Here is a 56,086-nt window from a genome sequence, read left to right as displayed (position 1 = left end):
CACATGGAGCCCTACGAATGGGCCTACTGGATGGAAGGCAAACCGGCCGAGAAGGACATCAAGGCGCCCGACGGCTCGCTGCTTGAAAAGGCCGGCGCGGTGCGTGACGGCGGCTCCTACGAGGATCGCATGGGCGGGGTCGCGTGCTGGAACGCCGTGATGGACGAGAACGACTACATGGTCCGCAAGTGGAACGAGTTCATCGCGGCGTAACGGACATGTCGGAAGAGGTCCTGCAACAGGCAGCCCCGGGCTTGATCCCGGGGTCGGGCACAGCGCGCGCCGCAAAGCCGACGCGCCTGTCGCCGTCCTTCATCTCCTGGCTCCAGGCCGGGCCGATGATGCTGGTGTTTCTCGCGTTCTTCCTCATTCCGCTCGTCTTCGTCGTCATCGTCTCGTTCTGGGACTACAACGAATACCAGCTGCTGCCGGCTTTCTCCGGCCGCGGCTACACCGACACGTTCGAAGGCTGCATTGCGCAGCTCCCTGAGCTCTGCACCATCGCCAAGACCTATCTGAAGACGCTGAAACTCTGCTTCCTGGTCTGGGCCATCACCCTCTTCATCGGCTTCTGGGTCGCCTACTTCCTCGCCTTCCACGTCAAGTCCAAGACCTGGCAGATGGGCTTGTCGCTGCTCTGCACGATCCCGTTCTGGACCTCCAACGTGATCCGCATGATCGCCTGGATCCCGCTGCTCGGCCGCAACGGCCTCGTGAACACCGGCCTGATGAAGACGGGCCTGATCAACCATCCCGTGGAATGGCTGCTGTTCTCCGAATTCTCCGTGGTGCTGGCACTGGTGCACCTCTTCACCTTCTTCATGGTGGTGCCGATCTTCAACTCGATGGTGCGCATCGACAAGTCGCTGATCGAGGCCGCCTATGATGCCGGCGCCAGCGGTTTCCAGACCCTCGTCAACGTCATCATTCCGCTGGCCAAGCCCGGCATCGTGATCGGCTCGATCTTCGTCATCACCATCGTGATGGGCGACTTCATCACCATCGGCGTGATGGGCGGCCAGCAGATCGCCGCCGCCGGCAAGATCATCGAGACGCGGGTCAACGCGCTGCAATTCCCCGCCGCCGCGGCCAATGCCGTGATCCTCCTCGCAATCACCTTCCTGATCATCACCATGATGTCGCGCATCGTCGACATCAAGAAGGAGCTCTAGAGCATGAAGGAAGGACGCCCGCGCTCGTTCTACGTGCTCGCGATCTTCTTCGCGGCCTATGTGCTGTTTCTCTATGGGCCGATGATCGCGATCTACGTGCTGTCGTTCCAGGGGCCGCAGGGCGGCCTCACCTTCCCGATGAACGGCGTATCGACCTTCTGGATCGCAAAATTGTTCCAGGGCACCGGCATCGTCGATCTCGGTGCCGCCTTCCGCCGCTCGCTGCTGCTCGGCATCGTCGTGATGATCGTCACCGTCGTGCTGTCGGTCGCCGCCGGCATGGCGTTCCGGCGCAAGTTCAAGGCGCAGAGCATCCTGTTCTACTCGGCGATCGCCAGCCTCATCGTGCCTTCGATCATCACCTCGCTCGGCATCTCGCTCGAGTTCCGCATCATCGACGACCTGATCAAGGCGCATTGGAACGAGAATTTCGAGACCTCGATGGGCCTGCTCACGTCCGGGCTGGGCGCGCACCTGACCTGGACACTGCCATTCGGGCTGCTCATCATGTTCGCGATCTTCAACCGCTTCGACCCGCGGCTGGAAGAAGCCGCGCGCGATCTCGGCGCGACACCGTGGCAGACGTTCCGCCATGTCGTGCTGCCGATCATCCTGCCCTCGGTGATCGGCATCGGCCTGTTCGGCTTCACGCTGTCCTGGGACGAGCTCGCACGCTCCAGCCAGGCGATCGGCGCCGTGAACACGTTGCCGCTGGATCTTCAAGGCCTCACCACCACCGTGACCAACCCCGACATCTACGCGCTCGGCACCGTGATCTCGGCGGTCTCGTTCACGGTCATCACGCTTGCGCTCGGCACCATTCACGTGCTCAACAAGCGGCAGGCGGCCAAGGGCTCGGACGCCGGCAAGGGACTCGTCTGAGATAAGGACTCGTCTGTTCCAATGCGGCTTCACGTCGTCAACCCCAACACAACGGCGTCGATGACGGCGAAGATCGCCGCTGCCGCGCGCAGCGTTGCGCTCGCCGACACCGTGATCGATGCGCGTCAGCCGGCGATGGGCCCGGTCTCGATCGAGGGGTTTTACGACGAAGCTTTCGCGGTGCCCGGCATGCTCGGCTGCATCCGCGAGGCCGATCGCGACGGCGCGGACGCACACATCATCGCCTGCTTCGACGACACCGGCCTGGATGCCGCGCGTGCCGCCGCCAAGGCGCCGGTGATCGGCATCGGCGAGGCCGGCTTCCACCTCGCGAGCCTGATCGCGGCGCGCTTTGCCGTGGTGACCACGCTCGGCGTCTCCATCGTGCCGCTCGAGCACAATCTGCGCAAGTACGGCCTGGCCGAACGCTGCGCCCGCGTCCGTGCCGCCGAGGTCCCGGTGCTGGCGCTGGAAGAGCGCAACATTGATGCGCTCGGCAAGATCTCAGCGGAGATCACCGCCGCCGTCCGTGACGACCGGGCAGAAGCGATCGTGCTCGGCTGCGCCGGCATGGCCGATCTCGCAGGCGAGCTCGCCGCCGCGCACGGCCTGCCCGTGATCGACGGCGTCGCGGCCGCGGTGACGCTGGCGGAATCACTGGTGCGACTTGGACTGAAGACCTCCCGGCTCGGGCCCTATGCGGCACCGCGCGCAAAGAGCTATTCCGGGCCGTTCTCGCAATTTCAGCCTTGATCCCTGCCCGCTGCGCGGCGCTCCCGGGCTGCAAGAGCCGCTGATCACTGGTTTTTTGCCGCTCAGCCTCTTTTTGGTCCCATTCCTTGCCGAAACGTAAGGCTTTCGGGACGCCCCGGTGACCCCTCTGGGTTGCCGGTCTTCGCCACTCACCAAGTTTCAATTTGGGTTTTGTCAGCGATGATCGATCTCGCCCAGGACAGGCCGTCCAACACCCTCCTTCGCCTTGGCGCCCAGCCGATCGCGCTGGCTGCTGCAGCCCTCCTGCTGCTGATCGCGGGCGTGACGTCGATCGCAATCTGGCGGGCCTATACCGGTGCCGCCCCCGAGAGCGACCGGGTGGTGGCCTCGCGGCAGCTTCAGGCCCGCACCGCCCAGGCCTCCGAGCAGCTGGTCGAGAAGACCAAGGGGCTGGAGGCGACCCAGCAGGAATCGATCGACCAGCTCCAGGTGGTGCAGGACCAGCTTCAGACGATGAAGCGGCTGCTGGCGGCGCAACAGGCCGACACCAAGCGCCTGTCGGAGCAGGTTACGGCCTTGAACGAATCCATCGACGGCTTGCGGCAGTCCTTTGCCAGTGCACGGGCGACCGAGGTCGAGACTCCATCGGTTACCCGCAGGAAACCAGCGCGGCGCGTCCACGCCAGCGCCCGCAAGCGCTCGGGCGGCTGAGCCGGTCACGGTGCGGGAACTTTATTTTCGCCACTTGTGAACTGGATCACATTCGCCGGTATGATTCCGCGCGATGTTCGCCGTTACCGGATGGCGTGAGCCGATTTCAATATCCGGGGCTGGCAAGGTCGTTGACGGTATACTGCGTCAACGACCTTGTTTTTTAACAGCTATTTCGCCTCACTCGCAGACGTCGACTTGGCGGTAGCGCCAGCCCGACGGGGTCATGACGCGCTTGCGCACGACGTAGCAGCCGCCATAGCCATCGTTGTAGGCAGGGCCATAGTCGTCGGGGACGGCGTAATAGGGATAGCCGTAATAGCCGCCGTACAGGCCGGCGCCGGCGAGACCCACCCCGATCCCGATCCCTGGCCAGAAGCCGCCGCCATGCCAATGACGGTGCCCCCAGCCATGGAAGCCGCCACCATGGAAGCCACCGCCGTGAAAGCCTCCACCACGTCCGAAACCGCCGCCCGCCTCGGCCTTTTGTGGCGCCGACAGCCCGACCGCCGCCACGGCCAGCGCCGTCATCATCATCCTGCGTAACATCACTCGATCCTCCGCGTGGAGGTCGCTCCACGCTTCAAAGCAGGACCAAGCTACCGTCAGTCGGTCATTCGTGACAGCCACACTGTCTCACTTCCGCGCGAGCATCGGCAGCCCGCGGCAGATGCGAGCTGCCGCCGGCCGCTATGCCGCCGCTGCCGGCCGTTCGGTCCGATCCTCGACCATGGTCACGAACATGTGGGACTCCTCACCGGCGCCCCCCACCTGGATGCGGCGGGCGCAGATGACGCGGCGCCCGCGGACGGGATTATCGATGGTATCGATGATCGGCTCGAGCTGCTGCCGCTGTGCGAGCAACTGCTGGTCGCGCCGCTCGATCAATTCGGCAGCCTCCACGGAGAACAATTCCCGCGCCGTCTTGCCGATGATCTCGCCGCGCGACATGCCGATCATCTTCTCGGCGGCCTTGTTGACGAAGACGTAGCGCAGATTGCGCGCGTCCTTGGCGATGATGCCCTCGGCCACGTTCTCGATGATGGTGGCGAGAAAGCGCTCCATCCGTTCGAGAATGCGTTCGCGGTGGCGCTGTTCCGTGACGTCCTCCTGCACCGACACCCAGCCGCCGCCGTCCATCGGGCGCTCGTAGATCTTGATGATGCGGCCGTCGTTCAGCGCGATCTCGTACGACGTCGGCTGGCGTTTGGCGATGCGGTCGAGCACCGCCGCGACGTATTTCGTGACGTCGCCGCTGAACAATCCGCTCTCGACCCTGTGCTGGAGGATCTCCTCGAGACTCGACCCGGTCTGGATCGTCTCAGGCAGATTGTAGATCCTGCGGTAATTGGCGTTCATCGCGACCACATTGGCCTTGCCGTCGAGCATGATCAGCCCCTGCGGCATGTTGTTGATCGCTGCCGAAAGCTGCCACTTCTTGGCCTGGTACTTGTCGTTGAACTTGTCGCGCTCGGTCATCGCCGCGTCGCGCGCCTGCGCAGTGCCGAGCTCGAGCTCCTCGAGCTCGAAGATGCGCGCCACCGCGTCACGGAAATTCTGCACCGCGCGTGCAAGGCGCCCGATCTCGTCGTGACGGCGCAGATGCGGCACCTCGCTCTTGACGTCGCCCTGCGCGATCCGGTCGGTCGCCTGCGTGATATCGGCGAGCGCGCCGATCACCGAGTTCCGCATGACGACGACGTTCAACGCCGCGAGCATCAGCGCCGCGAGCCCCAGCGCGAACAGATAGGCGGCTGCGTAGCGGTGGCTGTCGGCGAGTTCGTCCGCCTCGCGGGCGCGCTGTTCGTAGATGCGCTCGAGCGCTTCGAGATCGCTGTTGAGCTTGCTGCGCAGGGTGCGATTGGCGTCGTTGTCGCCCCACTCGCGGGCCGCGGCCGGGCTGATCTCGACGCCGCGGCGCACCAGCTCCTGGCGGAAGTCGATGAATTGCTGGATGCGCTGGCGGAAGGAAGAGAACAGCTCGGCGTCGTCGTCGCCCACCGTGCGCTCCATGCTCTTCACGGCCTCGGCGAGCTCGCGGTTGCGCCGCACCAGCCCGTCCGCGAACTGCTTCATCGCGGCACGATCGGCGGACATGTAGATGCCGCGCGATTCCATCACGACGGCGTAGATCAGGGCGTTGATGCGCCCGACGCCGACCGCCGCGTCGGCGGAGGTGGCATGCAGGTGGCGATACGTCGTCTGCAGGCGCACTGACTGGACCGACATCACCAGCAGGAAAGTGGTGACGATCGCCAGGAAGGCGGCGATGCTGTAGACCTTCTCCGCGACCGTCAGCGTGTCGGCGCCGCGCACGAAACGGACCAATTTCTTCAAGAATTTGGTTCCGGCACTGAAGCCGGATTCCAGCGCCGCAGCTCCCATGGCGCCGCTCCTCCTGGTTGAAAACGCTGGATGATAAGCGTGATCGCGCTAGCAGAGGATTAAGGCGTCAGGCTGTATTTTTACGGTATGGAGCCGTGGCACGGCTTAGGCGAAGCGCGGCCGGGCGGGCCGGTCAGCCGATCCGCTTCAAGCCCTGCTTGAAGCGCGGACCGTTGGCCACGTAGAACCGGGCCGCGCTCCCCATCTTCTGCACCTGGGCGTCGTCGAGCGTGCGGATCACGCGCGCGGGCGAGCCGATGATCAGCGAGCGCTCGGGGAACTCCTTGCCCTCGGTCATGACGGAGCCCGCGCCGACGATGCTGTTGCGGCCGATCTTTGCCCCGTTCATCACGATCGAGCCCATGCCGATCAGCGCGCCCTCCTCGATGGTGCAGCCGTGCAGGATGACGTTGTGGCCGACCGTGCAGTTCCTGCCGATGACAAGCGGAAAGCCGAGATCGGTGTGGCAGGTCGAGCCGTCCTGCACATTGGCGCCCTCGCCGACCTCGATCCACTCATTGTCGCCGCGCAGCACCGCGCCGAACCAGACGCTCGCGCCCGGCTTCAAGCGCACCCGGCCGATCACGGTCGCGGTCTCGGCGATGAAATAATTGCCGTCGGCGGGAAGGTCGGGCGCCTGCCCGTCGAGCTCGTAGATGGCCATTGGCTGTCTCCTGTCGCGTTGACGATTGGCATAGCCAAACGGCAGCCGCGACGCAAAGGCCGGCCGCGCTCGAGGCACTTCGGATCAGACCAGAAGGCCGGCGGCGCGCAGCGTCATCAGGAAGAAAGTGCCGCTCATCATGCTCCAAAAGGCGGCGATGACGGTTGCCATCATCACGAATTCCATGCGGCGGCTTTCCACCCGCACGCCGCGCAGCGTGTTGCGCATGATGATGAAGGGCGCGGCGAACACCAGGAAGGGAACCGCCGCGAAGGTTTTCGGGGCCACGCCGTCCTGCAGCAGGCCGAAGCCGGCGGGCCGCTGCGCCAGCGCCTGGTATCCGTTCACGAGCGCGCCCGCGAGCGCGAAACCGATGCCGATCGAGAAGAAGGTGTTGAGAGCTTCAGGTGTCATCGGAAGTGCTCCGCCCTTACACAACGCGCGTGCCTTCCTGTGACAAACAGAGCCCGTTAACGCTACATTATCCTTAAGGAAAGGTTAACGCGGCCGGCCGTCCCATGCAGGGGCCGTCCCGATCCAAGCGGCCGGGAACGCTGCGCGAAAGCGCCGTCGCATGGCATATTCGCGCTGATTCGTCGGCCATCGGCCGACCTCCGGTCGACCTCGCGCAATTCATGACATTGTTCTCGGCAGCTCCCCTCAGGTCCCCCCGCACGCGCACCCGGGCGCATGTCGTGCCGATCGTGCTCGGCGGCGTGGCGGCGGTCGCTGCGGTCGCGCTCGTCGCCTACCTGCTGTGGCCGACCTGGGGCAGCCGGGGCGCGAACGCGCCGGACAAGCTGCCGGTGAGCGTCGGCGGCACGTTGTTCAACCTGCCGGTGACCGCGATCCGGATGAAGATCCAGCGGCACTCGGGGCCGCAGGAGCGCATCGATCTCGACTTCCTCTATCCCTCGCTGGAGCCGCCCGGCGCGCCCAAGCACGTCACCTCCGACACGGCGGAAGCGGCGCTGCAGTCGATCGACCGCGTCTTCCTGTCGATCGCGGCCCATCACGATGCGCTCTCGCCCGAGCAGCGCACGGCCACGATCTATCCGCGCTATCTCGACCCGGCCGCGGCAAGCCCGGCGGACGGCCTGACGATGCGCATGTTCCGCACCGACACGCCCTACGGCAGCGAGGACCTCTATTCGGCTGCGAGCCCCGCGCTCACCGCGCGCTGCACGCGCGATGCCGCCACCCCCGGCATGTGCCTCTCCGAGCGCCGCGTCGGCGGCGCCGACCTCACCTTCCGCTTTCCACGCAGCTGGCTGTCGCAGTGGCGCGAGGTGGCGGAGGCGATGGAGAGGCTGACCGCGCAGCTGCGCGGGCCGCGGGGCTAAGGGCGGTCGGCTTACTGTCGGCTGGAGCCTCCAAACCAAAAAATCGAAAACAACCCCATGCACAGTAGCCAAGCGTTGGCAGCATCGAGTCTTTTCGTTTTTTTCGAATAATGATTGACCCATCGGGCCAAAACAGGGCATGATGGCCGTGATGCGGGGCACGGGGTTGCCCGGATGGCGCATGGATGTGTGACTGATATCACTTAGCATAGATTGCGATTGGCCATGCGGCGAATAATCTGACGCTATTGCATTCGGGGGCTGGAATGCGGCTTCGGCTGTTTGTTTTGTTGATATTTGCGATCTGCGTGGGAGCCGGACCGGCGCTGGCCGAGAAGCGCGTCGCGCTGGTGATGGGCAACTCGGCCTACAAGAACGTGGCGCGGCTGGCGAACCCCGCGAACGATGCCACCCTGGTCGGCGGCATGTTCAGGAAGGCCGGGTTCGATACCGTCGACATCAAGCTCGACCTCAACGGTTCGGAGATGCGCCGGGCGCTGCGTGACTTCGGCGGCAAGGCGCGGGATGCTGGGGTCGCGGTGGTTTATTACGCCGGTCATGGCATTGAACTGGACGGCGTCAACTATCTGATCCCGACCGACGCGACGCTGGAGACCGACAGCGACGTGCTGGACGAAACGATCGCGCTGGACCGCGCGCTGTTCGCGGTCGAACCTGCAAAGCAGCTGCGCCTGATCATCCTCGATGCATGTCGCGACAACCCGTTTGCCAAGGCGATGAAGCGTACCATCGCCTCGCGTGCCATCGGCCGCGGCCTCGCCAAGGTGGAGCCAACCAGCCCGAATACGATGATCGCGTTCGCGGCGAAAGCGGGCTCGACGGCGTCCGACGGCGACTCCAAGAATAGCCCGTTCGCGGCGGCACTCGTCGAACGTCTGCCGACGCCCGGGCTCGATCTGCGCAAGGCGTTCGGCTTCGTGCGCGACGACGTGCTCAAGAATACCGGCTACAAGCAGGAGCCATTTGTGTACGGCTCGCTCGGCGGCGACGACGTGGCCCTGGTTCCGGCCAAGCCGGTCGCGACCGGACCGCAGGCGAACCCGGACAGCGAAATCCGGCGCGACTACGAACTGGCGCTCCAACTCGGCACGCGCGACGTTTGGACCGCATTCCTCAATCGTTATCCCAGCGGCTTCTATACCGATCTCGCCAAGGCTCAACTCAACCGGATTTCTGCCGAAGACGCCCGCGCTGCAGCGGCCGAGAAGGCGCGGGCGGCCGAGGAGGAGAAGGCAAAGCTTGCCGCCGAACGGGCCAAGAAGGCCGAACAGGAGAAAGCCGCAGCAGCGGCCAAGGCTGCCGAAGATGCTCGGATCGCCGCGGAGAAGGCCAAGCAGATCGAAGAGGCCAAGGCGGCGGCCGCCGAGCAGCGCAGGAAAGATGCAGAAGCAGCTGCCAAGGCACTGGCCGACAAGCAGGCTGCCGAAAAGGCGCTGGCCGAGAGGATCGCCAGCGAAAAAGCAGCGGCTGAGCTAGCCGCTAAAGAGAAGGCTCAGCGTGACGCTGAGCAGAAGGTCGCGGCCGTGGCCCCCACCCAATCGCCGCCGAGTCTGTCGCCGCAGGAGACAGCCAAGCTGGTGCAGTCAGAACTCCGCCGCGTCGGCTGTCTCGCGAGCAATGCGGACGGCGACTGGAATGCGACCTCGCAGCGTTCGCTCAGCCTCTTCAACAAATATGCCGGCACGAAGTTCGACGCCAAATTCGCGAGCTTCGAAGCGCTCGATGCCGTCAAGGCCAAGCCGGGGCGCGTCTGCCCGCTGGTCTGCAATCGCGGCTTCAAGGCGGACGGCGATACTTGCGTCAAGATCACCTGCCGCGCCGGCTATCGCGTCAACGACGACAATGAGTGCGAGAAGGTGCAGGACAAGAAGCCGGTCGCGACCCGCGAGGATGCCAACAAGCGAGACGCCGAACGGAAGCAGGTTGAATCCAGGCCTGCGAAGCCTCAGACGAGTGGGCAGATAGTTTGCGGCGTGGGAATTGGTGGTTGTCGCCCTGTTCGCCCCGGCTGTCGGCTTGAGCAAAAGAATTCAACCAACGTCGAAGTCTGCAATTGAGCACGTAAAGCTCGTCAGGGTGTGCTCAAGCAATGCTGGCACTGCTATGCTGCGCTTGCAATGACGGCCGTTTGGCTTCTGGGTCCCGGCTCGGCCCTGCAACGCTGACGGCGCTGCAGGGCGTCCGGGATACGAGAGAATGCTACGCGAGGCGAAGATCCGCTTCCATCGCGATGACGACGTCGAAAACTATTCCTGATCCACCAAATCGTCCTCGAGGATCGCCATCTGGAACTGGAACGAGCGATCGTCGTCCTCGTCGTCGACGAAGAGCACGCCGATGAATTCCTCGCCGATATAGACCTCGGCGGAATCGTCCTTCTTCGGCCGCGGCACGACGCGGATCTTGGGATTGCCGAATACGCGCTTCAGATACGCATCTAACTTTCTGACTTCTTTGACGTCCACGGCAAGTCTCCGATCGAAAATGGTCGGCGGGTTTTAGGACGAGATGCGGCGAACCGCCAGCACGAATTGTCAAAGAATTTAGGGACGAAAAGGGCCGGAAAAACCCGGCCCTTCGCAGCATCAAGAGCCCGCTCAGAGCCCCATCGCGTTGATCATCTGGTCCATGGTGCGCGACGGCTCGGCGCAGCCGGCCTCGCCGACGATCTTGGCCGGCACGCCCGCAACCGTGACGTTGTGCGGCACCGGCTTGACGACGACCGAACCGGCGGCGATGCGCGCGCAATGGCCGATCTCGATATTGCCGAGAATTTTTGCGCCGGCGCCGATCAGCACACCGTGGCGGATCTTGGGGTGACGGTCCTCGTTCTCCTTGCCGGTGCCGCCGAGCGTGACGCCGTGCAGGATCGAGACGTCGTCCTCGATCACAGCCGTCTCGCCGCAGACGAAGCCGGTGGCGTGGTCGAGGAAGATGCCGCGGCCGATGCGCGCGGCGGGATTGATGTCGGTCTGGAACACCGCCGAGGATCGGCTCTGAAGGTAATAGGCGAAATCCTTGCGGCCCTTCAGATAGAGCCAGTGCGCGAGGCGATGGGTCTGGATGGCATGAAAGCCCTTGAAGTAGAGCAAAGGATCGATGAAGCGCGACGTCGCGGGATCGCGGTCGTAGACGGCAACGAGGTCGGCGCGGAAGGCGTTGCCGAGATCAGGGTCGTCGCGCAGCGCGTCCATATAGGCCTGACGCACCAGGTCGCCCGACAGCGCGGAATGATCGAGCCGCTCGGCGACGCGGTGGACCACCGAATCCTCCAGCCGGCCGTGATGCAGCACCGACGAATAGATGAAGGTCGCAAGCTCCGGCTCGCGGCGGACGATGTCCTCCGCTTCGCTGCGGATCCGGTCCCAGATCGGATCGAGCGATGCGAGCTTTCCTCCCGGATTGACCTGATGCACTGCCATGGGATCTGCTCTTTCGAATTGGCTGATTTTGTTGGCTCTATAGCACAGTCTAGGCGACAAAGTCCTGACGGGCTTGCCTGAGAGTGAACAGTGCCTTGCCTCGGATAGCAAGCCAAAGCATTGATAAACAAGGCCTTCTTCTGACGCCCCGAGCGGCAAGGTCGGCTCAAGGTGGTCAGAGTTTCGCCAAATTCAAGCCGGGCGGCGTCAAACTATTGGTGAATTCGCCTCCAACCGTTATTGCGGGCATGATCCGAGCGGGGGCAGAGCCGATTTGACCATCACCACCGATCAACTGCGCGCGCGCGCCGCGGGCTCTTTTTGGCTGCGGCTGGCCGCAATGGCCCTGCCCCTCCTGATGATCGCGCCGGCGGTCTGGAACGGCTATCCGCTGTTGCAATGGGATACCGGCGGCTATCTCGCGCGCTGGTACGAGGGCTATCTCGTCCCCAGCCGCTCCACGGTGTTCGGCCTCTATTTGCACTATGGCGAGGGTTTCGGCTTCTGGATCAACCTCGCCGCCCAGTCGCTGGCGACGCTATGGCTGCTGCAGCTCACTCTTCGCGTGTTGAGTTTGATGCAGACCTTCCGCTTCGTCGCAATCAGCCTCTCCCTGATGCTGTCGACCGCGCTGCCCTGGCTTGCGAGCATGCTGCTCACCGACATCTTTGCCGGGCTCGCGGTGCTGTCGCTGTTCCTCCTGGTGGTCGGCGCAAACCGCACCTCGGCGATCGAGAAGATCTCGCTGTTTGTCTTCACCGCCTTTGCCGCGGCGACCCACAGCGCCACGCTCGGCGTGCTGCTCGGACTGTGCGCCGCGGGCTGGATGGCGCGGCCGTTTCTGGGCGCGCGCCTGCCGCTGGCCGGACTACTGCAGGCGAGCCTCACCATCGTCGCGGGCGGCTTGATGCTGGTGTCGGCGAATTATGCGCTGTCCGGCAAGCTGGCCTGGACGCCCGGCGGCTACGGCGTCGCCTTCGGCCGCATGATGCAGGACGGCATCGTCGCGCAATATCTCAATGACCGTTGCCCGCGCGAACGTTACAAGCTTTGTCCCTACCGCAACGAGCTGCCGGCGAGCGCCGACGAATTCCTGTGGGGCAAGAGCGTGTTCAACACGCTCGGCCGTTTCGCAGGCATGAATGAGGAGATGGGCACCATCGTCGTGCAGTCGCTGAAGGATTATCCGGCCTGGCAGGCCGGCGCGGCGCTTCGCGCGATGGGACAGCAATTGCTGCACGTGGCGACCGGCGAAGGCACCAACGGCTGGATCCCGCACACCCGCGGCATCATCGAGCGCTACATCCCCGCGCAGGCCGCAGCCATGCGCGCGGCGCGGCAGCAGAACTGGGGTGTCAATTTCGATGTCGTGAACTGGCTGCATGTCCCGGTCGCGCTGGCCTCGATGCTGGCGCTGCTCGCGCTGCTCGGCCATGCGCTGGCAAGGCGCCGGCTGGACGATCTGACGCTGCTGGCTGGGACGGTGACGCTGGCGCTGCTCGGCAACGCCTTCATCTGCGGCGTGATCTCAGGGCCCCACGACCGCTACGGCGCGCGCATGGTGTGGGTCGCGACGTTCGTGGTGCTGATGGCCGTGGGGCGGCGGCTGGGCGAGGACGGCAAAGCAGGATGAGATCGGGGTGAAGCCTCATCGCTCCCAATCTCCTGAGGGAGTGGACGATGTGTACACATTTGCACAGTTTAATGCGGCAGCCGTCTCGGTCAGGTAGGCTGTTCGCATGGACCGAGAATTCCGCCGCCTCGAACATGCCGCCCGCGAGCAAGCAGCACTGTCGGCTGACGGGCGCACCAAGGCTGCGCTGCTAGAGATCGCCGAAGAATACCGTTTGCGCGCCGACTACCTCGAAGCTCAAAAGCGCAGCCCTGCTGATTAAGTTGCAATATCGCTTGCTTGGCACTCTGACGGCATTGACTGCCAAGCCGTTGAGGAACAGTGTGTTCCATCACCGCCCGGTCCGTGGCTTCAATCGGTGACAGAGAGACCGGTTGTGCTCCCGCCCTACTCCAACAGGGAGCAGCGTCATGCCGATTCTACGGCTGATTGCGAATGTGGATCTCACCCGCGAACAGGAACATGTTCTTGAACTCGCCTTCAACCATGCCTTGCGCAAGCTCGACCTGGTGGATCGAAGCGATCCGATCTGTGATCTTCTCGCCAAGAGGATGATCGACATTCACATGCGCGGCGTGACTGACGCTGTCGCTCTGGCCGAAATCACCGTCCGGGAAATCAGAGCACCGAAACGATAGGGCCCGAGATCGGTGACGCCGTTGAGCGACGGCGCCTGGCACTGTCGCCATAGTTTCACATCGCCTTGGCGAGCGCGAACAGCCGGAAATCCTCAAGCGCCGCGTGCCGGTGGGGCGCCACTTCGCGCCTGTAAGTCTCGGTGTCGACGATCGAGCGGAAGGTGGCAAAGTCACCGTACTCATTGAGCGCCGCTTCGTCCCAGCGTTCGCTTGGCGAGCCGACGAGGCTCGCGAGGATCGGCCCGGAAAACGTCGGCGCGATCGGCTTGCCGGCCGCGAGGCGGCGGAAAGCCGGCCTGTAGCGCTCATGAAAGGCTTCACGGCCCGAGCAGGGCGCGGCGTCAAAGCCGTCCTCGTAACGCGCCTGCGCGCGGTAGCGCAGCAGATTGAGCATATAAACCGGCTGGCCGGATGGAATCGCCCGCTCGGCGGCGTCGAGGGCTTGCAGCGTAATTTCGATAGGGTTCATCGGACGTCCCGCGTTTCCAGCGCCGCAGAATGCGTGCTGATACTCCCCGATTAGCCGTTCTCGAATGGGTCTTGTAGTGACCGTCTGGCCACGGCTATGTGGACTTCATGTCCACAACGACTTTGCCTCCCGATCTTTCGCGCCTCCTCGCCTTCGTCCGCGTCGTCGAGGCAGGCTCCTTCGCCGAAGCCGCGCGGCGGGCGGGGACGACCACATCGGCGATGTCCAAGGCGGTCGCCCGCTTCGAACAGGCTCACGGATTGCGACTTTTGCATCGCTCCACCCATTCGTTGGCGCTGACCGCAGAGGGCGACCGGCTGATGTCGGCGGGACGCGCGTTGGCCGAAAGCCTCGCCCGTGTCCAATCCGCGCTCGGCGAAGTCGCGCGCGACGATGGCGGACGGGTGCGCGTGACCGCCCCCGCCTCGTTCGCGCGCGCCTGCATCCTGCCGCGACTGCCCGCGTTCCTGCGGGAACGGCCGGAAATCGAGATCGAGGTCAAATTCCGCAACGAGATTCTCGATCTCGCGGCGGAAGGCGTCGACATCGCGATCCGCACAGGGCCGCTCGATCGCGCGCCCGGTCATCAGGCACGGCGGCTTTGCACCTTCTCCTGGATCGCTTGCGCCTCGCCTGCCTATCTGAAAGCGCGCGGCGCGCCGGCCACTCCCTTCGAGCTTTCCGCGCACGAGCACGTCGGCTTCCGCAATCCCGCGAGCGGTCAGATCCTGACCTGGCGCTTCGCCGACCCGCGCGGCAAAGGACCCATTCGCATCACCCCCAAGCCCAAGCATATTTGCGACGACGCGCATGCTTCGCTCGCTTTGATCGTGAATGGGTTCGGTGTCGGCTGGGGGCCGGCGTGGCTGGTGAACGAAGACCTTCGCGCCGGCCGGCTGGTCGAAGTGCTGGCGCCCTGGCGCGCGCCTGGGGAACCCCTATGGATGCTGCGCACCTCGGGCCGCCGCCCGCCCCTGCGCACACAGCGCGTCATGTCGTTCCTCAACACGCTTCCCACCGCGTTCAGCGACAAGGTGGTGTGAAGCAGCAGTCGTCACCGACATTCGGTCGCCAGGAAAATGAGCTCCAGGCGGCGGCTGCCGGTGAGGTGTGGATTATGCGATCCCGTCTTGCATCAACCAAGGGTTTGAGATGTCCCGATTACATTGGATCGAGATTCAAGCGGCTGGACGAATAGCGATTATGGCGCGTCCTCGCGCCGACGAGTGGTTGGAGATGGAAGTCATTGAGTGGAAGGACGCCCGAGTCGATCTGGTAGTGAGCCTTCTCGAGCGCGAGGAGGTTTCAGAGCTTGGGTTACAGCGTGAAGACGAGGTTTGTCGTTCTAACGGAATCGACTTCATCTCTTTTCCGATTCCGGATCGGGGATTGCCAGAATCGCGACCGGAGGCATCGCAGATCGCTCGCTTATTAGCCAGCGGCTTGCGAGATGGTCGTTCTATGGCGATCCATTGTCGCGCGGGGATCGGCCGATCTTCGGTAATTGCAGCTTGCGCACTGATCTGTTCCGGAATCCAAGCGAAGGAAGCTCTTGAGCTGATTGGAGCTTCGCGGGGCTTGATCGTGCCGGACACGGATGAGCAGCGCGATTGGGTGATGACCTTTGGCCAGGCGGAGCGCGGCGATGCGCCACGTACCCGATAGGCCATGCAATGTCGCCTCAGCCGCGGCGTGACAGGAAATCGAGCACGCCGGTCTTGTAAACCTTGTCGCCGACTGCACGCATGTGGTCGCGATTGGGAATATCGAGCACTTCGGAACCCGGTATGATCGCGCCGAGCGCGCTGGCACTTCCTGCGACATCGTCGGCGCTGCCGACCGCGATCAGCACGGGCACCTCGATGCGCGCGGCCTCTTGCCTCGTCATGAGATCGCGCGTGCCGCGCAGGCACGCGGCGAGTGCACGGCGGTCGGAGCGGGTCTGGTCGGCGAACGCGCGAAACGTGCGGCCGACGGGATCGGTGACGTCGTCCAGCGCGGGCGCCTCCAGCGCCTTGGCGACGTTCTCGCCGGGACCGCTGCCCTCGATCAGGCCGCCGATGCCGATGCCGCCGAGGATCGCCGAGCGCAGGCGCTGCGGCTCGTTGAGGGAGAGCCAGGCCGTCATCCGCCCGCCCATCGAATAGCCCATGATGTCGGCCTGCGGGATGGCGAGGTGATCCATCAGTGCGAGCACGTCGCCGGCCATTACGGGTATAGAATATTGCGCGGGTTCGTAGAGCTTTGCGCTCTCGCCATGGCCGCGATTGTCGAGCGCGATGACGCGGCGTCCGTTCTTGCGCAGCTCCGACACCCAGGTCGGATAGACCCAGTTCACGTTCTTGCTGGAGGCAAAGCCGTGCACCAGGATGATCGGATCGCCCTCGCCTTCGTCGAGATAGGCAATTTCAACGGCGCCGTTGTGAAAGCTCGGCATCAGCAGTTCCGTGGGATCTTGTGGGGGACAGCTCGATCTTAGAGCACGATCCGGCAAAGTGTGCAGCGGTTTTCCGGCAACATCATGCTCAAACAATAGCCCGAAGCGGATCGCGCCTCAGGCCGTCGCGGCCGCGTTAGCCAAAGCAGCGTCGGCCGCCATCTGCGCGCGGCGCAGCCGCCGCGCCCGCCTGCGATCGCACCAGGCCTGGGTCAGGCGCTCGGTCGTCGCCTTGATGGAGGAGAGCAGGCCGAACAGCGTCACGACCGCGCCAAACAGCCACATCGCCAGATCGAACGCGCCGCCGACGAGCAGCAGCGCGCCGCGGCCGAGCAGCTTGATGATCGCGCGCGTCTTGCCGCCTTGCGCTTCCGCAAGCCGCACGGCGCGCGCGACGTCCTTGGGGCCCTCGGCGATGCGGAGCGTATCCATGGCCCCGCGCGTGCCGGTCTTTCCGGCGACGCGCGTGACGTCCTTGCCGAGCCGGACCAGCGCACCGGCCTTCTCGGCCCGGAACGCGGCCTTGATCGCGCTCACGGTCTGGCCTGGGCGCAGCACCGAGCCCGATGCCACCGCGTTCCGCAGCATCGGCGCATCGACGACCTCGCGCGCGGACCGGCCGGCCCATGCGGCGAGCCCCTCGCCGAGCCGTCCGAGCTTGCGCGCATCCTTCACCAGCGTCAGTCCTGCGCGCACCGGCGCGGCACCGCCGACGGAGATGTAGGTTGCCGCCGTCACCGCAAGGCCGGCCGCCGCAAGGGAGAGCACGAGGCGGTCGGTGTCCTCGCCCATGGCGAGGTGCTTGCCTTCGCGCACCACGTCCCTGATGTCGCCGAACACGAAGAGATCGCCGGCCACGGTCCCGGACAGGCTGGCGACGTCGTCGGCGTTGCCGGTGACGAGACCCGTGGCGAAGCGCTTGGCGAAATGCGCGGTGGAATTCTCCGCTTTCACGGCATCAGTGACGCGGCTCAAGAGGTCGTCGGGGAGCGCGATGTTGCGCTCGCGCGCCAGCGTGACGAAACTGTCGGCGAGATCGGCATCGCCGGCGGCGAGCGCGGCCTCGATATTGTCCTGAACCAGGCGGTCGTTGTGCCGGAGCAGTGCATCGAGCTTCAGCTCGGAGAGCGCGACCGGATCATCCTGGGCGGCCAGGATCGCGCCGGCCTCGCGGGCATGCGGCGCCACCTGCGCGAGCACGAAGCCGCACACGGCCATTCCCGCCAACGCCGTACTGATTCGCAGCCACTTCATGTGGAAAAGCCCGGATGCCCTGAGATCGCTTGCGTGGAACACTACGTCTTTCGTCCCGGTTTCACGCAACCACAGAGATAGTATGCCAAAATTGCGACACAACGTCCCCGACGAAAGAAGGGCTTCTCTAGGGGCGCAAGATTGTGTCGAATTTGCATGAGCAAATGAGCATGGGGCGCTTGCGAAGCTTTTCGGTTCCGCTGGACTAGCAATCACCTGTACCCGCCAGTATGGTCCGCAGCGCCTCAAAGATGCCGCGTAAGTTCGTGATTGTATCTGCCGCCATTGCCACTCCAGGATGAACTTCGATGTCCGACCATGTCGTCCCGCACTTCCATAACGATGCCGGTGTCCCCGTCATCGAGATCGGCTCGCAAGAGTTCATGTGCGTGGGCGCCAATCCTCCGTTCGACCATCCGCACGTCTTCCTCGACCTCGGCAACGACAACGAGATCATCTGCCCCTATTGCTCGACGCTGTACCGCTTCGCGGCCGACCTGAAGCCGGGCGAAGCCCGCCCGCCGGAATGTGTGCTGAAGGACAAGGTGGCCTGACCGCGTCCATCGGTTAAGGGGTGGCGCTCTCCCGAACGATTGTCATCGCCGGTGCCGGCATCGGTGGCCTGACGGCCGCGCTCGCGCTCGCCGCCCGCGGCTTCCGCATCGTCGTGCTGGAGAAGGCCGAACGCCTCGAGGAGGTCGGCGCCGGCCTGCAGCTCTCGCCCAATGCCAGTCGCGTGCTGGTCGAGCTCGGCCTCACAGAACGCCTCAAACTGCGCGCCGTCACCCCGGAAGCGCTCTCGATCATGAGCGCGCGCGCCGGCGGCGAGCTGCTGCGCATGCCGCTCGGCGAAGCCGCCTCGCTGCGCGCCGGAGCGCCCTATTGGGTGGTGCACCGTGCCGACCTGCAAGCGGCCCTCGCCGGCGCCGTCGCCGACCATCCCGACATCGACCTGAAGCTGGGCGCGACCTTCGAGGACGTCGCGCCTCACGCCAAGGGCCTGACCGTGGTCCATCGCAGCGGCACGATCCGCCGCAGCGATCTCGCCAGCGCGCTGATCGGCGCCGACGGCATCTGGTCGACGGTGCGCCAGCATCTGTTTCCCGAGGTGCAGCCGCGCTTTTCCGGCCTGATCGCCTGGCGCGGCACGCTCGATGCCACGCAATTGCCGAAGGACTATACCGCGCGCCGGGTGCAGCTCTGGATGGGACCGAACGCCCATCTGGTCGCCTATCCCATTGCGGGCGGACGCCAGATCAATGTGATCGCGGTGCTGCCCGGCACCTGGAACCGGCCGGGCTGGAGCACGCCCGGCGATATCAGCGAGGTGATGGACGCCTTTGCCGGCCCGCGCTGGCCGCCGGCGGCGCGGATGCTGCTCGCCGCGGTCGACAGCTGGCGCAAATGGGCGCTGTTCGGCGTGCCGGACGGCTGCCCCTGGAGCAAGGGTTCGGTGGCGCTGCTCGGCGATGCCGTGCACGCGATGCTGCCGTTCGCAGCCCAAGGGGCCGGCATGGCGATCGAGGATGCCGCCGTGCTCGCCCGGCATTTGAGCCCGGAGGCCGCCGAGAGCAGCAAAGCGGTTGCCGCCGCGCTGACGCAATACGGCCGTGCCCGCCAGGCGCGGGTGCGGCGGGTGCAGCGGACCGCGCGGCAGCAGGGCCGCATCTATCATCTCAATGGGCCGCTCGCGCTCGCACGCGATCTTGCGATCCGCGCGCTCGGCCCGCAGCGCATGCTGGCGCGACAGGACTGGATCTACGGCTGGCGGCCTTGATGCGGCGCGCCGCCTCAGCGGGCCGCTTTGCCGGATTTCGACGCGGATTTGGCGCTGGCCGCGGGCGATGCCGGAGGCGGCGGCGCCTCGGGCGGCGTCTCCCGGCATCTGTTGCGGCGCCAGGCATCCTCGGCCAATTGGACCTGCCCGCGCACGGCGATATAATCGTTGCGATAAGCGAGTTCGGACACGACGGCCCCGCCGGCCCCGGTCTCGGCCTTCTCCATCAGCCTCTGCAGATCGGCGGTGCGCTTGGCGAGGTCCTTGCGCTCGGTCTCGAGCTGCTTGCAATCGTACAATTCGTATTTGGCGGGATCGGCAAAAGCCGGTGCGATCGTCTCGCTCACGCCGGCGCAGCCGGACAGCGCGAGGCCAGCCGCAAGCAGCGCGAACAGCGCGCCAAAGCCGCGCAGCGAAAAGGAAAACGAAGCAGCCATGCCGAATGAATAGCCCCCGTGGATTGAGAATGCCTAAAGCAGCAACAGATGTCCGGATTGAGGCTTTGCCTTGTGCCCCCGGCTCGCTTAAGGAAGAACCGTCCCTCCGGCGGCGAACGCGCCAATTCCAGACCGCCGGAACGGACTTAAGTGTTTGATCTCGTTGGATCAAGCGGGCATGGCGGAATTGGTAGACGCAAGGGACTTAAAATCCCTCGGTGCGCAAGCGCTGTGCCGGTTCGACCCCGGCTGCCCGCACCACTAGCTTGTATAACCCTTGCTCGAGGCGCTCGGGCTCTGCGCGGAAATCGAGCAGCACGATCCAGAAGCAGATCAGCGCGATGACGAGGAGGATGAAGGTGCCCTCGATCGGCGCGCCCAGAAGCGAGACCAGTGCCGGGAAGGCGAGGCCGATGCCGAGGATGGCGGCGAGCGCCAGGGACGGAAGATCGACGATGAGGATCGCGGCAAGAAGCGCGAGCTCGAAGAAGGCATATTCCTTCAGACGCGGCGAGCTGAGATAGAGCGCGAACATGGCAAGCACCGTGATGCGCATCGCCGTGCGCGGGTGATCCATCAGCCAGCGATCGAGCTGCGTCAGCAGCGATGCCCCTGCCCGCACCGATTCCCTTGCGGCCGCGCGCAGGACGGACAGCGCGAACGGCACGAGCACGAGCGCGAGTGCCGCGAACGCATAGGCCGCCAACATCGCCGGCTTGCCGTCACCGAAGCCGGCCTGGGCCATGAGGTCGCGCGCCAGCAGCAACAGCGACGGATTGGTCTCCACGAGACCGACGGCATGCTGGCCGGGAATTTGTCCTGCGATCGCGAGCAGCCAGCTCGCGAACAGATCTGGATAGAGTAACCGCGACAGCGCGAGCGGCAACGCGAAGGCGAACGCGGCCACCGCGATCAAGGCCAGCTTGCGGCCACGCGGCAGCGGCAGGAAATAGAGCGCCGCCAGCACCGGGACGAACACCAGCTTGAACGAGGTCACGAGGCCGAGCAGCGCAGCGCCGGCGATGCGCCAGGAAAAGTTCGAATTCTGTTCGGATGCGAGCGGGCGTAGCAGGAGCTTCAGCGCGATCGCGGTCAGCACTCCGCTCAGCAGCGCAAAATTCCCCGACGCCACCACGAATTCGAAACCGACGAACGCGCCGAGCGCGCAGAGCACCTTCAAGCCAGCATCGCGCGCGCTGGCACGCGTCCGGCCAAGGCCGGGCAGAAGCAGCGCGCAGAGCACGGCGAGGACGAGAAAGATGCTTCGGTAATGATCGAGCAGAACGCCGCCCCCGCAGAGGGGACGGAAGACGTCCAGCGTCACCGGCAGATAGGGATAAGAATAGGTGGTGCCCTTCAGGTTCTTGACGAAGTAGGGATCGAGCCCGTCGGCATGCGCATCGACCGCCGCGCAATTGACCCGGACGTCCCAGCCATAGGGCAGGTCGAGCGAGGCATCGTTGGCGAGATTACCGAGCACCAGCAGCGCGGTCAGCGTGACCACGCCGGCAAGCCAGACGTTGCGCCTGGCAGCCTTGGCCGCAGGCGCCAACCATCGTGCTGCACCTGATATGTCGGACACGGGCGATACCCTGTTTGGCTTCTCGCGGCGCCGTTGCGGCAGCCGCTCCAGCCACAATGGACAGGACGGGTTGCCGATTCATCTCCCCGGCGTGCCGCGCCCGATCTTATGGTGAATCCCTGGTTGCAGGCCCAGCCCTCCGGCGACGCGGCTTGGAAAACGCTTCGATGTGCGCGGCGACGAGGTCCCGGATGGCCCATCAGGCCGGCGACGGGCCCTCACCCGTTTTTGACCGCTCCTGCTCCGCCTGCCAGCCATCCCGAAACATGGGTTGTGCAACGCAGCATCGGGGCTAGATAACTCGCTTGATTGCAGGGGTAAGCTTCTTGTCCGACGTCAATGCCGACGGTTGGGTGTCCTCGGGACACCGCCCAATGGGTTTTCCGGAATTCGTCATCGTGATCGCGTCCATCATGGCGCTGAATCCGCTCGCGATGGACATGATGCTGCCGGCGCTGCCCAATATCGGCGCCGCCTTCAAGATTCCCGTCGAGAACCATCTGCAACTGGTGCTGTCGACCTTCCTGATCGGCTTCGGCGCCGGTCAGTTCGTCATGGGTCCGCTGTCGGACCGCTTCGGGCGCCGACCGGTGCTGCTCGGCGGCATGGCGGTCTATGCGGTGGCGAGCGTGCTGGCGGTCATTGCCCCCTCGTTCGAGACGCTGCTGCTGGCGCGTGCGCTCCAGGGGCTCGGCACCGCGGCGACGCGCGTGATCGCGACCTCGATCGTGCGCGATTGCTATGTCGGCCGCCGCATGGCGAGCGTGATGTCGCTCGCCATGATGATCTTCATCGCGGTGCCCGTGGTCGCGCCCTCGTTCGGACAGGCGGTGCTGCTGGTGACGGCGTGGCGCGGCATCTTCGTGGTGCTGATGCTCTACGGCCTGCTCGCGCTCGCATGGTGCGTGCTGCGGCTGCCCGAGACGCTTCCCGAGTCGAAGCGCAGGTCGCTGGCGCCCTCCGACGTGCTCTCGGCATTCCGGCAGACCCTGACCCATCGCCAGACCGTCGGCTATGCCACCGCAGCCGGCAGCGTCATCGGCGCGCTGTTCGCCTATGTCTTCTGCGCCCAGCAGGTCTTCACCGGCATCTATCATCTCGGCCAATATTTCCCGCTGGCTTTCGCCGCGATTGCCGCCGGCACAGCCATCGCCGGCTTCCTCAATGCGAGGCTGGTCGGCCGGCTCGGCATGCGCGTGATCTCGCACGGCGCGCTGACGCTCTACACGGCCGTGGCCGGCGTGATGCTGCTGACGGAAAGCCTCGGCGTGCTGTCGCTCGCCTTGTTCATGGTGCTCTCGGCCCTGATGATGTTCTCGTTCGGCATGATGGTCGCCAACTTCACCGCGCTGGCGATGGAACCGCAGGGCCACATCGCCGGCACCGCCTCCTCGCTGTACGGCTCGATCACCACGCTGATCGGGATCGTGGTCGGCATGGCAATCGGGCAGAGCTTCGACGGCACGCTGCTGCCGTTCTCGATCGGCTTTTTCCTGTCCACCCTCGCCGCGCTCGCGATCGTGCTGGTGGTGGAGAAAGGGCGGCTGTTCAGGCCGCATCATCGCCCGATCAGCTAGGAACTTCCCGCCCCTCGCGATGTTGTACTGCAGCAATTCAGAGGATTGGCGAGATGGAACAAGAGACCAGATCGGATCAGCCCGCGTCCGAGATCGAACAGCCGATTTCGCAGCCTCGTTCCGATGAACGAATGGACTCGAGCTTGGCATTCGTGAGTGAAGGGCTCGAGCAGCTGCGCGACAGCCACTGCTAGACGAGCGCGATCACAGACCTCCTCATAGAAAACGGCGCCGCAGGAAACTGCGGCGCCGTTCGTATTTACCTGCAAGGCGCGCGGCGCGTAAAGCGCGATGAGATTCGGATGATCGTCATCGCGCTTTAGGTTGTTGTTTGCGCATGATCTTTCCGGAAAACCGCTTCGCACTTTTCCGGATCATGCTTTATTCCTTCTTGTCGATGTTCCAGAACACAGGCGTCGCGGGGCCGTCGAGCACGCCCGTCAGCGATTTGCGCCAGCCGCTCGGGATGAGATACTGCCCCAGCGGAATGTAGATCACCTGCTCATAGGCCTGCTTCTGGATGTCGGCGGCGATCTTCTTCTGATCGTCGACCGAGGCCGCGCGGACGAAAGCGTCCTTGAGCTGCTCGATCTTGGCGTCCTCCGCCCAGCCGAACCAGCCCTTCTTGCCCTGGCCGCCGATCGAGAGATTGGCGATCGGGTTGGACACGTCGGCCGCGACCCAGTTGGTGAAGAACATGTTCCAGCCACCTTCCTTCGGCGGCTTCTGGCTGGCGCGGCGGCTCACCACCGTCTGCCAGTCGGTCGCCTGAAGGTCGACCTTGAAGCCGGCCTCGCGCAGCAGCTGGGCCGAAACGATCGGCTGCGCCTTCAGCGTCGTGACGTCGCCAGGGGCCATGATCACGATCGGCGTGCCGTCATAGCCGGACTCGGCGAGCGCCTTCTTGGCTTGCGCCATGCCGTTCCCCTTGACCAGGGTCTCGGAGCCCGCATCGGTTGCGAACGGCGTGTCGCAAATGAAGAACGCGCCGCAGATCTTCTGATATTTGGCGTTGCCGACCAGCGCGTCGAGCACGTCCTTCTGGTTCAGGGCCAGCAAGGCAGCACGCCGCACCTTCACGTTGTCGAACGGCGGATGCAGGAAGTTCATCCGGCCGAGCGTCTGGAAGCCGAACTTGTTCAGAACCTCGATGGTGAGCTCCTTGTTGCCTTCCAGCACCGGCAGCATGTCGAACGGCAGGTTCTCCATGAAATCGATGTCGCCCGACTGCAGCGCGTTCACCGCGGTCTGCGAGTCCGGCATGGTGATCCACTCGACGCGGTCCACCTTCACCACCTTGCCGCCGGAGGTCCAGCTCGCCGGCTCCTTGCGCGGCACGTAGTCAGTGTTCCTGACGTAGACCGCCTTCACGCCGGGCTGGAATTCGCCCTGCACGAACTTGAACGGACCAGAGCCGATCTGCTCGGGGATCTGCTTGTCCGGCGGCGTCTCCGCAAGGCGCTTCGGCATCATGAAGGCGACGCGCGAGGACGGCTTGCCGATGGAGTCGAGCACCAGGCCGTAGGGCTCCTTCAGCTTCAGCGTGATGGTCTTGGGGTCGGTCGCCTCGATGCTGGCGGTGAAGTCCATGAGCTTCTGTCCCATGCCGTCGACCGCAGCCCAGCGCTTCAGCGAAGCGACGCAGTCCTCCGCCGTCACCGGCGCACCGTCATGCCACTTCAGGCCGTCGCGCAGCGTGAACGTGTAGGTGAGCTTGTCGTCGGAGACCTTCCAGTCCGCCATCTGCGGCTGGACCTTGAAATTCGAGTCGGTGGCCACCAGCGTGTCGTAAACCATGTAGCCGTGGTCACGCGTGATGTAGGCCGTGGTGAAGATCGGATCGATGATGCGCAAATCCGAATGCAGCACCGCCGTGAGAGTCTTGCCGGCCGCGAGCACCGGCGAGGCCAGCGCGGTCGAAAGCGCGACGACCGACAGCGCAAGTGTGGAGGCGAACGCGCGAGGCCCCCGGCGCATGAAGTGGAACATAGAAAGTTCTCCTGACGTGAAACTGTTCAAAGGCAGGTTATTGGTTGAGCATGAGGTTCGTTCGTTGGGCGAACTAACCTCATGCAATGCCTTCGTCTTTCGAGACTTGCAGACAGGGTGAAGCGCGTCAATCCGGTTTCGGTGCAAGCCCTTGCGGCGCGCGCACGGGCTCCACAAAGATCGGTTTGGCTCTACAACACCCTCCGCTTGTCCCGTCCGCGCCAATGCAATGCGCGTTCCATCTTTCCAAGCTTGAGAGACATTGAGATGAATCCTGCCAATCTTCCCTTTGATTCCGAGGCCATGCTCGAAGGCCTGCGCGGCTGGGTCGAATGCGAAAGCCCCACCTGGGATGCCGGTGCCGTGGACCGCATGCTCGATATCGCAGCGCGAGATATGGCGATCATGGGTGCGACGATCGAGCGCATCGCCGGCCGCCAGGGCTTCGGCGGGGTCATCCGCGCGCGTTTCCCCCATCCGAAGCAGGGCGAGCCCGGCATCCTGATCGCCGGGCACATGGATACCGTCCACCCGGTCGGCACCATCGAGAAGCTGAAATGGCGGCGCGAAGGCAACAAGTGCTATGGCCCCGGCATCTACGACATGAAGGGCGGCAACTACCTCTCGCTGGAAGCCATCCGCCAGCTGGCACGCGCCTCGTTCACGACCCCATTGCCGATCACCGTGCTGTTCACGCCGGATGAGGAAGTCGGCACGCCCTCCACGCGCGACATCATCGAGGCGGAAGCCGCGCGCAACAAATACGTGCTGGTGCCGGAGCCCGGCCGCGCCGACAACGGCGTCACCACCGGACGTTACGCCATCGCACGCTTCAACCTCGAAGCGACGGGCCGGCCGAGCCACGCCGGCGCGACGCTGTCCTCGGGACGCTCGGCGATCCGCGAGATGGCGCGACAGATCCTCGCGATCGACGCCATGACGACGGAGGACTGCACCTTCTCGGTCGGCGTCGTGCATGGCGGCCAATGGGTCAATTGCGTTGCTACCACGGCGACGGGCGAGGCGCTCTCCATGGCCAAGCGCCAGGCCGATCTCGACCGCGGCGTCGAGCGGATGCTGGCGTTGTCCGGCACCAGCAACGACGTCAGCTTCAAGGTCACGCGCGGCGTGACGCGGCCGGTCTGGGAGCCCAATGCCGGCACCATGGCACTGTACGAGAAGGCCCGCGGCATTGCCAAATCTCTCGGCATGGAATTACCGCATGCAAGCTCCGGCGGCGGCTCGGACGGCAACTTCACCGGCGCGATGGGAATCCCCACGCTCGACGGCCTCGGTGTGCGCGGCGGCAATGTCCACACGCTCGAAGAGTATATCGAAGTCGAGAGTCTCGCTGAGCGAGGACGGCTGATGGCGGGGCTGCTGGCGACGCTGGAGTGATCGCGAAGCGATCCCGTAGGTGGGCAAAAGGCGCAAAGCGCCGTGCCCACCGTTTTCCCGACCGAAAGCAGGTGGGCACGCTCCGCTTTGCCCACCCTACGAAGATTGGCTGCACCGCAAAAACTGTGGCCCTCGTGGCACGGGAATTGCTGAAATGTTAGGCTGATGGCAGGCTGGCCGAAGAGCCCTGCCCAATTTGACTCTAAACTGACGGATCCAACTTGCTCGGATATCTCCTTCGCCGAATTCTCGCCGCCGTGCCCGTGATGGGCGTGGTCGCGCTGTTCGTTTTCCTCCTGCTCCGCCTCACCCCCGGCGATCCCGCCGCGATCCTCGCCGGCGACAACGCGACCCCGGAACGGCTGGAGCGCATCCGCGAATCGCTCGGCCTCAACGAGCCGCTGATCGTGCAGTTCGTCACCTGGGTGAACAAGCTGCTGCACGGCGACCTCGGGACGTCGCTCATCTCCAATTTGCCGGTGATGAAGATGATCGGCCAGCGCGTCGAGCCGTCGATCTCGATCGCGCTGTGCACCATCATCCTCGCCGTCATCGTCGCAGTTCCCTTGGGGGTGATCGCGGCGTGGAAGCACGGCACCTGGATCGACCGTTTCGTGATGGGTCTGTCCGTGCTCGGCTTCTCGGTGCCGGTTTTCGTGGTCGGCTATGTCCTCATCCAGGTCTTCGCGATCGAGCTGCGCTGGGTGCCGGTGCAGGGCTTCCGTAGCATCTTCAACGGCTTCGGTCCGTTCTTCGAGCGCATGATCCTGCCGACCTGCGCGCTGTCCTTCATCTACGTCGCACTGATCGCGCGCATGACGCGTGCGGCGATGCTCGACGTGCTCGGCGAAGACTACGTGCGAACGGCGCGCGCGAAGGGCATCAACGAGGTTGCGGTGATGATGCGCCATGCTCTGCGCAACGCCGCCGTGCCCGTGATCACCGTGATCGGCACCGGCTTTGCGCTCTTGATCTCCGGCGTCGTCGTCACCGAGAGCGTGTTCAACATCCCCGGCATCGGGCGTCTCACCGTCGATGCGGTGCTGGCGCGCGACTATCCGGTGATCCAGGCGATGATCCTGCTGACCTCGCTGATCTACGTCGTCGTCAATCTTCTCATCGACGTCGCCTACACCCTGCTCGATCCCCGGATCCGGTACTGAGGCAAGGACAAGAACAAAATGTCGGTCGATACCCTTCCCCAGTCCTCCATTCCGATCACGTCGCCGCTGCGGCCGCGATTCGGATTCCTCACCTCGACCCCGATCATCGCCACCGCGACGTGCCTGCTCGCCTTGATCGTGGTAGTCTCGATCCTCGCGCCGCTGATCGCGCCGCATGATCCGATCCAGCTCGCCCCGTCGCAGCGGCTCAAGCCATCTTCCGCACAGTTCCTGCTCGGCACCGACGCCTACGGCCGCGACGTGTTGTCGCGCGTGATCTATGGCGGCCGCATCTCGCTTCTGATCGGCATCGGTGCGGCGATCCTGTCGATCGCCATCGGGCTGGCGATCGGCCTCGTCTCCGGCTTCTTCAAGCTGGTCGATTCCGTGATGATGCGCGTCATGGACGGCCTGATGGCAATGCCGAGCATCCTGCTCGCGATCGCCGTGGTGTCGCTGTCCGGCGCCAGCCTCTGGACCGTGCTGATCGCGATCACGATCCCCGAGATTCCGCGCGTTGCACGCCTGGTCCGCTCGGTCGTGCTGTCGGCGCGCGAGGAGCCTTACGTCGAGGCCGCGATCTCGGTCGGCTCGAGCCTGCCGAAGATCATGTGGCGCCACCTGATGCCGAACACGATCGCGCCGCTGATCGTCCAGGGCACCTATATCTGCGCCAGCGCCATCCTGACCGAGGCGATCCTCTCCTTCCTCGGCGCCGGCATCTCGCCGGAGACGCCGACCTGGGGCAACATCATGGCCGAGGGCCGCCAGTACTTCCAGATCAAGCCATCGCTGATCTTCTGGCCGGGCCTGCTGCTCTCCATCGCCATCCTCAGCATCAACCTGATCGGCGACGCCGCCCGCGACGCCCTCGATCCGCGCATGAAGCAGCGGGAGGGGAAGTGATGCGAGTAGCGTTGTCATTCCGGGGCGCGCGTAGCGCGAGCCCGGAATCCATTTCACCACGCGTGCTGCGGCCCGATGGATTCCGGGCTCGCGACTTTGTCGCGCCCCGGAATGACGGAGAGAATTGACGTGACCGACACCATCCTCGACATCAACAACCTCGTCGTCTCCATCGGCAAGCAGCCGAAAGGCGCCAACATCATCGACGGCATCTCGATCCAGGTGCGCGAGCGCGAGACGCTGTGCCTCGTCGGCGAGAGCGGCTCAGGCAAGTCGGTGACCTCGCTCACCACCATGGGCCTGTTGCCGAAGGGCACGCTGGTGCCAACCGGCGGCAGCGTGAAGCTGGTCGGCGAGGAGCTGCTCACCGCCACCGACCGCCGCCTGCGCCAGCTGCGCGCGACCAAGATGGCGATGATCTTCCAGGAGCCGATGACCGCGCTCAATCCGGTGGTGCCGGTCGGCCGCCAGATCGACGAGGTGCTCCGCGCCCACACCAAACTCGATGCCAAAGCGCGCAGGAAGCGCATTCTCGACATGATGGAGCAGGTCCACCTGCCCCAGGTCGAGCGCATCTTCGCCTCCTACCCGCACCGTCTCTCCGGCGGCCAGCGCCAGCGCATCATGATCGCGATGGCGCTGGTGCTGGAGCCGAAGCTGCTCATTGCCGACGAGCCGACCACCGCGCTCGACGTCACCACGCAGAAGCAGATCCTGTCGCTGATCCGCGAGCTCCAGCGCGATCACGGCACCGCCGTGCTGTTCATCACGCACGACATGGGCGTGGTCGCCGAGATCGCCGACCGCGTCGCGGTGATGCGGCAGGGCCGGCTGGTCGAGACCGGTCCGCTCGAGACCGTGCTGCGCAATCCGACCATGGAATACACCCGCAACCTGCTCTCCTCGGTGCCGAGCCTGGTGCCGCGCCCGCCGCGCGAGGAAACCCGCGAGCCCGTGGTGCTGGAGGCCAACGAGCTCAGCAAGGTCTACAAGGAGCGCGCCTTTTTCGGCAAAGGCCGCGAGGTCGTCGCTGCCGACAAGGTCACCTTGACCCTGCGCAAGGGCCGCACGCTCGGCATCGTCGGCGAAAGCGGCTCGGGCAAGTCGACGGTTGCGCGCTGCATCGTGCGCCTGATCGATCCGACCTCCGGCGGCGTGCGCCTCGCCGGCCGCGAGATCGCCGACATCTCGCGCCGCCTGCTGCAGCCGCATCGGCAGAAGATCCAGATCGTATTCCAGGATCCCTATCGTTCGCTCAATCCGCGCGTCACCGTCGGCGAGAGCATCGCCGAAGGCCCGGTCAATTACGGCGTGGCGCACGCCGACGCGATGAAGCGGGCGCGCGAGTTGCTCGAGCTGGTCGGCCTGCCGCCGGATGCGGTGTCGCGCTATCCGCACCAATTCTCCGGCGGCCAGCGCCAGCGCATCGCGATCGCCCGGGCGCTCGCGCTCGATCCGGACGTGCTGGTCGCGGATGAAGCGGTCTCCGCGCTCGACGTCTCGGTGCAGGCGCAGGTGCTGGAGCTCCTGGACGAGATCCAGAAGCGGCTCGGCATCGCCATCCTGTTCATCACCCACGACCTCCGCGTCGCAGCCCAGATCTGCGACGAGGTCGTGGTGATGCAGCACGGCCGCGTCGTCGAACAGGGACCGGCCGCCGAAGTGCTGACGCATCCGAAGGAGGCCTACACCAAGGCGCTGCTGGATGCGGCGCCCGGGCGGGGTTGGGATTTTGCGAACTTCAGGCCGGTGGCCGAGGGCGTGGGGGCGACACTGTAGCTCTCTCCTCTGTCATTCCGGGGCATCGCGAAGCGATGAGCTATGGTGCGCAATTGCGCACCTGAGAATCCATTTAGCCGCGGACTCTGTCGCACGATGGATTCCGGGCTCGCGCCCAAGAGGGCGCGCCCCGGAATGACGGCGGAGTATGGGGCGCAGCATTCCCAAATCGTCTTGACCCTATGCACGTCGCGAGTGCTTCCTCACCTTGCCCTCCTCGCAAGGGCAAGGCTAACGTCGCGCACTTTCAATTGGGACTGAACTGAATGACACGTATTGCCGTCGGCGGCTTCCTGCACGAGACCAACACCTTCGCTCCGACGAAGGCGACATTCGCGGACTTCCAGCATGGCGGCGGCTGGCCGGCGATGACTGAAGGTGCCGACGTGTTGAAGGTGATGCGCCGCATCAATGTCGGGCTCGCCGGTTTCGTCGACAGCGCCGAGGCGAACCGCTGGGAACTCATTCCGACCATCGCCTGCGGCGCGAGCCCGTCGGCGCATGTCACCGAAGACGCATTCGAGCGCATCGTGAAGGTCATGGTCGACGGCATCGCCGCCGCCGGCCCGATCGACGCCGTCTATCTCGACCTGCACGGCGCGATGGTGACCGAGCATCTCGACGACGGCGAAGGCGAGATCTTGGCGCGCGTGCGCCGCGTCATCGGTAAGGATGTTCCGCTGGTCACCAGCCTCGATCTCCACGCCAACGTCACGCCCGAGATGATGGAGCATGCCGACGCGCTGATCGCCTACCGCACCTATCCGCATGTCGACATGGCCGAGACCGGCCGCGCCTGCGCGCGCCATCTCGCGCTGCTGCTGCAGACGAAGCAGCGCTTCGCAAAGGCCTTCCGGCAATTGCCATTCCTGATCCCGATCAGCTGGCAATGCACCAACGACCAGCCCACCAAAGGCATCTACGAAAGACTCGCCGCGCTGGAGAGCGATGCCGTTCCCACCCTCTCTTTCGCGCCCGGCTTTCCCGCCGCCGATTTCCGCGACTGCGGCCCCAGCGTGTTCGCCTACGGCAAGACGCAACACGACGCCGATCGTGCGGCCGACGCGCTTCTGAAGCTGATCGAAAGCCACGAGAACGATTTCGACGGCAAGATCTGGACGCCCGACGACGGCGTGCGCCACGCCATGGAACTTGCCAAGGGCGCGCGCAAGCCGATCATCATCGCCGACACCCAGGACAATCCGGGCGCCGGCGGCGATTCCGACACCACGGGCATGCTGCGCGCGCTGGTGCGCAACAAGGCGAGTGCCGCAACCGGCGCGATCTACGATCCGGAATCGGCCAAGGCCGCGCACGCAGCCGGCGTCGGCGCCACCGTGACGCTGTCGCTCGGCGGCAAGTCCGGCATCCCCGGCGACGAGCCCTATCGCGAGACCTTCGTGGTCGAGCAGCTCTCGGACGGCCGCTTCATCGCGCCCGGTCCCTATTACGGCGGCCGCGAGATGGAGATGGGCCCGTCCGCAGCCTTGCGCATCGGCGATGTCCGCATCGTCGTCTCTTCGCACAAGGCCCAGCTCGCCGACCAGGCGATGTACCGCTATGTCGGCATCGAGCCGGCCGAACAGAAAATCCTGGTCAACAAGAGCTCGGTGCATTTCCGCGCCGATTTCGAGCCGATCGCCGAGAAGCTGATGATCTGTGCCGCGCCCGGTGCGATGCCGGCCGACACCGCTTCGCTACCCTGGACGCGCCTGCGCCCGGGCATCCGCATCAAGCCGAACGGCCCCGTATTCACGCCTCCCTCACGCTAACCGGACAGGACCACATGCCCACGATCGATCGCATCGACGGCTACGCCGACGAGCTCACCGCAATCAGGCGCGACCTCCACGCCCATCCCGAGATCGGCTTCGAGGAAGTGCGCACCTCCGGCATCGTCGCCGACAAGCTGAAGAGCTGGGGCATCGAAGTGCATCGCGGCCTCGGCGGCACCGGCGTGATCGGCGTCATCAAGGGCAAGGGCACCGGCAGCAAGCGCATCGGGCTGCGCGCCGACATGGACGCGCTGCCGATGGAAGAGAACACCAATCTGAAGTGGAGCTCGAAGATCCCCGGCCGCTTCCACGGCTGCGGCCATGACGGCCACACCACCATGCTGCTCGGCACCGCGCGCTATCTCGCCGAGACCCGGAATTTCGACGGCACCGTGCATCTGATCTTCCAGCCGGCCGAGGAAGGCCTCGGCGGCGCCCGCGCCATGATCAAGGACGGGCTGTTTGAGAAATTTCCCTGCGACGAGCTCTACGGCCTGCACAACGCGCCCGACCTCAACCATGGCGAGATCGCGATCCTGCCGGGCCCGGCCATGGCCAGTGCCGACTTCTTCGACCTGCGCATCACCGGCTACGGCGCGCATGGCGCGATGCCCGAGCGCTCCAAGGACGCGGTTGTCATTGCGACCACACTGGCGCAGGCGATCCAGACCATCGTCAGCCGCAACGTCGACCCGCTGCAAGCCGCGGTGATCTCGATCACCCAGATCCATGCCGGCTCGGCTTACAACGTCATTCCGGGCGATGCGCATCTGTGCGGCACCATCCGCACCTTCTCGAACGAAGTCCGCGCCCTGATCGCCGAGCGCATCCGCACCATCTGCGCCGGCATCGCCGCCGCCTATCAGTGCACGATCGAAGCCGACATCCGCGACACGTTCGGCGTTCTGGTCAACCAGGTCGAGCAGTCCAACGTGGTCGAGGAGGTCGCGCGCACCATCGTCGATCCCGCCAACGTGATCACCCGCATCCAGCCGAAGATGGGCAGCGAGGATTTCGCCGACATGCTGGAGACGATTCCCGGCGCTTACTTCTGGGTCGGCCATGACGGCTCGGTGCCCGTGCACAATCCCGGCTTCGTGCTCGACGACAAGATCCTGCCGATCGGTGCCAGCATGTTCGCCCGCATCGTCGAGACGCGCATGCCGGTGGGTGGCAATGCATAAAAAGAGCGTCGAGGAAGCGGTCACCTCGCTGCACGATCTGTCCGCGGTCGACCTGATCGCGGGTTATCGTGCCAAGCAGTTCTCGCCGAGCGAGGTGCTGGAGGACGTGCTCGCGCATGTCGCGGCGTGGGAACCGCATCTGAAGGCGCTCTATGCGTTCGACCCCGATGGCGCGCGCGAGGCCGCAAAGGCCTCGACCGCGCGCTGGACCGGCGGCGAGCCCTCCGGGCCGCTCGACGGCGTGCCCGTGACGGTGAAGGACAACATCGCGACCAAGGGCGTGCCGGTGCCGCTGGGGGCAGCCAGCGTCAAGCTCGTGCCGGCCGAGAAGGACGCGCCGCCCGCTGCGCGGCTGCGTGAGGCCGGCAGCATCATCTTCGCCAAGACCACCATGCCCGATTACGGCATGCTGTCCTCCGGGCTCTCCTCGTTCCATGCGCTCGCGCGCAACCCGTGGGATCTCAGCAAGAACCCGGGCGGCTCCAGCGCCGGCGCAGGCGCCGCCGCCGCGGCCGGCTACGGGCCCTTGCATCTCGGCACCGATATCGGCGGCTCGGTTCGCCTGCCCGCCGGCTGGTGCGGCCTCGTCGGCCTGAAGCCGAGTTTTGGCCGCGTGCCGATCGACCCCACTTATGTCGGCCGTGTCGCAGGCCCGATGACCCGCACGGTCGACGATTGCGCGCTGATGATGAGCGCGATCGCAAAGCCCGACCGCCGCGACGGCATGAGCCTGCCGGCCGAGCTGCTGAACTGGAAGGGGCTGGAGAAATCTCCGCGAAAACTACGCATCGGGTTGATGCTCGATCCCGGCTGCGGCCTGGCGCTGGAGAAGCCGGTGCGCGAGGTCGCAGTGAAGGCCGCGAAGGCATTCGAGTCCGCAGGCAGCGTCGTCACCGAGGTCGACGGCATCCTCACGCGCGAGATGCTCGACGGTCTCGACAATTTCTGGCGCGCGCGGATGTGGGACGATCTGTCCAAGCTGACGCAGGCCGAGCAGGCCAAGGTGCTGCCCTATATCTTCAAGTGGGGCGAGTCCGGGGCCAAGCTCTCGGGCGTCGACGTCATCCGCGGCTTCAGCCAGACCATGGCGATCCGCGCGGCTGCGGCGAAGCTCTTTTGCGAGCTGGACTATGTGATCTCGCCGACCGCGCCGAACGTGAACTTTCCGGCGGAATGGGCGTCGCCGACCAACGATCCCATGAAGCCGTTCGAGCACATCGCCTATACCGTGCCGTGGAATATGTCGGAGAACCCGGCGATCTCCCTCAACGGCGGCTTCGACGCCAAGGGTTTCCCCATCGGCGTGCAGATCGTCGGCCGCCGCTTCGACGACATCGGCGTGCTCGGCATGGCCAAGGCCTTCGAAGGTCTGCGCGGCCCGCAGCGGCCCTGGCCGAAGCCGCCGGCCCAATAACGCACCGTCGTCATTCCGGGTTGCGCCCTCTTGGCGCAAGCCCGGAATCCATTCATCCGCAAGGAGTGTGGAGAAATGGATTCCGGGCTCGCGCTTCGCGCGCCCCGGAATGACGTGCTAGACAGACGGACAAAGAACCAAGGAAGAGGAAACCACCATGGCGTATGAGACGATCAAGTACGAGGTCGCCGATCAGATCCTCACCATCACGTTGAACCGGCCCGACAAGCTCAACGCCTTCAACGCGCAGATGCAAGCCGAACTGATCGACGCGTTCGACACCGCCGACAAGGATGATAACGTCCGCGCCATCATCGTCACCGGCGCCGGCCGCGGCTTTTGCGCGGGCGCCGATCTCTCCTCCGGTGCCGACACGTTCGATCGCGACGCGCGGCGCGGGCCGGTCAAGCGTTTTGCCGACGGCAAGGTCGACTATAGCGACCCGCAGGTGCGTGACGGCGGCGGCCAAGTGACGTTGCGCATCTTCAAATGCCTCAAGCCCGTGATCGCGGCGGTGAACGGCCCGGCCGTCGGCATCGGCGTCACCATGCAGCTCGCGATGGATATCCGCATCGCCTCGGAGGCCGCGCGCTTCGGCTTCGTGTTCTCCCAGCGCGGCATCGTGCCCGAGGCGGCCTCGAGCTGGTTCTTGCCGCGCATCGTCGGCATCTCGCAGGCGCTGGAATGGTGCTATTCGGGCCGTGTCTTCCCGGCGCAGGAAGCGCTTGCGGGCCGCCTCGTCAGCAAGGTCGTGGCCCCCGATGATCTGCTGCCGACCGCCCAAGCGCTCGCCAAGGAGTTTGCGGCAAAGACCGCGCCGGTGTCGGTCGCGCTGATCCGCCAGATGATGTGGCGCATGATGGGCGCCGACGATCCTATGGAAGCCCACAAGGTCGACAGCCGCGGCATCTACGCCCGCGGCCGCTCGGACGACGTGAAGGAAGGCGTGGTGTCGTTCCTGGAGAAGCGGCCGGCGCAGTTCAAGAACAAGGTGTCGACCGACATGCCGGATTACTTCCCGTGGTGGACGGAGCGCGAGTACAAGTGACGAGCGCGTAGCGCGCCATAACGCGCAACTCGGCTGTTTGATCCATGCCAAGTGCGCATGGACAGTCGGTCGACAGGCCTGCTGCATCGCAAAACCACCTTGCGGTATCGTTCGCATCGCACAGGGAAGCGATGCCGATGCAACTTTGCCTGCGAATGGCGGCTCTCGCGCCACTCGTCCTTGCCGGCTGTGCCGAGCAGGACGCCGAGTGGGCGCGGCGCGGACGAGCCAGCTTGATCGGTCTCGACCAGTCGGCGATCCGCATGTGCGCCGGCCTGCCGGCCGGAACCGCCAAGGACGGTTCGGGCGAGATCTGGATGTACGAGCACGCGGCGAGCCCTCCCGGCGGCATCGCGCCGCCCACGCTCACGCTTCCGCCCGGCCTGAATATCGGAGGCCAGGCGCCGTCGGGCTATTGTCGCGTGCAGTTGCGCTTTGCTCGCGGCAAGGTCACCGAGGTGCAATATGCCGGGAATACCGACATCGGAAATGCGCGTGACGCCGTCTGCGGCCAGATCGTGCGGACCTGCCTCGGCTATGCGCCGGGCGGCCGCGACACCGTCGCGCGGACGTCACATCAGTAGCGCGACGCGTCCGATCGCCTTGCGGTCGAGCAACAACCGCATCGCCTTCGCATAGTCCTTAAGCGGCAGGCGGTGCGAGACGTTGGGGCGCAGCTTGCCCTCCTCCGCCCATTGCAAAAGCGCCTTCAGGCGGACCTCGCCGAGCGCAGGATTCTTCCGCACCGCTTCGCCGGCGCGTACGCCGAGCACGCTGGCGCCCTTGATGAGCAAGAGATTGGTCTTGGCCGAGCCGATGCCGCCGGCGAAGCCGATCACCAAGAGCCGCGCGCCCCAGGCGATGCAGCGCATCGAATCTTCGAAGACCTGGCCACCGACGGGGTCGAACACGACGTCGGCGCCGCGCCCCTCGGTGATGCGCTTGACGGCATCGCGAAACGGCTCGCGGTCGTAGCGGACGAGATGATCGGCGCCGCGCGATTTCGCGATTCTGAGCTTCTCGTCGCTGGAGGCGGTCGCGATCACGGTCGCGCCCAGCATCTTGCCGATCTCGACGGCGGCAAGGCCGACGCCGCCGCCGGCGCCGTGGACCAGCAGCACCTCGCCGGGCGCGACCCGGCCGCGATCGATCAACGCGTGATAGGCCGTGCCGTGGCCGGCGAGATAGGTCGCAGCCTCCGCATAGTCGAAGGTGGACGGCATGGGAGTGAGCTGCGACGGCGTGACCACCGCTTCATCCGTGAAGGCACCAAAGCGCATCTTCACGATGACCTTGTCGCCGACGGCAACGCCGCTTGCCTCCGATGCCACCTCGGTGACGTCGCCGGCCGCTTCCATGCCCGGCGTGAACGGCAGCTCCGGCTTGAGCTGGTATTCGCCGGCGGCCATCAGCACGTCGGGAAAGTTCAGCCCGGCGGCGCGGATGGCGACGCGTACCTCGCCCGGCTTTAGCGCGCGCGACGGAAACTCCTCCAACAGCAAACGCTCGGGCGCGCCGAGTTCGCGGCAGACGACGGCGCGCACCATCAGGCCGCGCTCGCCTTGTTGCGCTGAAGCGCTTCGCGGATCAGCGGCAGGCGGTCATTGCCGAAATACATGTCGGTCTTGTTCACGAAGATCGTCGGCGAGCCGAAGCCGCCGCGTGCGATGACCTCCTCGGTATTGGCCTTGAGCTGGTCCTTGATGCCCTGCTCGGCAATGCCGGCGAAGAACTTTTGCTCGTCGATGCCGACCTTCCTGCAGATCTCCGCGAGCACCGCGTCCTGCGAGATGTCCTTGTCCTCGCCCCAATAGGCCTCGAACACTGATGTCGCGAACGGCACCATGTCCTGACCGAGCCAGAGGCAGCCGCGCATCACCTTGACGCTGTTCACCGGGAACACCGTCGGTGGCATCTTGATGGCAAGACCCGCCGAACGTGCCCAGTCGGCGAGGTCCTTCTTCATGTAGCGCGCCTTCAGCGGCACCGGCTTCTCGCGCTGCGCGTAGACGCTCGGATTGACCGAATTGAAGATGCCGCCGACCAGGATCGGCCGCCAGGTGATGTCGGCTCCGAACTCCTTGGCGAGCGGTTGGATGTTGTGGAAGGCGAGATAGGTCCAGGGGCTGGAGCAGTCGAAGAAGAATTCGATCATGGGGGTTTCCTTATTGTTGTCATTCCGGGGCGCGCCCCTTTGGGCGCGAACCCGGAATCCATTTCGCCTCTCGGTACGCTGCCTGATGGATTCCGGGTTCGCGCTTCGCGCGCCCCGGAATGACGAGTCACTTCCTTCCCAACACTTCCTTGGCCCTTTGTCCGAACATGATCTTGCGTGATTCCTCGTCGAACGGCTCTTTCACGAATTTTCCGATCGCAAGCCCCGCCTGCACCTGCGGCCTTGCCCGGACCTCGGCATACCAGCGCTTCACATTGGGATAGTCGTCGAGCGTAAAACCCTGCGCCTTGTGGGTCATGGTCCAGGGGAAGCAGGCGATGTCGGCGATAGAATAGTCGCCGGCGACATAGGCGCCGGTCCTGGCCAATTGGCGATCGAGCACGCCGTAGAGCCGCGCCGCCTCGTCGCGATAGCGCTCGATTGCGTAAGGGATCTTCTCGGCCGCATAGAGCGCGAAATGGCCGTGCTGACCGAGCATCGGCCCGAGGCCCGCCATCTGCCACATCACCCATTGGATCGTGGTGGAGCGGCCGCGCCAATCGGCGGGCAGGAAGCGTCCGGTCTTCTCCGCGAGATAGATCAGGATCGCGCCGGTCTCGAACGCGGAGAACGGCGCGCCGCCATCGGCGGGCTCGTGATCAACGATCGCGGGAATGCGGTTGTTCGGAGAGATCGCCAGGAACTCAGGATTGAACTGCTCGCCGGCGCGGATATTCACGGGGATCACCTGATAGGGAAGCCCGAGCTCCTCCAGCATGATCGAGATTTTCCAGCCGTTCGGCGTCGGCGCGTAATAGAGGTCGATCATGGGCCTTCCCTTGCGCCGTCCCTAGCGCTGCCGCCAGCCAATGACGACTTTTGTTGTTCTGTACCTCGACGTTAGGACATGGCAGGAAGGGGCGCAACAACCCGCCGGGAGGGCCGCCATGCTGTTTCCAACCACGATCGCCGGCTCCTTGCCGAAGCCGGAATGGCTCGCCGAGCCGAACATGCTCTGGGCGCCCTGGAAGTCCGAAGGCGACGAGCTCGCCCGCGCCAAGCGCGATGCGACGCTGATCTGGCTGAAGATCCAGGAGGACGCCGGCATCGACATCGTCACCGAAGGCGAGCAGGCCCGGCAGCACTTCGTGCACGGTTTCCTGGAGAAGATCGAGGGCATCGATTTCGCCCACAAGGTCGAGATGGGCATCCGGAAAGACCGCTACAAGGCGATGGTGCCGCAGGTGGTCGCGCCGCTGCGGCTGAAGGATCGCGTCCATGCCTTCGAGGCGCGCGTCGCGCGCACGCACACCAGGAAGCAGCTGAAATTCACCCTGCCCGGCCCGATGACGATCATCGACACCATTGCCGACCGCTATTATGGCGACAGGGTCAAAATGGCCTTTGCCTTCGCCGAGCTCTTGAACGAGGAAGCCAGGGCCTTGGAGGCCGACGGCGTCGATCTCGTGCAGTTCGACGAGCCCGCCTTCAACGTCTACATGGACGAGGTCAACGATTGGGGCATCAAGGCGCTGGAGCGCGCCGCACAGGGCCTCGCCTGCGCCACCGCCGTGCACATCTGCTACGGCTACGGCATCAAGGCCAATACGGACTGGAAGGAAACGCTGGGCAGCCAGTGGCGGCAATACGAGCAGATCTTTCCGGCCATCGACGCAAGCCCGATCCAGCAGGTCGCGATCGAGTGCCGCAATTCCAAGGTGCCGCTCGACTTGCTCGCGCTGCTGAAGAACAAGATCGTGCAGGCCGGTGTCATCGACGTCGCCAGCGACACGGTGGAGACGGCCGAGGACGTCGTGAAGGTGATCGAGGCGGTGTCGCAATTCGTGCCCAAGAGCAACATCATCGCCACCACCAATTGCGGCATGGCGCCGATGCGGCGCGAGATCGCCGAAGCCAAGCTGATGGCGCTTGGCGCCGGCGCGGCGCTGGCGCGCGAGAGGCTGGGGTGATGGCGGTGATCCGCAGGTCGCTCGGCTAGTCCGGAGCGGTCGGATGCAACGCCGGTCGATATCCGGCGCTGAACGCCCGTAATGTGGATGGAGGCGTCAGCACCATCGCACTCGACAGTTCGTGCTCGGTACGGGCATAGCCGGCTGGCGACCAAAGCAGCGGCCGGCCTTTCGTCACAAGATAGCTCTGCTCGCCCTGCTGCACCATCACGCCATCGGGTAAGTCTGCGAGCGGCCCTCGCAGTGGGTGCAGGCGCTTACGGCCGTGATCCAGACGCTCCAGGTGCAGCTTTGCGTCCATCGACTTTGCGCTCACCTTGCTTGCGCCGTTTCCCCTCTCCCATGCCGCGCGAAACCGGTTGGCATCGTCACGCCGGCAGAAGAAGCATGGGCGATGTCCGGCAGCAAAGGCGGTGGCTTCGTCGAGAAAGAACAGCTCGGTCCAGCTCCGCCGCGCCATCACCGGCCGCCGCCAGCCGCGGAATTCGCACAGGCATGTGATCCAGGCCGGCGTCGACCAGCGCTTCTTCAACAGCGTCTTCGTCGCGGGATCGTGGATGATGCCGCGATTGCCGGTGAAGAGACCGCGATGCGGCGTGGAGATGATCTCGCCGGTCGGGGTGACGCGGTTTTGGAGCGGCATCGGTGTCTCAGCCCGTCATTGCGAGGAGCCCTTCGCGACGAAGCAATCCAGGCTGCCTCCGCGGATACATTTCTGGATTGCTTCGCTTCGCTCGCAATGACGATCACGCCGCGCCGTCGCGCAGCGGCGGGTGGTAGGACAGTGCTGTGTCCCAGGGGAAGAAGATCCAGGTGTCCTGCGAGACTTCGGTGATGAAAGTGTCGACCAGCGGGCGTCCCATCGGCTTGGCGTAGACGGTGGCGAAATGCGCATCGGGCAGCATCTCGCGCACCATCCTGCCGGTCTTGCCGGTATCGACGAGGTCATCGACGATCAACAGGCCCTTGCCGGTGCCGCCGCCGAGCGTCATGGTCGCCTCGGAAATGCCCTTGAGCACCTGGAGCTCGCCCTGCTTGTTGTGGTCGTAGCTGGCGACGCAGACCGTATCGATGACGCGCACCCCTAACTCGCGCGCCACGATCGCGGCGGGCACCAGGCCGCCGCGGGTGATCGCAATCACCGCATGGAACGGACCGACCTCGTTGAGCCGCCAGGTCAGCGCCCGGCAATCCCGGTGGAACTGGTCCCACGAGACGGGGAAGGCCTTGCCTGCCCGCTCCTGCGCACTCAGTTCCGGTGCTTCACCAGCCATCGCCTGTCTCCTGCAATCTCGTCCGGCAATTCCCTGCTAGCGGTTGACGTTCAATCCCGCCAGCATTTCCTTCACCACGGCCATTGCCGCCGCGAGCTTCTCGGGATCGCGCGAGCGCACCACCAGATTGGTGTTGGGCTTCTGCTCCTCGTCCATGAAGGGATAGCTGCCGATGATGGTGTCGGGATGGGCGGCAGCGATCGCCCGCAGCGGCCCGCCGATGTCGCCCTCGCGCGCATTGGCCCGGACCGAGTCCGACAGCATGCGCACGCCCGACTTCAGTTTGGGCGAGACGATGTCCATCATCGCCTGCATGATCGAGGGCACGCCGGCCATGACGATGACGTTGCCGATCTTGAAGCCGGGGGCGAGGATGGTCGCGCTCTGGATCAGCTCGGCGCCGTCGGGGATGCGGGCCATGCGCAGCCGGGCCTCGTTGAGGTCCTGCTCGCTCCAGCGCTCGCGAAAGCGGGCGACGACCTCCGGGTGATGGTCGATCCCGACGCCGAACGCCTTGGCCACGGCATCAGCGGTGATGTCGTCATGAGTCGGCCCGATGCCGCCCGTGGTGAAGACGTAGGTGTAGCGATGCCGCAATGCATCCAGTGCAGCGATGATATCCGGCTCGTCGTCGGAGACGATGCGGACCTCCTTCAGGTCGATGCCGATATTGGTCAGGTATTCGGCGATGAAGCCGATATTCTTGTCCTTGGTCCGGCCGGACAGGATTTCGTCTCCGATGACCAGAATGCCCGCCGTGACGATCTCGCTCATGCCTTAAGTCCCTCACCTGTGACGCCGACTTTGCCGAGGTAACGCGTTGAAGTCACGCGGTTTTGCTTCTGAAATAAGCAGTCTTCAGCCATTTTTTCAGGCACGCCGCCGGCCGTCGCCGGCAAATGCCCCCTCTCCATGCTTATCGCGCTGGCCCGGCCCTTGCTACCACATGAAAGTCATGCACTGTTGACGCATGGCCACAGGACGTTGCGGTCTCATCAAGGCCGACGCGAACTGGCGCATGGCGCAACGCCTGGGGAGACAAGTCGGGATCTATGGCAGTCGCGTTTGACGAAATGAACATTCCCGGCGGGGACCTCCGCCCCGCCTATCAGGAGCTGGCGCGCTGGCTCAAGGAGACGCCTCCCGAGGCGCTCGAATATCGCCGCCAGGAAGCTGAGCTGCTGTTTCGCCGGATCGGCATCACCTTCGCGGTCTACGGCGATTCCGAGTCCACCGAGCGCCTGATCCCCTTCGACGTGATTCCGCGGATCATGTCCGGCAAGGAATGGGCGCGGCTGGAGAAGGGCCTGAAGCAACGCGTGCGCGCGCTCAACATGTTCCTGCGCGACATCTATCACGGCCGCGACATCCTCCGCGCCGACATCGTGCCCGACGATCTGATCTTCCAGAACCCGGTGTTCCGGCCCGAGATGAACGGCCAGCAGGTGCCGCACGACGTCTACGTGCACATCGCCGGCATCGACATCGTCCGGGTCGACGCCGAGGACTTCATCGTGCTGGAGGACAACGCCCGCACGCCGTCGGGCGTGTCCTACATGCTGGAAAACCGCGAGATCATGATGCGGCTGTTTCCGGATCTGTTCGCCCGCCACCGGGTGGCGCCGGTCGAGCGCTATCCGGACGAGCTGCTCGCAGCGCTCCGCTCGGTCGCGCCGCAAAGCGCCTCCGGCGAGCCGACAGTCGCCCTGCTCACCCCGGGCGTCTACAATTCGGCCTATTACGAGCACTCCTTCCTCGCTGACAAGCTCGGCATCGAGCTGGTCGAAGGCCGCGACCTCATCGTCAAGAACAACGAAGTGTTCATGCGGACGACGGAAGGGCTGAAGCGGGTCGACGTGATCTATCGGCGCGTCGACGACGACTTCCTCGATCCCCTCACCTTCCGTCCCGATTCGGTGCTCGGCGTGCCCGGACTGATGTCGGCCTACGCGGCCGGCAACATCACGCTCGCCAACGCCGTCGGCACCGGCATCGCCGACGACAAGGCGATCTACTCCTACATGCCCGACATCGTGAAATTCTATCTCGGCGAGGAGCCGATCCTGAAGAACGTGCCGACCTGGCGCTGCCGCGAGCCAAAGGACCTCGCTTATGTGCTGGACAATCTAAGCGAGCTCGTCGTCAAGGAAGTGCACGGCTCCGGCGGCTACGGCATGCTGATCGGCCCCGCCGCGACCAAAGCGACGATCGAAGCGTTCCGCGACAAGCTCAAGCGCGAGCCGGAAGGTTTCATTGCCCAGCCGACGCTGGCGCTTTCGACCTGCCCGACCTGCACGGCGTCCGGCCTCGCTCCACGTCACGTCGATCTTCGCCCCTTCGTGCTCACGGGCAGCAAGAGCACGACCATCGTGCCGGGCGGGCTCACCCGCGTCGCGCTCAAGGAAGGCTCCCTGGTGGTGAACTCGAGCCAGGGCGGCGGCACCAAGGACACCTGGATTCTGGACGAGTAGAGAGATGCTGTCGCGTACCGCCGAAAACCTCTACTGGCTCGCCCGCTACGTCGAACGGGCCGAATATCTCGCGCGCACCATCGATGCGACGCTGCGCGTCACCGCGCTTCCCGCCGCCTATATCGGCAAGACCAATGAATGGGATTCGGCGCTGCTCACCGCCGGGGTCGCCGCGAGCTTCTATCAGGCCTATGAGGAAGCCAACGAGCACAACGTCGTCGAGTATCTCTCGTTCTCCCAGAACAACCCGTCCTCGATCCGAAACTGTATCGAAGCGGCGCGGCTGAACTCGCGCTCGGTGCGCACGGCCCTCACCAGCGAGATGTGGGACACCATCAACTCGGCCTGGATCGAGCTTCAGGCGGTGTGGAGCAAGGGCACCTCGACGCGCGAGGACCTCGCAAAATTCCTGCGCTTCGTGCAGGAGACCTCGCTGCGCTTCGACGGCTCGGCCTATCGGACCATGCTGCGCAACGACGCCTATTGGTTCTCGCGCATGGGCGTGCACCTGGAGCGCGCCGACAACACCGCGCGCATCCTCGACGTGAAGTATCACGTGCTGCTGCCCGAGGAGGAGCATGTCGGCGGGCCTCTCGACTTCTACCAGTGGAGCTCGATCCTGCGCTCGGTCTCGGCGCTGACGGCCTATCACTGGGTCTATCGCGAGACGCTGAAGCCCTGGCTGATCGCGGACCTCCTGATCCTCAACGACACGCTGCCGCGCTCGCTCGCCAGCTGCTACGGCAACCTCGTGCGCAACCTCGACCAGATCGGCGTCGCCTATGGCCGCCAGGGCCCGGCCCAGCGCCACGCCCGCGGCATCCGCAACCGGCTGGAACACAGCAACATGAACGACATTTTCCAGCATGGCGTGCATGAATTCATTCAGGAATTCATCGCGGACAATTCCAGGCTGGGCGAAATCATCACGAAGCAGTATTTGATCTAATGTCGCTCGACTGACGACAGGGGATATTGTCATGGCCGGGCAAAAGCGCGAAGCGCGTCTTCGCGCTAGATGTCCCGGCCATCCACGTTCTTGCTTTTGCGCGACGAGGAAGAACGTGGATGCCCGGGACAAGCCCGGGCATGACGAGCTTCTTTGCGACGGCAGTCACGCCTTACAACAAACGACACGGTCCACCATGCGCCTGCGAATCCAGCACACCACGACCTATCGCTACGAGCCGCCGGCCACCAGCGTGATCCAGATCCTGCGCATGACGCCGGGCAGCCATGACGGGCAATACGTCGCGGAATGGCAGATCGACGTCTCCACCGACACCAAGCTCGACATGCATGAGGACGCGTTCGGCAACGTCACCCACGTGCTGTCCTGCGGGCCCGTCGGCGACATCCAGATCATTGCCGAAGGGCTGATCGAGACTCACGACACCGGCGGCGTGCTGCGCGGCAGCGACGAGCGTTTTCCCCCCGGCATGTTCCTGCGCGTCACCGACCTCACCTCGGTCAATCCGGCGATGACGGCGGTCGCGCGCCAGTTGCGCAGCGAGGCCGAGAGCGACACGCTGGGCTTCCTGCACACGCTGATGACGCAGGTGGCCGATCACATGACGTTCGACGAGGACCCCACCAACAGCGGCACGTCCGCAGCGGAGGCGTTCACGCTCAAGCGCGGGGTCTGCCAGGACTACGCGCACATCTTCATCGCCTGCGCCCGCGCCGGCGGCGTGCCGGCGCGCTTCGTCTCCGGACATTTCCTGCGTGCGGACGACACGGTGCACCAGGACGCCGGCCATGCCTGGGCAGAGGCCTACGTGCCCGATCTCGGCTGGGTCGGCTTCGATCCCGCCAACAGCATCTGCGCCACCGACGCGCATGTCCGCCTCGCGATCGGGCTTGACTATCTCGGCGCGGCCCCGGTGCGCGGCACGCGCTACGGCGGCGGCACGGAAACGCTGACGGTGGCGGTGAAGGTCGAACAGGCCGGCCGCGGCGGGCAGTCGCAATCGCAATCCCAGCGGCAGAGCTAGGAGCCGCCAGCCGAACACATTCGGCGTGCTACAATCGCGGGATCGGATCAGACCCGCGAGGTAGCCATGGCGACTGTGAAACTACTTTCGGATGATGAACTCTCGGCCGAAGCGCGCGCCGTTTTCGACGATATCCGCAAGGTGCGGAAATCGGACTTCGTCAACAATTTCTGGCGCGCGCTGGCGCATGATCCGAAGACGCTGCGGCGGACCTGGGAGAGCATCAAGGAGGTGATGGCTCCCGGCGCGCTCGATCCCAAGGTCAAGGAAATGCTCTACGTCGCGGTGTCGATCGCACACGGCTGCAGCTATTGCATCCACTCCCACACGGCCGCCGCACGGGCGAGGGGCATGACCGAGGCCGAATATGGCGAGCTGCTCGCCATCGTCGGCATGGCCGCGGAGACCAACCGGCTGGTCACCGCGCTCGGCGTGCCGGTTGATGAGGCGTTTCTGGTCGACGCAGCTGACTAGCTTGCCGTCTCACACCGTCATTCCGTAGCGCGAACCCGGAATCCATCTGGTCGCAGAGTTGGTGGATGGATTCCGGGCTCGCGACTTCGTCGCGCCCCGGAATGACGGGCTTAATCGGGGGTTGGAGTGGCCCTTGAAATTGGCTAGTAATTCCGCGCAAACGCGTTCGGGGACTGGAAATGACCTATTGCTGCGGAATCCTGGTTCGGGACGGTCTGGTGATGATCGCCGATACCCGCACCAATGCCGGCCTCGACAATGTCTCAACCTTCCGCAAGCTGCACATCTTCTCCAAGCCCGGCGAGCGCATCATGGCGATCGCCAGTGCCGGCAACCTCGCCATCAGCCAGTCGGTGCTGTCGACGCTGACCGAGGGCCTCGAAGATCCCAATACGGGCGAGATCGAGACGCTGATGAACGCGCCGACCATGTTCCAGGCCGCCCAGCGCATCGGCCGGGCGATCCGGGCGGTGCATGCCACCGAAGGGCCGGCGCTGAAATCCGAGGACGTGTCCTTCGACGTCTCCTTTCTGTTCGGCGGCCAGATCAAGGGCGCGCGGATGCGCCTGTTCATGGTCTACACCGCCGGCAATTTCATCGAGTGCACCACCGACACGCCGTACCTGCAGATCGGCGAGCACAAATACGGCAAGCCGGTGCTCGACCGTGCCATGCATTACGACGTCGAGCTCTACGAGGCGCTGAAGACGGGCCTGATCTCGATGGATTCGACGATGCGCTCAAACCTCGGCGTCGGGCTGCCGATCGACGTGCTGGTGGTGCGCAACGATGCCTGCGAGGCCGATCTCAACCATCGCATCGAGGCAGGCGAGCCCTATTTCCACGACCTGCGCTCGCGCTGGTCGGCGGCCTTGCGCGCGGCGCATCAGAACATTCCGCGCCCGCCCTACAAGAACGACAAAGAACCCAAAACCTGACAGCAGAAGAGAAAAGGCAGGAAACGATGAGTGAAGCGAAAAAGATCGCATTGGTGACGGGCGCCGGCACCGGCGTCGGCCGCGCGGCGTCGCTGGCGCTGATGAACACCGGCTTCACCGTGGTGCTCACAGGCCGCCGGCTCGACATGCTCGAGGAGACGGCAAAGCTCGGTCCCGCGGGAAAAAGCCTCTGCGTCACCGCCGACATGACCAAGCCGGACTCCATCGCCGCGCTGTTCGACAAGGTGAAGGCGACCTACGGCCGGCTCGACGTGCTCTTCAACAATGCCGGCATGGGCGCGCCGGCCGTCAACTTCGAGGATCTCAGCCTCGAGCAATGGCAGGCCGTGGTGAACACCAACCTCACCGGCCCGTTCCTGTGCACCCAGCACGCCTTCCGCATCATGAAGGATCAGACCCCGCGCGGCGGCCGCATCATCAACAACGGCTCGATCTCGGCGCACGCGCCGCGGCCATTCTCGGCGGCCTACACCTCGACCAAGCACGCCATCACCGGCCTCACCAAGGCCAGCAATCTCGACGGCCGCATGTACGACATCGCCGTCGGCCAGGTCGACATCGGCAATGCCGCAACCCCGATGACCGACCGCATGGTCAACGGCCCCGGCGTGCTGCAGCCCGACGGCACCACCAAGCACGAGCCGCGCATGGACGCGAAAGCAGTCGGCGATGCCGTGGCCTACATGGCCAGCCTGCCGCTCGATGCCAACGTGCTGACCATGACGGTGATGGCGACCAAGATGCCGTTCGTCGGGCGGGGCTGAACAAAAAAGCGCGAAAACAACCCCATGCACAGTAGGCGTCAAGAGGCGCCTGCTGCTGCCGGGCTGCGGGCGTCCCGCGAGTTAAGTCCCCACGCCATCTCAATAATCGTCATTGCGAGCGCAGCGAAGCAATCCAGGCTGCCGCCGCGGTGAGATTCTGGATTGCTTCGTCGCATCAGCGCAAAATTGCTACGCAATTTTGTCGCGGGCTCCTCGCAATGACGTTGAGAGAGCGGAGCGCCTACTCCAGGCTCTCCACCTTGCGCAGGGCTGGAAACAGCTTCATCCAGAGCAGCGCCACTGCGACGGTGGCGACGCCGCCGAGCACGGCGGCAGGCATGGCGCCGAGCAGCGCGGCTGCCACTCCGCTCTCGAACTGGCCGAGCTGGTTCGAGGCGTTGATGAACAGGAAGTTCACCGCGCCGACGCGGCCGCGCATCTCGTCGGGTGTCGACAGCTGCACCAGCGAGAAGCGGATCACGACGCTGATCGTGTCGGCCGCACCGAGGATTGCAAGCGACAGCACCGACAGCCACATCCAGGACGACAGCGCGAACACGATGGTGGCGAGGCCGAACACGATCACGGCCTGGAACATGCGAAGGCCCACATGCCGGGAGATCGCGTGGCGCGCCAGCACCATGGTCATCAGCAAGGCACCGACCGCAGGCGCGGCGCGCAGCACGCCTAACCCGACCGGGCCGGTCTGGAGGATGTCGCGGGCATAGATCGGCAGCAGCGCCGTGACGCCGCCGAACAGCACGGCGAACAAATCGAGCGAGATGGTCCCGAGGATCGCCGGGTTGCTGCGAATGAAGCGGACGCCGGCGAAGATGTTGTCCGAGTCCATCCCCTCCCTCGCGATCGCCTGCGGGCGCGGCCGGATGAAGCCGGTCAAGATCATCCCCAAGACCCAGAACAGGACCATCACGGCATAGGCAAGGTGCGGGGCGACCGCATAGGCGATGCCGCCGAGCGCAGGTCCCGTGATGGTCGCGACCTGCGCCGCCCCACTGGAGACGGCAGTGGCGCGCTGGAGCGAGCCCTGCGGCGCGATCAGCGGCAGCAGCGCCGCCGTGGTCGGGCTCTCGAACGCGCCGGCGATTCCGAGCAGGAAAGTCGCGATGAAGATCTGCACTTCGCTGACCGCGCCGAGATAGGTGATGGCCCCGAGATAGAGCGCGGTCGCGGCCTCCACCAGCTGGCAGAGCTGGACGACGCGCTTGCGCTCGTAGCGATCGGCGGCGTGGCCGGCGACGAACACCAGAAGCGCGGTGGGCAGGAACTGGACGAGACCAACCATCCCGAGGTCGAACGCCGAGCCGGTGAGATCGTAGATCTGCCAGCCGATCGCGACGGCCGCGATCTGGCTGGAGAAGCGCGACAGGCTGCGCGAGAGCAGGAAGAACAGGAAAGCGGGATGGCGGAGGAGCTCACCGGCGGTGACCGGTCGATGTCCGGATATTGGCTGCTCTGGCATCGCCTCTTCGGTCACGCTCGGACCGCTCTTTCCCTCGATATCGAAGGCCTCCCGCGTGGCCGAGGTGGCCCCGCTTGTCAACACTGGTCGTTCCCGGCTGCTCCCGGCATTGCCTTTGCAGCGCAGGCACGGCCATAATCATCGAGGGTTTGGGACATCATGCTGCGCCTGCAATCTGCACTCGGCATTTTCGCATTGCTGCTGATCGCCTTCGCGCTGGCGGAAAATCGTCGCGCGGTGTCGCTGCGCCAGGCGGCGATCGGCCTCGCCGCGACCTTCGTCACCGCCCTCGTGCTGCTGAAGCTGCCGGTCGTCGCTCATGCCTTCGGCGCCATCAACGACGCGGTCGGCGCGATCTCGGCGGCCTCGCGGGCCGGCTCCGCCTTCGTGTTCGGCTATATCGGCGGCGGACCCCTGCCCTTCGACCTGAAGGCGCCAGGCGCGGACTTCATCCTGGCGTTCCAGGCACTGCCGATCGTGCTGGTCATGAGCGTGCTCACGACGCTGTTGTTCTATTGGCGCGTGCTGCCGCCGATCGTCCGCGGCATGGCCTGGCTCTTGGAGCGCACCCTCGGCGTCGGCGGCGCCGTCGGGCTTTCGACCGCCGCCAATATCTTCCTCGGCATGGTCGAGGCACCGCTGTTCGTGCGGCCGTATCTGGCACAGATGACGCGCAGCGAGTTGTTCCTGGTCATGACCGGCGGCATGGCCGGCATCGCCGGCACCGTGCTGGTGCTCTATGCGACTCTGCTGGCGCCGCTCATTCCCGACGCCGCCGCGCATTTCGTCATCGCCTCGGTGCTCGGCGCGCCGGCGGCGATCCTGGTCAGCCTGATCATGGTCCCTGAAACCTCCGACAAGCGCACCGGCGGCACGCTGGAAGATCCGCAAATGGAGGTCGCCAGCACGATGGACGCGATCGTGAAAGGCACCAGCGCGGGCATCGAGCTGCTGATCAACATCGTCGCGATGCTGCTGGTGCTGGTGGCGCTGGTCTATCTCGTCAACGCCATCCTCGGCCTGCTCCCGCACGTCGGCGGCGCCGCGATCTCGCTGCAGCGGCTGCTCGCCCTCGTCATGGCGCCGGTGTGCTGGCTGATGGGGCTGCCGTGGGATCAAGCGATCACCGCCGGCAGCCTGATGGGCACCAAGACCGTGCTGAACGAATTGATCGCCTATGTCGACTTCTCGAAGCTGCCGCCCGATACGCTCGATCCGCGCTCGCGCCTGATCATGCTCTATGCGATGTGCGGCTTCGCCAATTTCGCCAGCCTCGGCATCATGATCGGCGGCTTAGGGGTGATGGCACCGGAGCGGCGCGAGGAGATCAACGCGCTGGGGCTGAAGTCGATCGTGTCGGGGACGCTCACGACGTGCCTGATGGGAGCGGTGGTGGGGGTGTTGGCGTAGGCTCTCTTTCCACGCGTCATTGCGAGCGAAGCGAAGCAATCCAGACATGCGTCCGCGGAGACAGTCTGGATTGCTTCGTCGCAAGAGCTCCTCGCAATGACGGCGGCGAGAATCTTTGCCTCAACCGCACAATTTCGACTTCTGCAGGATGCGACGCACCTCAGGCACCTTGGAACGGCACGGCTCGGCCGCCATGGCCTTTGCCTCGCTGGTTCGCCCCTGCACCCACAGCAACACCGCTATCAAGCCCTGCGCCCCGGAGCGCACCGGCCCACCCGCCACGTCCGAAGCTGCGAGCGACATGGCGGTTTGCGCTTCCCTCTCGGCGGCATTGATATCCGCTTGTTCCAGGAAGAAGACAGCACGGTAGACGTGAGCCCGCGCGTCTTTCGGGTAGCGGCTAACGAGATCGAGCGACCGGCTGGCCATCTCGTCGCCCTTCATCGGCACTTCCGAGGCGCGGATATAGTGCGCGGCATCGGCCATGTAGGCCGAATAATGCGCGGCGGCGAAGCCGGCGCAGATGAGAGATCCGATGGATCCTGCCAGCAAGGTCATGCTCGCGCTCCGCGGCAGGCTGTCATAGGACCAGAAGGCGAGCCACGGCGTGACGGCGAGCGCGGCGCCGGCCACCGCACCGCCTGCGTGGGCGTAATAGTTGACGTTGCCGGAAGCGCCAAAGGCCATTGGCAGCAGTGCGGGAACACCGAAGAACAGCGACGTCTTCAGCCTCGATATGGTCTGATCGGCGTCCGCTTCGGGATCGAAGCTCGCCACGAACAGCGCGGCGATCAGCCCGGTGATGGCGCCGGACGCACCGACGCCGACCGTGCCGGGACCGTTGCCCAGCAGCGAGCCGGCCTCTCCGGCCAATGCACTGGCAACGAAGATCAAAGCAAACCAGCCGCGGCCGATCAGCGACTCCAGCCTGACGCCGACGATGAACAGCGCCACGCAGTTGCTCACGAGGTGCCACCCGCTGCCATGCAGAAGCGGCGCAAGGCCGATTCGCCACCACTCTCCCCTCCCGACGACGAGATCGTAGCCGGACGCCCCCTGAGCGATCAGCGAGCGGACATCGAGATCGCCGTCCCGCGCGATGTCGATGGCGAGACTACGCTGCATAACGAAGATCAGGAGCAGACCGAAGATCAGGCCGATGGTGAGGAAGGGGATGTCGGCCAGAAGCTTGTTGTCGGCAAAAAGCGTCTCCTCGCTGGAAGAGGGCTTCTCTATGGCGATCGGCGCGGCGGCGGCTTGAAACGATGCTCTTGGAGCTGGCGCTACGATGCCGCGTCGGCCAAAAGTGTTGGTCGCCATGAAAGCATTTCCCGCGTTGACACAGCCTTGAGTTGACGCGAGAGGTATTTTCGACTGGTTAGCACCAGGCTTGCGGGGCGGCCGAAATCATCCCGATTGCTGACCGCCCGGTTTCTCGGATCGACCGCATTTTAGCGATCGAGAGTTGCGCTTACGCCTTCAGCTCCACCGTCTTGAACTCAGCGGGGAGGATCACCTCCAGCAGCTCCACGTCGTCCGAATAGTCCAGGATCATGTGTCTGATCTTCGGCGGCTGGGTCCAGGCGCTGCCTTGCTGCATCAAGGTCTCGCCCTGCCCGTCCATATAGGTCTTCACCCAGCCCTTGAGCACGTAGACCATCTGGAATTCGACGTCGTGATAGTGGAGCTTGGACACCTCGGCCGGGTTGCAGGGACCTTGCAGGCGGATCACATGCGCCTGCGCGAGGCCATGGGTCGCCTCGCCGATGCCGAGATCGCGATACTTCGCGTAGGCGCGCAGGCCGTCGGCCTTGAAGTCTTCCTCGCGGTGATGGCTGACGGCGATGCGCTGCTTCGGACGTGCGGGCTTTTTCGCAGCGGCAGTGCGCGCCTTCGCCTTCACGGCCTTGCGTGCCGAGGATCGCGCCGCCGCCTTGGCGCCACTCCGCTTCTTCACCGCGGTCTTCAATGCGGGCCTCGATGCCTTTTGCTTGGCCATTGTCTGCCTCCCTGTTTCTGAGCCGCCGTCGCGCGGTATGGCTTGAAGGTCAGCTTATCCAGTCGTGGGCGAGGCAGCAATCGCAGAGCTGGTCGTGTTGAGTAGTGCCGCATCCGCGCTGTCACCCTCCCCCTCCAGGACCCTCCCCTGGAGGGTAAGAGGCTGAGGCCAATCACGCGATCACCGTATGGGATCGTAGCTTGCCCCAAGCTGGCGCGTCGGGCTGGGGTCGTCTCGTCTTCGTTCTCGCGCTGAACTAGTCTCTCCCGGGACATCCGGGGGAATTGATTCATGGGCAGCAATGTCGGTCAGCGTGCATTTCAAAATGCCCGGCTTCAGAAGCGGCAAAAGGCCGACGTGCTGCCCTTGCTCGGGCAAGCGCTCGAATTGCACAAGAAGGGCCGCCTGCCCGGGGCCAAGGCTGCCTATCGCCAGCTCCTGCAGATCGCGCCCAATCAATTCATCGCGCTGCATATGCTCGGCGCGTTGGAGTCCGATGCTGGGAATTATCAGCAGGCCGAGAGCCTGCTGAGCCGGGCGGTTGTCGTCGATCCGCGATCGGCCGAAGCCCATATGAGCCTGGGCGTCGCGCTGAACGGGCTGAAACGTCACAATGATGCCCGCGAGAGCTATCGCAAGGCGCTCGCCTTGCGGCCCAACTACGCCCTCGCTCTCTCCAATCTCGGGAACGCGAGCGCGGCCCTGGATCGCTACCAGGAAGCGCTCGACAGCTACGATCGGGCGCTCGCCGTCGACGCAAACCTCGCCGAAGCCCACAACGGCCGCGGCTCCACGCTCTGCCGTCTGCGCAACTACGACAAGGCTCTTGCAAGCCTGAACCGCGCGCTCGCGATCAAGCCCGACTATGCGGCGGCGCTGGCGAACCGCGCCGTGGCACTCCGGGAGCTGCAGCGATTCGACGAGGCCATGGCGGATTGCAACCGGGCAATCGCCCTCGCCCCTGACGACGTGAACGGATGGCTCTGGCGCGCCAATGTCTTGCTCCAGACCCGGCAGATGGCCCAGGCACTATCCGATTGCGAGAGGGCGCTCGCGATCGCGCCCGATTCCGATCAGGCTCATCTGGTGCTGGGCCTTTGTCTTGCCGGACTAGGCCGGGTCGACGAAGCCCTCGCCAGTTTCGACAGAGCCCTCGATATCAGGCCCGATCTCGAGAGCGCGATCTCGAGCAAGATCTTCACGCTCGATTTCGTGCCGGACGCCAGCGTCGAGCGGCATCAGCAGGCGCGACGCGTATGGTGGGAGCGGATCGGCGCGAGAATCGCTTCAGAAGCGGCGGCACCGCATGACAACGGCCGCGATCCGGATCGCCGCCTGGTGCTGGGCTATGTCTCGTCGGACTTCAACGCGCATTCGGCTGCGTTCATCTTCAAGCCCGTCCTGCAACACCATGATCGGGCCCAGTTCGAGATCGTGTGCTATTCGTGCTCGGCGAAAGTGGACGCGACGACACGCGAATTTCAAGGCATCGCCGATCGCTGGCGCGATGCCTCGCAATGGAGCGACGATCGTCTCGCCGCCCAGATTCGCGACGATCGCATCGATATTCTGATCGACCTGTCCAGCCACACCCGAGGAAACCGCCTCGGCGTATTTGCGCGCAAACCGGCGCCGATCCAGGCGCACGGCTGGGGCCACGGCACCGGCACCGGGCTGCCGACGATCGACTATTTGTTCTCGGATCCGGTCGGGATTCCGCACGACGTTCGGCATCTGTTTGCAGAGACGGTGGTCGACCTGCCGTGCTTTGTGACGCTGGCGCCGCTGCCGGCCGGGATTGCGCAGGGCAAGACGCCGGCGCTCGCGAACGGCTTCGTCACGTTCGGCGTCTTCAACCGCATCAGCAAGATCTCGGATGGGGCAGCGGCAGTCTGGTCCAGGATTCTCGAGCGGGTGCCGGGCTCGCGCCTCCTGATCAAGGACGTTGCGCTCGACGACCAACTGGTCCGCGACAAGCTGCTGGCGCGATTGGCGGCGTGCCGACTGCCGGCCGAACGCGTCGATCTGCTCGGAGCCACCTTGCGGGACGAGCATCTGGCATCGTTCAATCGTATCGATATTGCCCTCGATCCGTTCCCGCAGAACGGCGGCGTCAGCACATGGGAAGCTCTGCAGATGGGCGTGCCCGTGGTGGCGAAGCTCGGCAACAGCCTGCCCGGCCGCGCTGCCGGCGCCATCCTCACCGCGCTTGGCCTGCCGGACTGGGTCGCCGACAGCGAGGAGGCCTATGTCGAGATCGCGGCCAGCCGCGCGGCTGAGATCGGCGAGCTCGACAAGTTGCGCCGCGAACTGCCCGCAACGATCAACGCCGCGGCCGCGGGCAACCCCGTCTCATATGCGCAAGCGGTCGATGAGGCCTATCGCGCGATGTGGACGCGCTATTGCAACAGCACTGTCTGATTGCGTGATCTCGTAGGGTGGATTAGCCGAAGGCGCAATCCACCACGTCTATTTCGACACGCGGAGAGAAACGAGGTGGATTACACCAGCGACAGCGCTTCGCGCCGCCGCTGGCTAATCCACCCTACGCGGCCTCAATGCAACCGAAACACGCCGTCCACGGCGCGGAGCTCGGCGGGCTTGATCAGCTTGCAATGCGCCACCGTGACCGAATGGAGGGGGCCGTCGAGCTTCTCCTGCCAGAACGCCAGGAAATCGGTCAGCGCGGGGAATTTCGGAAACATGTCGTAGTTCTGCCAGACATAGGTCTGGAGCAGCGAGGGATGATCCGGCATCCGATAGAGAATTTGTGCCGTCGTCAGCCCGTAGCCCAGCATCTGTTTCCGGAATTCCTCGGAAACGCCCCCAACGCGCAGTCCCATGCCAAACCTCCTTTGCAGGAGCGCATTCGGCGAGTGGCTTGTCCGTGCCCCGGGGAGCCACCCGGAAACGATGCGCTCACAGACGAGAAATGTGACGCAAACTGACAACTCATCTCAAGCCCAAAAGTTTAACAAGCTGTTGAAATTCAATGCTTTAGCAGCAGAGACGACTCCGTGCTAATACGGTCGCCCAAGGGGCCTCGAAGAGGCCTCCCACCCTGGTTAACGATGGCAAAGGGTTTCTGGCAGTCCGCGCTTTCGGCTGCTATTTTTTCTGCTACAAACCCTTGCTCCCGGAAAATTCCTGTCCTATTTCAGGCTCGCTCGTGCTAGCACTCACGGGCAACGATTGCTAACAATCTCAAAACCTCAACCCGAGCAATTGCTTAGGAGGACTGCATGAAATTCCGTCCGCTTCACGACCGCGTCGTGGTCAAGCGCATCGACGCCGAAGAGAAGACCGCTGGCGGCATCATCATTCCCGACACTGCCAAGGAAAAGCCCTCCCAGGGCGAAGTC

55 protein-coding genes, 1 tRNA gene and 1 pseudogene (1 of these 57 cut by a window edge) are annotated in these 56,086 nt (G+C 64.9%); 36 read left to right on the top strand and 21 right to left on the bottom strand.

Annotation, left to right across the window (positions count from 1 at the left end):
* From GA0061099_RS27675 to GA0061099_RS27655, 5 genes are all read left to right on the top strand, one after another.
* Positions 1-213, top strand: partial view of an ABC transporter substrate-binding protein gene (locus GA0061099_RS27675; RefSeq protein ID WP_036029687.1) — the 3' portion only. It extends 1,077 nt beyond the left edge of the window; only the last 213 of its 1,290 coding nucleotides appear in the window; its start codon lies off the left edge, out of view; the stop codon is at positions 211-213.
* 5 nt (positions 214-218) lie between these two features.
* Positions 219-1,172 (top strand): ABC transporter permease, encoded by a 954-nt coding sequence (locus tag GA0061099_RS27670; protein ID WP_036029689.1) that lies wholly within the window; start codon positions 219-221, stop codon positions 1,170-1,172.
* A 3-nt stretch (positions 1,173-1,175) separates the two neighbouring features.
* Entirely contained in the window at positions 1,176-2,054 is an 879-nt protein-coding gene (locus GA0061099_RS27665; protein WP_025037151.1) for an ABC transporter permease, read from the top strand.
* A 21-nt stretch (positions 2,055-2,075) separates the two neighbouring features.
* Complete coding sequence (locus GA0061099_RS27660; protein WP_036029692.1) at positions 2,076-2,807, top strand: aspartate/glutamate racemase family protein; 732 nt, start codon at positions 2,076-2,078, stop codon at positions 2,805-2,807.
* A 180-nt stretch (positions 2,808-2,987) separates the two neighbouring features.
* Positions 2,988-3,479 (top strand): hypothetical protein, encoded by a 492-nt coding sequence (locus tag GA0061099_RS27655; protein ID WP_036029696.1) that lies wholly within the window; start codon positions 2,988-2,990, stop codon positions 3,477-3,479.
* A gap of 180 nt (positions 3,480-3,659) precedes the next feature.
* Here GA0061099_RS27655 and GA0061099_RS27650 read toward each other — a convergent pair whose 3' ends face one another.
* The 4 genes from GA0061099_RS27650 to GA0061099_RS27635 form a co-directional block, all read right to left on the bottom strand.
* Positions 3,660-4,028: a hypothetical protein gene (locus GA0061099_RS27650; RefSeq protein ID WP_036029699.1), complete on the bottom strand. Its 369-nt coding sequence runs from the start codon at positions 4,026-4,028 to the stop codon at positions 3,660-3,662.
* A 141-nt stretch (positions 4,029-4,169) separates the two neighbouring features.
* Positions 4,170-5,864 (bottom strand): PAS-domain containing protein, encoded by a 1,695-nt coding sequence (locus tag GA0061099_RS41870; protein ID WP_081493032.1) that lies wholly within the window; start codon positions 5,862-5,864, stop codon positions 4,170-4,172.
* Positions 5,865-5,997: 133 nt separating this feature from the next.
* Positions 5,998-6,528, bottom strand: a complete 531-nt coding sequence (locus tag GA0061099_RS27640; protein WP_036029702.1) for a gamma carbonic anhydrase family protein — start codon at positions 6,526-6,528, stop codon at positions 5,998-6,000.
* A gap of 84 nt (positions 6,529-6,612) precedes the next feature.
* Complete coding sequence (locus GA0061099_RS27635; RefSeq protein WP_036015295.1) at positions 6,613-6,942, bottom strand: DUF6949 family protein; 330 nt, start codon at positions 6,940-6,942, stop codon at positions 6,613-6,615.
* A 221-nt stretch (positions 6,943-7,163) separates the two neighbouring features.
* Here GA0061099_RS27635 and GA0061099_RS27630 point away from each other — a divergent pair, with 221 nt between their 5' ends.
* Together GA0061099_RS27630 and GA0061099_RS27625 are read left to right on the top strand one after the other, a co-directional pair.
* Positions 7,164-7,871, top strand: coding sequence for a hypothetical protein (locus tag GA0061099_RS27630; protein WP_036029730.1), 708 nt, complete (start codon positions 7,164-7,166; stop codon positions 7,869-7,871).
* Between the two features lie 266 nt (positions 7,872-8,137).
* On the top strand, positions 8,138-9,949 hold the full coding sequence (locus GA0061099_RS27625) for a caspase family protein (RefSeq protein ID WP_036029705.1): 1,812 nt from the start codon (positions 8,138-8,140) through the stop codon (positions 9,947-9,949).
* Between the two features lie 189 nt (positions 9,950-10,138).
* On the opposite strand, the gene GA0061099_RS27620 is transcribed toward GA0061099_RS27625, so the two are convergent.
* Positions 10,139-10,357, bottom strand: a complete 219-nt coding sequence (locus GA0061099_RS27620; RefSeq protein ID WP_007602550.1) for a DUF3126 family protein — start codon at positions 10,355-10,357, stop codon at positions 10,139-10,141.
* A 132-nt stretch (positions 10,358-10,489) separates the two neighbouring features.
* Positions 10,490-11,314 (bottom strand): serine O-acetyltransferase, encoded by an 825-nt coding sequence (gene cysE / locus GA0061099_RS27615; protein ID WP_036029708.1) that lies wholly within the window; start codon positions 11,312-11,314, stop codon positions 10,490-10,492.
* Positions 11,315-11,588: 274 nt separating this feature from the next.
* Here cysE and GA0061099_RS27610 point away from each other — a divergent pair, with 274 nt between their 5' ends.
* The 3 genes from GA0061099_RS27610 to GA0061099_RS40340 all read left to right on the top strand — a co-directional run bounded on the left by GA0061099_RS27610 (position 11,589) and on the right by GA0061099_RS40340 (position 13,585).
* The gene (locus GA0061099_RS27610) at positions 11,589-12,947 is read left to right on the top strand and encodes a hypothetical protein (RefSeq protein ID WP_036029711.1); all 1,359 of its coding nucleotides are present in this window, start codon (positions 11,589-11,591) and stop codon (positions 12,945-12,947) included.
* Positions 12,948-13,053: 106 nt separating this feature from the next.
* Positions 13,054-13,209, top strand: a complete 156-nt coding sequence (locus tag GA0061099_RS41405; RefSeq protein WP_156447197.1) for a hypothetical protein — start codon at positions 13,054-13,056, stop codon at positions 13,207-13,209.
* Positions 13,210-13,357: 148 nt separating this feature from the next.
* On the top strand, positions 13,358-13,585 hold the full coding sequence (locus tag GA0061099_RS40340; protein ID WP_141697682.1) for a hypothetical protein: 228 nt from the start codon (positions 13,358-13,360) through the stop codon (positions 13,583-13,585).
* A 55-nt stretch (positions 13,586-13,640) separates the two neighbouring features.
* On the opposite strand, the gene GA0061099_RS27605 is transcribed toward GA0061099_RS40340, so the two are convergent.
* Entirely contained in the window at positions 13,641-13,979 is a 339-nt protein-coding gene (locus GA0061099_RS27605; RefSeq protein ID WP_244429390.1) for a hypothetical protein, read from the bottom strand.
* A 182-nt stretch (positions 13,980-14,161) separates the two neighbouring features.
* Here GA0061099_RS27605 and GA0061099_RS27600 point away from each other — a divergent pair, with 182 nt between their 5' ends.
* Together GA0061099_RS27600 and GA0061099_RS27595 are read left to right on the top strand one after the other, a co-directional pair.
* Complete coding sequence (locus tag GA0061099_RS27600) at positions 14,162-15,097, top strand: LysR family transcriptional regulator (RefSeq protein ID WP_036029733.1); 936 nt, start codon at positions 14,162-14,164, stop codon at positions 15,095-15,097.
* A gap of 109 nt (positions 15,098-15,206) precedes the next feature.
* On the top strand, positions 15,207-15,719 hold the full coding sequence (locus GA0061099_RS27595; protein ID WP_063822484.1) for a protein-tyrosine phosphatase family protein: 513 nt from the start codon (positions 15,207-15,209) through the stop codon (positions 15,717-15,719).
* A gap of 16 nt (positions 15,720-15,735) precedes the next feature.
* Here the strand turns inward: GA0061099_RS27595 and GA0061099_RS27590 are convergent, their stop codons facing one another.
* Both GA0061099_RS27590 and GA0061099_RS27585 read right to left on the bottom strand, forming a co-directional pair.
* Positions 15,736-16,491, bottom strand: coding sequence for an alpha/beta fold hydrolase (locus GA0061099_RS27590; protein ID WP_036015305.1), 756 nt, complete (start codon positions 16,489-16,491; stop codon positions 15,736-15,738).
* Between the two features lie 117 nt (positions 16,492-16,608).
* Positions 16,609-17,745, bottom strand: a complete 1,137-nt coding sequence (locus GA0061099_RS27585) for a hypothetical protein (RefSeq protein WP_036015306.1) — start codon at positions 17,743-17,745, stop codon at positions 16,609-16,611.
* Positions 17,746-18,053: 308 nt separating this feature from the next.
* On the opposite strand from GA0061099_RS27585, the gene GA0061099_RS27580 reads away from it, so the two are divergent.
* Together GA0061099_RS27580 and GA0061099_RS27575 are read left to right on the top strand one after the other, a co-directional pair.
* Complete coding sequence (locus tag GA0061099_RS27580; RefSeq protein ID WP_008562814.1) at positions 18,054-18,299, top strand: zinc-finger domain-containing protein; 246 nt, start codon at positions 18,054-18,056, stop codon at positions 18,297-18,299.
* A 20-nt stretch (positions 18,300-18,319) separates the two neighbouring features.
* Entirely contained in the window at positions 18,320-19,522 is a 1,203-nt protein-coding gene (locus tag GA0061099_RS27575) for an FAD-dependent monooxygenase (protein WP_036029717.1), read from the top strand.
* Between the two features lie 14 nt (positions 19,523-19,536).
* Here GA0061099_RS27575 and GA0061099_RS27570 read toward each other — a convergent pair whose 3' ends face one another.
* Complete coding sequence (locus GA0061099_RS27570) at positions 19,537-19,959, bottom strand: hypothetical protein (RefSeq protein WP_036029720.1); 423 nt, start codon at positions 19,957-19,959, stop codon at positions 19,537-19,539.
* Between the two features lie 172 nt (positions 19,960-20,131).
* Here GA0061099_RS27570 and GA0061099_RS27565 point away from each other — a divergent pair.
* From GA0061099_RS27565 to GA0061099_RS27555, 3 genes are all read left to right on the top strand, one after another.
* Positions 20,132-20,220 (top strand) — tRNA-Leu (locus GA0061099_RS27565).
* A gap of 16 nt (positions 20,221-20,236) precedes the next feature.
* The gene (locus GA0061099_RS41400; RefSeq protein ID WP_167361679.1) at positions 20,237-20,824 is read left to right on the top strand and encodes a hypothetical protein; all 588 of its coding nucleotides are present in this window, start codon (positions 20,237-20,239) and stop codon (positions 20,822-20,824) included.
* A 1,043-nt stretch (positions 20,825-21,867) separates the two neighbouring features.
* A complete protein-coding gene (locus tag GA0061099_RS27555; protein WP_036029744.1) occupies positions 21,868-23,118 on the top strand; it encodes a multidrug effflux MFS transporter in 1,251 nt (416 codons plus the stop codon).
* Between the two features lie 381 nt (positions 23,119-23,499).
* On the opposite strand, the gene GA0061099_RS27550 is transcribed toward GA0061099_RS27555, so the two are convergent.
* A complete protein-coding gene (locus GA0061099_RS27550; protein WP_074448148.1) occupies positions 23,500-25,107 on the bottom strand; it encodes an ABC transporter substrate-binding protein in 1,608 nt (535 codons plus the stop codon).
* Between the two features lie 267 nt (positions 25,108-25,374).
* Between GA0061099_RS27550 and GA0061099_RS27545 the strand changes: the two genes are divergently transcribed.
* From GA0061099_RS27545 to GA0061099_RS27505, 9 genes are all read left to right on the top strand, one after another.
* Positions 25,375-26,505: a M20/M25/M40 family metallo-hydrolase gene (locus tag GA0061099_RS27545; protein WP_036029750.1), complete on the top strand. Its 1,131-nt coding sequence runs from the start codon at positions 25,375-25,377 to the stop codon at positions 26,503-26,505.
* A gap of 221 nt (positions 26,506-26,726) precedes the next feature.
* The gene (locus GA0061099_RS27540; protein WP_036029753.1) at positions 26,727-27,668 is read left to right on the top strand and encodes an ABC transporter permease; all 942 of its coding nucleotides are present in this window, start codon (positions 26,727-26,729) and stop codon (positions 27,666-27,668) included.
* A gap of 18 nt (positions 27,669-27,686) precedes the next feature.
* Positions 27,687-28,574, top strand: a complete 888-nt coding sequence (locus GA0061099_RS27535) for an ABC transporter permease (protein ID WP_036029754.1) — start codon at positions 27,687-27,689, stop codon at positions 28,572-28,574.
* 129 nt (positions 28,575-28,703) lie between these two features.
* Positions 28,704-30,353, top strand: coding sequence for an ABC transporter ATP-binding protein (locus GA0061099_RS27530; protein WP_036029778.1), 1,650 nt, complete (start codon positions 28,704-28,706; stop codon positions 30,351-30,353).
* 266 nt (positions 30,354-30,619) lie between these two features.
* The gene (locus GA0061099_RS27525) at positions 30,620-32,125 is read left to right on the top strand and encodes a M81 family metallopeptidase (protein WP_036029757.1); all 1,506 of its coding nucleotides are present in this window, start codon (positions 30,620-30,622) and stop codon (positions 32,123-32,125) included.
* Positions 32,126-32,139: 14 nt separating this feature from the next.
* Positions 32,140-33,312 (top strand): M20 aminoacylase family protein, encoded by a 1,173-nt coding sequence (locus GA0061099_RS27520; RefSeq protein WP_036029760.1) that lies wholly within the window; start codon positions 32,140-32,142, stop codon positions 33,310-33,312.
* Positions 33,305-34,726: an amidase gene (locus tag GA0061099_RS27515; protein ID WP_036029763.1), complete on the top strand. Its 1,422-nt coding sequence runs from the start codon at positions 33,305-33,307 to the stop codon at positions 34,724-34,726. Before GA0061099_RS27520 ends, GA0061099_RS27515 begins: the two co-directional genes overlap by 8 nt.
* Before the next feature lie 157 nt (positions 34,727-34,883).
* Positions 34,884-35,774: a crotonase/enoyl-CoA hydratase family protein gene (locus GA0061099_RS27510; protein WP_036029765.1), complete on the top strand. Its 891-nt coding sequence runs from the start codon at positions 34,884-34,886 to the stop codon at positions 35,772-35,774.
* A 137-nt stretch (positions 35,775-35,911) separates the two neighbouring features.
* A complete protein-coding gene (locus GA0061099_RS27505) occupies positions 35,912-36,358 on the top strand; it encodes a hypothetical protein (RefSeq protein ID WP_141697680.1) in 447 nt (148 codons plus the stop codon).
* On the opposite strand, the gene GA0061099_RS27500 is transcribed toward GA0061099_RS27505, so the two are convergent.
* The 3 genes from GA0061099_RS27500 to GA0061099_RS27490 all read right to left on the bottom strand — a co-directional run bounded on the left by GA0061099_RS27500 (position 36,347) and on the right by GA0061099_RS27490 (position 38,758).
* Positions 36,347-37,321, bottom strand: coding sequence for an NADPH:quinone oxidoreductase family protein (locus GA0061099_RS27500; protein ID WP_036029768.1), 975 nt, complete (start codon positions 37,319-37,321; stop codon positions 36,347-36,349). The genes GA0061099_RS27505 and GA0061099_RS27500 overlap by 12 nt on opposite strands.
* Positions 37,321-37,929 (bottom strand): 2-hydroxychromene-2-carboxylate isomerase, encoded by a 609-nt coding sequence (locus GA0061099_RS27495; RefSeq protein ID WP_036029772.1) that lies wholly within the window; start codon positions 37,927-37,929, stop codon positions 37,321-37,323. Before GA0061099_RS27495 ends, GA0061099_RS27500 begins: the two co-directional genes overlap by 1 nt.
* Before the next feature lie 127 nt (positions 37,930-38,056).
* Complete coding sequence (locus GA0061099_RS27490) at positions 38,057-38,758, bottom strand: glutathione S-transferase N-terminal domain-containing protein (protein ID WP_074448147.1); 702 nt, start codon at positions 38,756-38,758, stop codon at positions 38,057-38,059.
* A 118-nt stretch (positions 38,759-38,876) separates the two neighbouring features.
* Here GA0061099_RS27490 and GA0061099_RS27485 point away from each other — a divergent pair, with 118 nt between their 5' ends.
* A complete protein-coding gene (locus GA0061099_RS27485; RefSeq protein ID WP_036029787.1) occupies positions 38,877-39,899 on the top strand; it encodes a methionine synthase in 1,023 nt (340 codons plus the stop codon).
* A 25-nt stretch (positions 39,900-39,924) separates the two neighbouring features.
* Here the strand turns inward: GA0061099_RS27485 and GA0061099_RS27480 are convergent, their stop codons facing one another.
* From GA0061099_RS27480 to GA0061099_RS27470, 3 genes are all read right to left on the bottom strand, one after another.
* Positions 39,925-40,542 (bottom strand): hypothetical protein, encoded by a 618-nt coding sequence (locus tag GA0061099_RS27480; protein WP_036029791.1) that lies wholly within the window; start codon positions 40,540-40,542, stop codon positions 39,925-39,927.
* Positions 40,543-40,645: 103 nt separating this feature from the next.
* On the bottom strand, positions 40,646-41,173 hold the full coding sequence (gpt, locus tag GA0061099_RS27475) for a xanthine phosphoribosyltransferase (RefSeq protein WP_036015348.1): 528 nt from the start codon (positions 41,171-41,173) through the stop codon (positions 40,646-40,648).
* Positions 41,174-41,209: 36 nt separating this feature from the next.
* A complete protein-coding gene (locus GA0061099_RS27470; protein WP_036029794.1) occupies positions 41,210-41,947 on the bottom strand; it encodes a competence/damage-inducible protein A in 738 nt (245 codons plus the stop codon).
* Positions 41,948-42,225: 278 nt separating this feature from the next.
* Here GA0061099_RS27470 and GA0061099_RS27465 point away from each other — a divergent pair, with 278 nt between their 5' ends.
* The 6 genes from GA0061099_RS27465 to GA0061099_RS27440 all read left to right on the top strand — a co-directional run bounded on the left by GA0061099_RS27465 (position 42,226) and on the right by GA0061099_RS27440 (position 47,835).
* Entirely contained in the window at positions 42,226-43,644 is a 1,419-nt protein-coding gene (locus GA0061099_RS27465) for a circularly permuted type 2 ATP-grasp protein (RefSeq protein WP_036029797.1), read from the top strand.
* A gap of 4 nt (positions 43,645-43,648) precedes the next feature.
* The gene (locus tag GA0061099_RS27460) at positions 43,649-44,593 is read left to right on the top strand and encodes an alpha-E domain-containing protein (RefSeq protein WP_036015356.1); all 945 of its coding nucleotides are present in this window, start codon (positions 43,649-43,651) and stop codon (positions 44,591-44,593) included.
* 196 nt (positions 44,594-44,789) lie between these two features.
* Entirely contained in the window at positions 44,790-45,638 is an 849-nt protein-coding gene (locus GA0061099_RS27455) for a transglutaminase family protein (protein WP_036029799.1), read from the top strand.
* A gap of 66 nt (positions 45,639-45,704) precedes the next feature.
* Positions 45,705-46,112, top strand: a complete 408-nt coding sequence (locus tag GA0061099_RS27450; protein WP_036029802.1) for a carboxymuconolactone decarboxylase family protein — start codon at positions 45,705-45,707, stop codon at positions 46,110-46,112.
* A 179-nt stretch (positions 46,113-46,291) separates the two neighbouring features.
* Complete coding sequence (locus tag GA0061099_RS27445) at positions 46,292-47,050, top strand: proteasome-type protease (protein WP_036015360.1); 759 nt, start codon at positions 46,292-46,294, stop codon at positions 47,048-47,050.
* Between the two features lie 26 nt (positions 47,051-47,076).
* Complete coding sequence (locus tag GA0061099_RS27440) at positions 47,077-47,835, top strand: SDR family oxidoreductase (RefSeq protein WP_036029803.1); 759 nt, start codon at positions 47,077-47,079, stop codon at positions 47,833-47,835.
* Positions 47,836-48,076: 241 nt separating this feature from the next.
* On the opposite strand, the gene GA0061099_RS27435 is transcribed toward GA0061099_RS27440, so the two are convergent.
* Positions 48,077-49,315 carry an MFS transporter gene (locus tag GA0061099_RS27435; protein ID WP_036029811.1) on the bottom strand — a complete coding sequence of 413 codons (1,239 nt, stop codon included), beginning with the start codon at positions 49,313-49,315 and terminating at the stop codon, positions 48,077-48,079.
* A 159-nt stretch (positions 49,316-49,474) separates the two neighbouring features.
* Between GA0061099_RS27435 and GA0061099_RS27430 the strand changes: the two genes are divergently transcribed.
* On the top strand, positions 49,475-50,725 hold the full coding sequence (locus GA0061099_RS27430) for a NupC/NupG family nucleoside CNT transporter (RefSeq protein WP_036029805.1): 1,251 nt from the start codon (positions 49,475-49,477) through the stop codon (positions 50,723-50,725).
* Positions 50,726-50,845: 120 nt separating this feature from the next.
* Here the strand turns inward: GA0061099_RS27430 and GA0061099_RS27425 are convergent, their stop codons facing one another.
* Positions 50,846-52,045: a rhomboid family intramembrane serine protease gene (locus GA0061099_RS27425; protein ID WP_081493033.1), complete on the bottom strand. Its 1,200-nt coding sequence runs from the start codon at positions 52,043-52,045 to the stop codon at positions 50,846-50,848.
* 151 nt (positions 52,046-52,196) lie between these two features.
* A complete protein-coding gene (locus GA0061099_RS27420) occupies positions 52,197-52,724 on the bottom strand; it encodes a cupin domain-containing protein (protein ID WP_036029806.1) in 528 nt (175 codons plus the stop codon).
* A gap of 291 nt (positions 52,725-53,015) precedes the next feature.
* Here GA0061099_RS27420 and GA0061099_RS27415 point away from each other — a divergent pair, with 291 nt between their 5' ends.
* Entirely contained in the window at positions 53,016-55,145 is a 2,130-nt protein-coding gene (locus tag GA0061099_RS27415) for an O-linked N-acetylglucosamine transferase, SPINDLY family protein (RefSeq protein WP_036029808.1), read from the top strand.
* A gap of 134 nt (positions 55,146-55,279) precedes the next feature.
* On the opposite strand, the gene GA0061099_RS27410 is transcribed toward GA0061099_RS27415, so the two are convergent.
* Positions 55,280-55,567, bottom strand: a complete 288-nt coding sequence (locus GA0061099_RS27410) for an usg protein (protein WP_036029809.1) — start codon at positions 55,565-55,567, stop codon at positions 55,280-55,282.
* A 399-nt stretch (positions 55,568-55,966) separates the two neighbouring features.
* Here GA0061099_RS27410 and GA0061099_RS27405 point away from each other — a divergent pair.
* Positions 55,967-56,086: pseudogene (locus GA0061099_RS27405) on the top strand (co-chaperone GroES); the annotation flags it as partial.

This window comes from Bradyrhizobium yuanmingense (assembly GCF_900094575.1).
In the GTDB taxonomy this organism is placed as follows: domain Bacteria; phylum Pseudomonadota; class Alphaproteobacteria; order Rhizobiales; family Xanthobacteraceae; genus Bradyrhizobium; species Bradyrhizobium yuanmingense.
Note: the sequence above shows the minus strand (reverse complement) of the source record. Positions and strands in the feature narration are given on the sequence as shown.

Coding starts and splice junctions, on each gene's coding strand:
- GA0061099_RS27630 (WP_036029730.1), top strand. CDS start 7,164: ATGACATTGTTCTCGGCAGCTCCCCTCAGGTCCCCCCGCACGCGCACC.
- GA0061099_RS27460 (WP_036015356.1), top strand. CDS start 43,649: ATGCTGTCGCGTACCGCCGAAAACCTCTACTGGCTCGCCCGCTACGTC.
- GA0061099_RS27505 (WP_141697680.1), top strand. CDS start 35,912: ATGCAACTTTGCCTGCGAATGGCGGCTCTCGCGCCACTCGTCCTTGCC.
- GA0061099_RS27445 (WP_036015360.1), top strand. CDS start 46,292: ATGACCTATTGCTGCGGAATCCTGGTTCGGGACGGTCTGGTGATGATC.
- GA0061099_RS27425 (WP_081493033.1), bottom strand. CDS start 52,045: ATGGCGACCAACACTTTTGGCCGACGCGGCATCGTAGCGCCAGCTCCA.
- GA0061099_RS27520 (WP_036029760.1), top strand. CDS start 32,140: ATGCCCACGATCGATCGCATCGACGGCTACGCCGACGAGCTCACCGCA.
- GA0061099_RS27650 (WP_036029699.1), bottom strand. CDS start 4,028: ATGTTACGCAGGATGATGATGACGGCGCTGGCCGTGGCGGCGGTCGGG.
- GA0061099_RS27495 (WP_036029772.1), bottom strand. CDS start 37,929: ATGATCGAATTCTTCTTCGACTGCTCCAGCCCCTGGACCTATCTCGCC.
- GA0061099_RS27500 (WP_036029768.1), bottom strand. CDS start 37,321: ATGGTGCGCGCCGTCGTCTGCCGCGAACTCGGCGCGCCCGAGCGTTTG.
- GA0061099_RS27525 (WP_036029757.1), top strand. CDS start 30,620: ATGACACGTATTGCCGTCGGCGGCTTCCTGCACGAGACCAACACCTTC.
- GA0061099_RS27435 (WP_036029811.1), bottom strand. CDS start 49,315: ATGCCAGAGCAGCCAATATCCGGACATCGACCGGTCACCGCCGGTGAG.
- GA0061099_RS27590 (WP_036015305.1), bottom strand. CDS start 16,491: ATGCCGAGCTTTCACAACGGCGCCGTTGAAATTGCCTATCTCGACGAA.
- GA0061099_RS27670 (WP_036029689.1), top strand. CDS start 219: ATGTCGGAAGAGGTCCTGCAACAGGCAGCCCCGGGCTTGATCCCGGGG.
- GA0061099_RS27415 (WP_036029808.1), top strand. CDS start 53,016: ATGGGCAGCAATGTCGGTCAGCGTGCATTTCAAAATGCCCGGCTTCAG.
- GA0061099_RS27625 (WP_036029705.1), top strand. CDS start 8,138: ATGCGGCTTCGGCTGTTTGTTTTGTTGATATTTGCGATCTGCGTGGGA.
- GA0061099_RS27430 (WP_036029805.1), top strand. CDS start 49,475: ATGCTGCGCCTGCAATCTGCACTCGGCATTTTCGCATTGCTGCTGATC.
- GA0061099_RS27660 (WP_036029692.1), top strand. CDS start 2,076: ATGCGGCTTCACGTCGTCAACCCCAACACAACGGCGTCGATGACGGCG.
- GA0061099_RS41405 (WP_156447197.1), top strand. CDS start 13,054: ATGGACCGAGAATTCCGCCGCCTCGAACATGCCGCCCGCGAGCAAGCA.
- GA0061099_RS27635 (WP_036015295.1), bottom strand. CDS start 6,942: ATGACACCTGAAGCTCTCAACACCTTCTTCTCGATCGGCATCGGTTTC.
- GA0061099_RS27655 (WP_036029696.1), top strand. CDS start 2,988: ATGATCGATCTCGCCCAGGACAGGCCGTCCAACACCCTCCTTCGCCTT.
- GA0061099_RS27600 (WP_036029733.1), top strand. CDS start 14,162: ATGTCCACAACGACTTTGCCTCCCGATCTTTCGCGCCTCCTCGCCTTC.
- GA0061099_RS27640 (WP_036029702.1), bottom strand. CDS start 6,528: ATGGCCATCTACGAGCTCGACGGGCAGGCGCCCGACCTTCCCGCCGAC.
- GA0061099_RS27480 (WP_036029791.1), bottom strand. CDS start 40,542: ATGCCGCTCCAAAACCGCGTCACCCCGACCGGCGAGATCATCTCCACG.
- GA0061099_RS27605 (WP_244429390.1), bottom strand. CDS start 13,979: ATGCTCAATCTGCTGCGCTACCGCGCGCAGGCGCGTTACGAGGACGGC.
- GA0061099_RS27485 (WP_036029787.1), top strand. CDS start 38,877: ATGCTGTTTCCAACCACGATCGCCGGCTCCTTGCCGAAGCCGGAATGG.
- GA0061099_RS27450 (WP_036029802.1), top strand. CDS start 45,705: ATGGCGACTGTGAAACTACTTTCGGATGATGAACTCTCGGCCGAAGCG.
- GA0061099_RS40340 (WP_141697682.1), top strand. CDS start 13,358: ATGCCGATTCTACGGCTGATTGCGAATGTGGATCTCACCCGCGAACAG.
- GA0061099_RS27470 (WP_036029794.1), bottom strand. CDS start 41,947: ATGAGCGAGATCGTCACGGCGGGCATTCTGGTCATCGGAGACGAAATC.
- GA0061099_RS41870 (WP_081493032.1), bottom strand. CDS start 5,864: ATGGGAGCTGCGGCGCTGGAATCCGGCTTCAGTGCCGGAACCAAATTC.
- GA0061099_RS27550 (WP_074448148.1), bottom strand. CDS start 25,107: ATGTTCCACTTCATGCGCCGGGGGCCTCGCGCGTTCGCCTCCACACTT.
- GA0061099_RS27410 (WP_036029809.1), bottom strand. CDS start 55,567: ATGGGACTGCGCGTTGGGGGCGTTTCCGAGGAATTCCGGAAACAGATG.
- GA0061099_RS27535 (WP_036029754.1), top strand. CDS start 27,687: ATGTCGGTCGATACCCTTCCCCAGTCCTCCATTCCGATCACGTCGCCG.
- GA0061099_RS27510 (WP_036029765.1), top strand. CDS start 34,884: ATGGCGTATGAGACGATCAAGTACGAGGTCGCCGATCAGATCCTCACC.
- cysE (WP_036029708.1), bottom strand. CDS start 11,314: ATGGCAGTGCATCAGGTCAATCCGGGAGGAAAGCTCGCATCGCTCGAT.
- GA0061099_RS27665 (WP_025037151.1), top strand. CDS start 1,176: ATGAAGGAAGGACGCCCGCGCTCGTTCTACGTGCTCGCGATCTTCTTC.
- GA0061099_RS27580 (WP_008562814.1), top strand. CDS start 18,054: ATGTCCGACCATGTCGTCCCGCACTTCCATAACGATGCCGGTGTCCCC.
- GA0061099_RS27585 (WP_036015306.1), bottom strand. CDS start 17,745: ATGAAGTGGCTGCGAATCAGTACGGCGTTGGCGGGAATGGCCGTGTGC.
- GA0061099_RS27465 (WP_036029797.1), top strand. CDS start 42,226: ATGGCAGTCGCGTTTGACGAAATGAACATTCCCGGCGGGGACCTCCGC.
- GA0061099_RS27455 (WP_036029799.1), top strand. CDS start 44,790: ATGCGCCTGCGAATCCAGCACACCACGACCTATCGCTACGAGCCGCCG.
- GA0061099_RS27490 (WP_074448147.1), bottom strand. CDS start 38,758: ATGATCGACCTCTATTACGCGCCGACGCCGAACGGCTGGAAAATCTCG.
- GA0061099_RS27545 (WP_036029750.1), top strand. CDS start 25,375: ATGAATCCTGCCAATCTTCCCTTTGATTCCGAGGCCATGCTCGAAGGC.
- GA0061099_RS27440 (WP_036029803.1), top strand. CDS start 47,077: ATGAGTGAAGCGAAAAAGATCGCATTGGTGACGGGCGCCGGCACCGGC.
- GA0061099_RS27420 (WP_036029806.1), bottom strand. CDS start 52,724: ATGGCCAAGCAAAAGGCATCGAGGCCCGCATTGAAGACCGCGGTGAAG.
- GA0061099_RS27570 (WP_036029720.1), bottom strand. CDS start 19,959: ATGGCTGCTTCGTTTTCCTTTTCGCTGCGCGGCTTTGGCGCGCTGTTC.
- GA0061099_RS27595 (WP_063822484.1), top strand. CDS start 15,207: ATGTCCCGATTACATTGGATCGAGATTCAAGCGGCTGGACGAATAGCG.
- gpt (WP_036015348.1), bottom strand. CDS start 41,173: ATGGCTGGTGAAGCACCGGAACTGAGTGCGCAGGAGCGGGCAGGCAAG.
- GA0061099_RS27515 (WP_036029763.1), top strand. CDS start 33,305: ATGCATAAAAAGAGCGTCGAGGAAGCGGTCACCTCGCTGCACGATCTG.